Source organism: Capnocytophaga periodontitidis (assembly GCF_016126015.1).
In the GTDB taxonomy this organism is placed as follows: domain Bacteria; phylum Bacteroidota; class Bacteroidia; order Flavobacteriales; family Flavobacteriaceae; genus Capnocytophaga; species Capnocytophaga periodontitidis.
Window position 1 is genome coordinate 1 of record NZ_JAEFDB010000003.1, and the last position, 55,588, is coordinate 55,588.

General features: G+C 39.5%; 63 protein-coding genes and 1 pseudogene (1 of these 64 cut by a window edge). 24 read left to right on the top strand and 40 right to left on the bottom strand.

All coding sequences use genetic code 11. The annotated features are described in order from the left end of the window. The first annotated feature begins 64 nt into the window (after nt 1–64). The 5 genes from I7X29_RS06010 (at nt 65) to I7X29_RS06030 (ending at nt 9,060) form a co-directional block, all read left to right on the top strand. Nucleotides 65–868 (top strand): tyrosine-type recombinase/integrase, encoded by an 804-nt coding sequence (locus I7X29_RS06010; RefSeq protein ID WP_009414408.1) that lies wholly within the window; start codon nt 65–67, stop codon nt 866–868. Nucleotides 869–972: 104 nt separating this feature from the next. After that, a complete protein-coding gene (gene pheT, locus I7X29_RS06015) occupies nt 973–3,402 on the top strand; it encodes a phenylalanine--tRNA ligase subunit beta (protein ID WP_198465570.1) in 2,430 nt (809 codons plus the stop codon). 158 nt (nt 3,403–3,560) lie between these two features. Beyond that, on the top strand, nt 3,561–6,209 hold the full coding sequence (locus tag I7X29_RS06020; RefSeq protein ID WP_198473360.1) for a TonB-dependent receptor: 2,649 nt from the start codon (nt 3,561–3,563) through the stop codon (nt 6,207–6,209). 23 nt (nt 6,210–6,232) lie between these two features. After that, on the top strand, nt 6,233–7,525 hold the full coding sequence (locus tag I7X29_RS06025) for a DUF4876 domain-containing protein (protein WP_198473362.1): 1,293 nt from the start codon (nt 6,233–6,235) through the stop codon (nt 7,523–7,525). Further along, nucleotides 7,489–9,060, top strand: a complete 1,572-nt coding sequence (locus I7X29_RS06030) for a DUF6850 family outer membrane beta-barrel protein (RefSeq protein WP_198473364.1) — start codon at nt 7,489–7,491, stop codon at nt 9,058–9,060. Before I7X29_RS06025 ends, I7X29_RS06030 begins: the two co-directional genes overlap by 37 nt. 154 nt (nt 9,061–9,214) lie before the next feature. On the opposite strand, the gene I7X29_RS06035 is transcribed toward I7X29_RS06030, so the two are convergent. After that, entirely contained in the window at nt 9,215–9,352 is a 138-nt protein-coding gene (locus tag I7X29_RS06035; protein WP_198473366.1) for a hypothetical protein, read from the bottom strand. A 104-nt stretch (nt 9,353–9,456) separates the two neighbouring features. Here I7X29_RS06035 and I7X29_RS06040 point away from each other — a divergent pair, with 104 nt between their 5' ends. The 13 genes from I7X29_RS06040 (at nt 9,457) to I7X29_RS06100 (ending at nt 19,230) form a co-directional block, all read left to right on the top strand. Next, nucleotides 9,457–9,642 carry a hypothetical protein gene (locus I7X29_RS06040; RefSeq protein WP_088595213.1) on the top strand — a complete coding sequence of 62 codons (186 nt, stop codon included), beginning with the start codon at nt 9,457–9,459 and terminating at the stop codon, nt 9,640–9,642. Further along, nucleotides 9,635–10,195 (top strand): GNAT family N-acetyltransferase, encoded by a 561-nt coding sequence (locus I7X29_RS06045; protein WP_198473368.1) that lies wholly within the window; start codon nt 9,635–9,637, stop codon nt 10,193–10,195. Before I7X29_RS06040 ends, I7X29_RS06045 begins: the two co-directional genes overlap by 8 nt. A gap of 19 nt (nt 10,196–10,214) precedes the next feature. Continuing rightward, the gene (locus I7X29_RS06050) at nt 10,215–11,903 is read left to right on the top strand and encodes a glutamine--tRNA ligase/YqeY domain fusion protein (protein ID WP_198473370.1); all 1,689 of its coding nucleotides are present in this window, start codon (nt 10,215–10,217) and stop codon (nt 11,901–11,903) included. 123 nt (nt 11,904–12,026) lie between these two features. Further along, on the top strand, nt 12,027–12,587 hold the full coding sequence (locus I7X29_RS06055; protein ID WP_198473372.1) for a four helix bundle suffix domain-containing protein: 561 nt from the start codon (nt 12,027–12,029) through the stop codon (nt 12,585–12,587). A 57-nt stretch (nt 12,588–12,644) separates the two neighbouring features. After that, a complete protein-coding gene (locus I7X29_RS06060) occupies nt 12,645–12,893 on the top strand; it encodes a phosphopantetheine-binding protein (protein WP_009414404.1) in 249 nt (82 codons plus the stop codon). After that, the gene (locus I7X29_RS06065; RefSeq protein ID WP_088595209.1) at nt 12,883–13,782 is read left to right on the top strand and encodes an LpxL/LpxP family acyltransferase; all 900 of its coding nucleotides are present in this window, start codon (nt 12,883–12,885) and stop codon (nt 13,780–13,782) included. Before I7X29_RS06060 ends, I7X29_RS06065 begins: the two co-directional genes overlap by 11 nt. After that, nucleotides 13,779–14,669: an NADPH-dependent FMN reductase family protein gene (locus tag I7X29_RS06070; RefSeq protein ID WP_198473374.1), complete on the top strand. Its 891-nt coding sequence runs from the start codon at nt 13,779–13,781 to the stop codon at nt 14,667–14,669. Before I7X29_RS06065 ends, I7X29_RS06070 begins: the two co-directional genes overlap by 4 nt. Before the next feature lie 18 nt (nt 14,670–14,687). Then, nucleotides 14,688–16,466: a DUF262 domain-containing protein gene (locus tag I7X29_RS06075; RefSeq protein WP_198473376.1), complete on the top strand. Its 1,779-nt coding sequence runs from the start codon at nt 14,688–14,690 to the stop codon at nt 16,464–16,466. A gap of 4 nt (nt 16,467–16,470) precedes the next feature. Beyond that, entirely contained in the window at nt 16,471–16,704 is a 234-nt protein-coding gene (locus I7X29_RS06080; RefSeq protein WP_009414400.1) for a hypothetical protein, read from the top strand. Between the two features lie 36 nt (nt 16,705–16,740). Beyond that, on the top strand, nt 16,741–17,868 hold the full coding sequence (locus I7X29_RS06085; RefSeq protein WP_198473378.1) for a beta-ketoacyl-ACP synthase III: 1,128 nt from the start codon (nt 16,741–16,743) through the stop codon (nt 17,866–17,868). Between the two features lie 71 nt (nt 17,869–17,939). After that, nucleotides 17,940–18,374, top strand: coding sequence for a hypothetical protein (locus I7X29_RS06090; protein WP_198473380.1), 435 nt, complete (start codon nt 17,940–17,942; stop codon nt 18,372–18,374). Between the two features lie 29 nt (nt 18,375–18,403). Further along, nucleotides 18,404–18,841, top strand: coding sequence for an acyl carrier protein (locus tag I7X29_RS06095; protein ID WP_198473382.1), 438 nt, complete (start codon nt 18,404–18,406; stop codon nt 18,839–18,841). After that, nucleotides 18,838–19,230, top strand: a complete 393-nt coding sequence (locus I7X29_RS06100) for a hypothetical protein (protein ID WP_088595202.1) — start codon at nt 18,838–18,840, stop codon at nt 19,228–19,230. Before I7X29_RS06095 ends, I7X29_RS06100 begins: the two co-directional genes overlap by 4 nt. Here I7X29_RS06100 and I7X29_RS06105 read toward each other — a convergent pair. The 6 genes and pseudogenes from I7X29_RS06105 to I7X29_RS06130 all read right to left on the bottom strand — a co-directional run. Beyond that, nucleotides 19,223–20,893 carry a nuclease domain-containing protein gene (locus tag I7X29_RS06105; RefSeq protein ID WP_198473385.1) on the bottom strand — a complete coding sequence of 557 codons (1,671 nt, stop codon included), beginning with the start codon at nt 20,891–20,893 and terminating at the stop codon, nt 19,223–19,225. The genes I7X29_RS06100 and I7X29_RS06105 overlap by 8 nt on opposite strands. Further along, the gene (locus I7X29_RS06110; protein WP_009414394.1) at nt 20,886–23,363 is read right to left on the bottom strand and encodes a hypothetical protein; all 2,478 of its coding nucleotides are present in this window, start codon (nt 23,361–23,363) and stop codon (nt 20,886–20,888) included. The genes I7X29_RS06105 and I7X29_RS06110 overlap by 8 nt, the downstream gene beginning before the upstream one ends. A 161-nt stretch (nt 23,364–23,524) precedes the next feature. Then, nucleotides 23,525–24,487, bottom strand: coding sequence for a bile acid:sodium symporter family protein (locus I7X29_RS06115; RefSeq protein ID WP_198473743.1), 963 nt, complete (start codon nt 24,485–24,487; stop codon nt 23,525–23,527). Nucleotides 24,488–24,496: 9 nt separating this feature from the next. Continuing rightward, a complete protein-coding gene (locus tag I7X29_RS06120) occupies nt 24,497–25,579 on the bottom strand; it encodes an MBL fold metallo-hydrolase (RefSeq protein ID WP_198473387.1) in 1,083 nt (360 codons plus the stop codon). A 5-nt stretch (nt 25,580–25,584) separates the two neighbouring features. Further along, nucleotides 25,585–26,220: an HdeD family acid-resistance protein gene (locus I7X29_RS06125; RefSeq protein WP_198473389.1), complete on the bottom strand. Its 636-nt coding sequence runs from the start codon at nt 26,218–26,220 to the stop codon at nt 25,585–25,587. A gap of 80 nt (nt 26,221–26,300) precedes the next feature. Further along, nucleotides 26,301–26,579, bottom strand: a pseudogene (locus I7X29_RS06130) (endonuclease III domain-containing protein); the annotation flags it as partial. A gap of 386 nt (nt 26,580–26,965) precedes the next feature. On the opposite strand from I7X29_RS06130, the gene I7X29_RS06135 reads away from it, so the two are divergent. After that, complete coding sequence (locus tag I7X29_RS06135; protein WP_198465556.1) at nt 26,966–27,313, top strand: hypothetical protein; 348 nt, start codon at nt 26,966–26,968, stop codon at nt 27,311–27,313. Nucleotides 27,314–27,396: 83 nt separating this feature from the next. Here I7X29_RS06135 and I7X29_RS06140 read toward each other — a convergent pair whose 3' ends face one another. The 4 genes from I7X29_RS06140 to I7X29_RS06155 are packed head-to-tail and all read right to left on the bottom strand — an operon-like array spanning nt 27,397 to nt 30,135. After that, complete coding sequence (locus tag I7X29_RS06140; RefSeq protein ID WP_198473391.1) at nt 27,397–28,191, bottom strand: hypothetical protein; 795 nt, start codon at nt 28,189–28,191, stop codon at nt 27,397–27,399. A 3-nt stretch (nt 28,192–28,194) separates the two neighbouring features. After that, a complete protein-coding gene (locus I7X29_RS06145; protein WP_198473393.1) occupies nt 28,195–28,509 on the bottom strand; it encodes a hypothetical protein in 315 nt (104 codons plus the stop codon). Between the two features lie 14 nt (nt 28,510–28,523). Further along, nucleotides 28,524–29,138: an endonuclease III domain-containing protein gene (locus tag I7X29_RS06150; RefSeq protein WP_198473395.1), complete on the bottom strand. Its 615-nt coding sequence runs from the start codon at nt 29,136–29,138 to the stop codon at nt 28,524–28,526. Between the two features lie 22 nt (nt 29,139–29,160). After that, entirely contained in the window at nt 29,161–30,135 is a 975-nt protein-coding gene (locus tag I7X29_RS06155) for a hypothetical protein (RefSeq protein WP_198473398.1), read from the bottom strand. Nucleotides 30,136–30,251: 116 nt separating this feature from the next. Here I7X29_RS06155 and I7X29_RS06160 point away from each other — a divergent pair, with 116 nt between their 5' ends. Together I7X29_RS06160 and I7X29_RS06165 are read left to right on the top strand one after the other, a co-directional pair. Further along, nucleotides 30,252–31,487: a ketopantoate reductase family protein gene (locus tag I7X29_RS06160; protein WP_198473400.1), complete on the top strand. Its 1,236-nt coding sequence runs from the start codon at nt 30,252–30,254 to the stop codon at nt 31,485–31,487. A 48-nt stretch (nt 31,488–31,535) separates the two neighbouring features. Beyond that, entirely contained in the window at nt 31,536–32,138 is a 603-nt protein-coding gene (locus I7X29_RS06165; protein WP_198473402.1) for a hypothetical protein, read from the top strand. A gap of 69 nt (nt 32,139–32,207) precedes the next feature. Here I7X29_RS06165 and I7X29_RS06170 read toward each other — a convergent pair whose 3' ends face one another. Further along, nucleotides 32,208–32,624, bottom strand: a complete 417-nt coding sequence (locus I7X29_RS06170) for a nuclear transport factor 2 family protein (RefSeq protein ID WP_198473404.1) — start codon at nt 32,622–32,624, stop codon at nt 32,208–32,210. A gap of 134 nt (nt 32,625–32,758) precedes the next feature. Here I7X29_RS06170 and I7X29_RS06175 point away from each other — a divergent pair, with 134 nt between their 5' ends. Next, nucleotides 32,759–33,082 carry a winged helix-turn-helix transcriptional regulator gene (locus I7X29_RS06175; protein ID WP_198473406.1) on the top strand — a complete coding sequence of 108 codons (324 nt, stop codon included), beginning with the start codon at nt 32,759–32,761 and terminating at the stop codon, nt 33,080–33,082. Between the two features lie 68 nt (nt 33,083–33,150). Here I7X29_RS06175 and I7X29_RS06180 read toward each other — a convergent pair whose 3' ends face one another. After that, on the bottom strand, nt 33,151–33,696 hold the full coding sequence (locus tag I7X29_RS06180; RefSeq protein ID WP_009419375.1) for an NAD(P)H-dependent oxidoreductase: 546 nt from the start codon (nt 33,694–33,696) through the stop codon (nt 33,151–33,153). Nucleotides 33,697–33,790: 94 nt separating this feature from the next. Between I7X29_RS06180 and I7X29_RS06185 the strand changes: the two genes are divergently transcribed. After that, on the top strand, nt 33,791–34,168 hold the full coding sequence (locus tag I7X29_RS06185; protein ID WP_009410025.1) for a winged helix-turn-helix transcriptional regulator: 378 nt from the start codon (nt 33,791–33,793) through the stop codon (nt 34,166–34,168). Nucleotides 34,169–34,213: 45 nt separating this feature from the next. Here I7X29_RS06185 and I7X29_RS06190 read toward each other — a convergent pair whose 3' ends face one another. The 21 genes from I7X29_RS06190 to I7X29_RS06290 all read right to left on the bottom strand — a co-directional run bounded on the left by I7X29_RS06190 (nt 34,214) and on the right by I7X29_RS06290 (nt 50,553). Next, a complete protein-coding gene (locus I7X29_RS06190) occupies nt 34,214–34,813 on the bottom strand; it encodes an NAD(P)H-dependent oxidoreductase (protein ID WP_198473408.1) in 600 nt (199 codons plus the stop codon). A 171-nt stretch (nt 34,814–34,984) separates the two neighbouring features. Beyond that, nucleotides 34,985–35,608 (bottom strand): hypothetical protein, encoded by a 624-nt coding sequence (locus I7X29_RS06195; protein WP_198473410.1) that lies wholly within the window; start codon nt 35,606–35,608, stop codon nt 34,985–34,987. A gap of 9 nt (nt 35,609–35,617) precedes the next feature. Further along, entirely contained in the window at nt 35,618–35,902 is a 285-nt protein-coding gene (locus I7X29_RS06200; RefSeq protein WP_198473412.1) for a hypothetical protein, read from the bottom strand. A gap of 113 nt (nt 35,903–36,015) precedes the next feature. Continuing rightward, a complete protein-coding gene (locus I7X29_RS06205) occupies nt 36,016–36,465 on the bottom strand; it encodes a MarR family winged helix-turn-helix transcriptional regulator (RefSeq protein WP_053580407.1) in 450 nt (149 codons plus the stop codon). Next, nucleotides 36,440–36,892, bottom strand: a complete 453-nt coding sequence (locus I7X29_RS06210; RefSeq protein WP_198473414.1) for an EVE domain-containing protein — start codon at nt 36,890–36,892, stop codon at nt 36,440–36,442. The genes I7X29_RS06205 and I7X29_RS06210 overlap by 26 nt, the downstream gene beginning before the upstream one ends. 62 nt (nt 36,893–36,954) lie before the next feature. Continuing rightward, nucleotides 36,955–37,509, bottom strand: a complete 555-nt coding sequence (locus tag I7X29_RS06215) for an NAD(P)H-dependent oxidoreductase (RefSeq protein WP_198473416.1) — start codon at nt 37,507–37,509, stop codon at nt 36,955–36,957. Nucleotides 37,510–37,701: 192 nt separating this feature from the next. Then, on the bottom strand, nt 37,702–38,553 hold the full coding sequence (locus tag I7X29_RS06220; RefSeq protein ID WP_225883678.1) for a hypothetical protein: 852 nt from the start codon (nt 38,551–38,553) through the stop codon (nt 37,702–37,704). A 185-nt stretch (nt 38,554–38,738) separates the two neighbouring features. Next, the gene (locus I7X29_RS06225) at nt 38,739–39,116 is read right to left on the bottom strand and encodes a VOC family protein (RefSeq protein WP_198473418.1); all 378 of its coding nucleotides are present in this window, start codon (nt 39,114–39,116) and stop codon (nt 38,739–38,741) included. A gap of 76 nt (nt 39,117–39,192) precedes the next feature. Then, entirely contained in the window at nt 39,193–39,942 is a 750-nt protein-coding gene (locus I7X29_RS06230; RefSeq protein ID WP_198473748.1) for a helix-turn-helix domain-containing protein, read from the bottom strand. Between the two features lie 156 nt (nt 39,943–40,098). Beyond that, entirely contained in the window at nt 40,099–42,591 is a 2,493-nt protein-coding gene (locus tag I7X29_RS06235; RefSeq protein WP_198473420.1) for an excinuclease ABC subunit UvrA, read from the bottom strand. Nucleotides 42,592–42,599: 8 nt separating this feature from the next. After that, complete coding sequence (locus I7X29_RS06240; protein WP_088595183.1) at nt 42,600–42,956, bottom strand: MmcQ/YjbR family DNA-binding protein; 357 nt, start codon at nt 42,954–42,956, stop codon at nt 42,600–42,602. 57 nt (nt 42,957–43,013) lie between these two features. Then, on the bottom strand, nt 43,014–43,508 hold the full coding sequence (locus tag I7X29_RS06245) for a 3'-5' exonuclease (RefSeq protein WP_198473422.1): 495 nt from the start codon (nt 43,506–43,508) through the stop codon (nt 43,014–43,016). 39 nt (nt 43,509–43,547) lie between these two features. Further along, the gene (locus I7X29_RS06250; protein ID WP_198473424.1) at nt 43,548–44,366 is read right to left on the bottom strand and encodes an alpha/beta hydrolase; all 819 of its coding nucleotides are present in this window, start codon (nt 44,364–44,366) and stop codon (nt 43,548–43,550) included. A gap of 216 nt (nt 44,367–44,582) precedes the next feature. Continuing rightward, entirely contained in the window at nt 44,583–45,032 is a 450-nt protein-coding gene (locus I7X29_RS06255) for a hypothetical protein (RefSeq protein WP_198473427.1), read from the bottom strand. A gap of 51 nt (nt 45,033–45,083) precedes the next feature. Continuing rightward, nucleotides 45,084–46,043, bottom strand: a complete 960-nt coding sequence (locus tag I7X29_RS06260; protein WP_198473429.1) for a zinc-binding dehydrogenase — start codon at nt 46,041–46,043, stop codon at nt 45,084–45,086. Nucleotides 46,044–46,055: 12 nt separating this feature from the next. Continuing rightward, nucleotides 46,056–46,766: an ATP-binding cassette domain-containing protein gene (locus tag I7X29_RS06265; RefSeq protein ID WP_198473431.1), complete on the bottom strand. Its 711-nt coding sequence runs from the start codon at nt 46,764–46,766 to the stop codon at nt 46,056–46,058. Continuing rightward, nucleotides 46,763–48,304 carry an ABC transporter permease/substrate-binding protein gene (locus tag I7X29_RS06270; RefSeq protein ID WP_198473433.1) on the bottom strand — a complete coding sequence of 514 codons (1,542 nt, stop codon included), beginning with the start codon at nt 48,302–48,304 and terminating at the stop codon, nt 46,763–46,765. The genes I7X29_RS06265 and I7X29_RS06270 overlap by 4 nt, the downstream gene beginning before the upstream one ends. Before the next feature lie 12 nt (nt 48,305–48,316). Further along, entirely contained in the window at nt 48,317–48,502 is a 186-nt protein-coding gene (locus I7X29_RS06275) for a hypothetical protein (protein WP_198473760.1), read from the bottom strand. An 86-nt stretch (nt 48,503–48,588) separates the two neighbouring features. Further along, nucleotides 48,589–49,182 (bottom strand): Crp/Fnr family transcriptional regulator, encoded by a 594-nt coding sequence (locus I7X29_RS06280; RefSeq protein WP_225883679.1) that lies wholly within the window; start codon nt 49,180–49,182, stop codon nt 48,589–48,591. Nucleotides 49,183–49,290: 108 nt separating this feature from the next. Next, complete coding sequence (locus I7X29_RS06285) at nt 49,291–49,905, bottom strand: hypothetical protein (RefSeq protein WP_198473435.1); 615 nt, start codon at nt 49,903–49,905, stop codon at nt 49,291–49,293. A 12-nt stretch (nt 49,906–49,917) separates the two neighbouring features. Continuing rightward, nucleotides 49,918–50,553, bottom strand: coding sequence for an NAD(P)H-binding protein (locus tag I7X29_RS06290; protein WP_198473437.1), 636 nt, complete (start codon nt 50,551–50,553; stop codon nt 49,918–49,920). Nucleotides 50,554–50,651: 98 nt separating this feature from the next. Here I7X29_RS06290 and I7X29_RS06295 point away from each other — a divergent pair, with 98 nt between their 5' ends. Next, nucleotides 50,652–52,223 carry a Na+/H+ antiporter gene (locus tag I7X29_RS06295; RefSeq protein WP_198473439.1) on the top strand — a complete coding sequence of 524 codons (1,572 nt, stop codon included), beginning with the start codon at nt 50,652–50,654 and terminating at the stop codon, nt 52,221–52,223. Between the two features lie 26 nt (nt 52,224–52,249). Here the strand turns inward: I7X29_RS06295 and I7X29_RS06300 are convergent, their stop codons facing one another. The 6 genes from I7X29_RS06300 to I7X29_RS06325 form a co-directional block, all read right to left on the bottom strand. Next, entirely contained in the window at nt 52,250–52,426 is a 177-nt protein-coding gene (locus I7X29_RS06300; RefSeq protein WP_157668412.1) for a hypothetical protein, read from the bottom strand. A gap of 204 nt (nt 52,427–52,630) precedes the next feature. Next, entirely contained in the window at nt 52,631–53,569 is a 939-nt protein-coding gene (locus tag I7X29_RS06305; RefSeq protein WP_198473441.1) for an SIMPL domain-containing protein, read from the bottom strand. An 8-nt stretch (nt 53,570–53,577) separates the two neighbouring features. Further along, the gene (locus I7X29_RS06310; RefSeq protein ID WP_198473443.1) at nt 53,578–54,054 is read right to left on the bottom strand and encodes a hypothetical protein; all 477 of its coding nucleotides are present in this window, start codon (nt 54,052–54,054) and stop codon (nt 53,578–53,580) included. Nucleotide 54,055: 1 nt separating this feature from the next. Further along, nucleotides 54,056–54,232: a hypothetical protein gene (locus tag I7X29_RS06315; protein ID WP_198473445.1), complete on the bottom strand. Its 177-nt coding sequence runs from the start codon at nt 54,230–54,232 to the stop codon at nt 54,056–54,058. 19 nt (nt 54,233–54,251) lie between these two features. Then, entirely contained in the window at nt 54,252–54,719 is a 468-nt protein-coding gene (locus I7X29_RS06320) for a hypothetical protein (RefSeq protein ID WP_009413462.1), read from the bottom strand. A 104-nt stretch (nt 54,720–54,823) separates the two neighbouring features. Further along, nucleotides 54,824–55,588 carry the 3' portion of an AraC family transcriptional regulator gene (locus I7X29_RS06325; RefSeq protein ID WP_088595163.1) on the bottom strand. The gene runs 99 nt beyond the window's last position, so 765 of the gene's 864 nt are visible here — the last part of the coding sequence; the start codon falls outside the window, past its right edge; the stop codon is at nt 54,824–54,826.

Consider the following 55,588-nt stretch of genomic DNA (forward strand, 5'->3'; position numbering starts at 1 on the left):
ACTTAGGAAATATTGTCTGTCATTTTCTTATATTGTAACCACTATAATATAAAATTCAAACAATATGGTTACAACCTTTGAAACTGCTCTCAAAGAGAGCCAAATGGCAGAAAATACCATCACTGCCTATCTATATGCTGTAAACGATTTCTACGGTAAGTACAAATCCCTCAGCAAGAAAAACCTTTTGCTCTACAAAACATACCTTATCGAGCATTTTAAACCTAAAACGGTGAACTTGCGCATTCAAGCACTGAATAAGTTTTTGGAACACATCGGTAAGCCTAAACTTCGACTTAAATCAGTGAAGGTGCAGCAACGCACCTATTTAGAAAATGTGATCAGTCAGGCTGATTACCTCTTTTTAAAAGAACAACTCCGAAAAGAAGAGAACCCAATGTGGTATTTTGTAGTGCGATTTTTGGCAGCTACAGGAGCAAGGGTAAGCGAGCTTATCCAAATAAAAGTAGAACACGTAAAAATCGGCTATTTCGATCTATACACTAAAGGAGGTAAAGTCCGCCGCCTATTCATCCCACTTCAGTTACGTGAGGAAACTATAAAATGGCTCACAAAAGAGCAAAAAACTTCAGGCTACCTATTTCTCAACCGCTTGGGAGAACGTATTACTACACGAGGTATTGCCCAAAAACTCAAACTTTTTGCTGAAAGATATGGTCTCAATTCTAAAGTCGTCTACCCACATTCATTCAGACATAGATACGCTAAAAACTTCTTGGAAGCCTTTAACGACATCTCTCTCCTTGCCGACCTTATGGGGCACGAAAGTATTGAAACTACTCGTATTTACCTCAGACGAACAGCCTCAGAACAGCAGGCTATTGTAGATAAGATTATTACTTGGTAGTGAAATATCCATCGCGCAAATTTGCTAATTTACAAATTTGCTAATTGCCAAATTATTTGTACCTTTGCCCCTTGTAAATATTTTAATTATCAATTGTTCATTGAATGAAAATATCCTATAACTGGTTAAAACAATATTTGAAGTTAGACTTGCCTGCTGAAGATACAGCGGTAATTCTTACTGATTTAGGTTTAGAAGTAGAAGGTATTGAACACTTCGAAAGTGTAAAAGGCGCTCTCAAAGGCGTAGTCGTAGGTCACGTGCTTGAGTGCGAAAAGCACCCTAATGCCGATAAACTCAAAATCACTAAAGTAGATGTAGGCGGCGACGCTCCTCTGCAAATCGTTTGTGGCGCTCCTAACGTTGCTCAAGGGCAAAAAGTACTCGTAGCAACCATAGGTACTGTATTATACGACAAAGACGACAAGCCTTTTGAAATTAAAAAAGGAAAAATCCGCGGTGAAGAAAGCTTTGGAATGATTTGCGCTGAAGACGAACTCGGATTAGGCGAAAGTCACGATGGTATTATGGTGCTCGATGATAAATATGAAGTAGGAACTCCTGCAAGTAAAGTATTTGAGGTAGAAACTGATGAAGTTTTTGAAATCGGTCTTACCCCTAACCGCGCCGATGCAATGAGCCACTACGGTGTAGCGCGCGACTTGCGTGCCGGATTGATACAGAAAGGCACCTCTTTAGAGCTTATTACCCCTTCAGTAACCAAATTTCACATCGATAACCGCTCAATAAAAATGGATATAGAGGTACAGAACAAAAAACTCGTGCCTCGCTACACTGGCGTAACTATCAGCAATGTACGCGTTGGTGAATCGCCTATGTGGTTGCAAAATAAACTGAAAGCCATTGGTATTACCCCTAAAAACAACGTAGTCGATGCTACTAATTACGTATTACACGGAATGGGGCAACCTCTCCACGCTTTCGATGCCGACCATATTATCGGACGTAAAATAGTGGTGAAAAATGCTGAAGAAGGTACTAAATTCAAAACCCTCGATGGAGTAGAACGCACCCTCAGCGCCGAAGATTTGATGATTTGTGATGCCGAAAAACCTTTATGCATAGCAGGGGTATTAGGCGGTGAAAATTCTGGTGTTACGCCATTTACACGCAATATTTTCTTAGAAAGTGCTTATTTCAATCCCGTTTCAGTACGTAAAACCGCTAAACGCCACGCAATTAATACCGATGCCTCTTATCGATTTGAACGTGGTATCAATATTGAAGATTGCAAGTATGCACTGATGTATGCTGCTGTACTAATTGAAAATATTGCTGGGGGTGTCATCTCTTCCGATGTAATAGATTTTTATCCTAAAAAACAAGAAGATTTTCAGGTATTCCTCGCTTTTGAGAATGTCGATAAACTCATCGGTCAGAAAATCTCTCGCGACACCATTAAGTCCATTCTTCACTCCCTTGATATCAAAGTCAATTCACTCACCGAGCGCGGTTTAGGACTTTTAGTGCCTTCCTATCGTGTAGATGTACAACGCGAAGCCGATGTGATTGAAGAAATCCTCCGTATCTACGGCTACAACAATATCGATATCACCGAAAAAGTGAACGCTACAATGGCACATTCTGATAAGTATGCCGACCATAATATACAGAATGTAGTAGCCGAACAATTAGTCGCTCAAGGATTTTTGGAAATTATGACCAATAGCCTTGTTTCCGAAAAAGAAATCACTACTTATACCGAGAATCCCGAACAAGCCGTAAAACTCCTCAATCCACTCAGCAGTGATTTAGGATATATGCGCAAAAATCTCGTGTTTTCTGGTTTAGAAGTGATTGCCTACAACAACAACCGCAAGCGCTCCGATTTGAAATTGTTTGAGTTTGGTAAAAACTATCACTATCTCGATGGTAATTATAATGAAGACAAGCATTTAGTGCTTTATCTTACAGGGAATACCCACCCCGAACATTGGGGAAGTCCAGCACAAAAAGTCTCTTTCTTCCAACTCAAAGGGGTAGTAGAATCTCTTTTTGAACGTCTCGGATTAAAAGAAATAGTTACCTTGCCATTAGAAGCTAATGAAGTTGTATATAGTGAAGGTTTCCGTTGGCAAATAGGGGAGACCCTTTTAGGAACCATAGGCGTTGTAAAAACCAAAGTGCTCAAAGAGTTTGGAATCAAGCAAGAAGTACTCGTTGCCGATTTGAATTGGGAAGTGATTGTAGCACAAGTACAGGGGCATAAAGTAGTCTATAAAGAAATACCTAAATACCCCGAAGTACGCCGTGATTTAGCCCTCTTGCTCGACGATAAAGTAACCTTTGCCGACCTTTATAAAGTAGCATATACAACTGAAAAAGACCTCTTGCAACGCGTAAACCTTTTCGATGTATATCAAGGCGATAAACTCCCCGAAGGTAAAAAGAGTTACGCTCTTAGTTTCGTCCTTCAAGACGACAACAAAACCCTTACCGATAAACAAATCGATAAAACGATGCAACGCCTACAAGATGCTTTTGAAAAGCAATTCGGCGCAGCAATTCGTTAAAAATGAAAAACCTATATACTTTGCCAAAGTTCTAAACACTTCTTGTGCCGTGAACTTTGGCAAAGTTTTTTATAAAAAACCTCTTTGTTATTTGTAATTAATAAAAATAACCTATCTTTGCACTCTCAAAATGATTAGGTGTTTTTAAAACAAATGAAATGAGGATTTTTCTTCTTATTATATCTCTCCTATTTCCTTGTGGTTTAATAGCGCAAATCACCCTCTCAGGACGTGTGGTGAGTGTGCAACAACAACCTCTACAAGGAGTAACTGTGGTTGATAAAATCTCAGGAAAATGGGCTTTTACCAATGATAAAGGTGAGTTTTCTATCTCTGTTTATAAAGAATACGACCTTAGCTTTACAATGTTGGGATTGCAATCGCAAACAATCAAAGGAACAGTAACCCTCACTCATTTCATTTCTGTAATAATGCAAGAGGAAACCCTGCGTCTCAACGAGGTGGTCGTAACAGCTACCAAGGTACGCGACAAAGTGAGTTCGGCAGTAGTATTAAATAATTATGCTATAGGACAATTCCAATCGTTTTCGGTATCCGATATTTTACAACAACTCCCTGGGCAAACTATCGAAAAACCTTCTTTTTTTACTCCTAATATACTGAACCTACGTACTGCAATCAAGTCCGATAATAATGCTTTTGGTATTAGCTATATCATTGACGATATGCCTTTGAGTAACGATGAGAATATGCAAACTTATAGCAAGAATATCAATACTACAGCTTTCTCTCGTATCAACACGGGTATGGATTTGCGAACTATTCCTGCTTCAAGTATAGAAAAAGTAGAGGTAATTACGGGTATCGCCGACGCTAAATACGGCAATGCAACTACAGGTTTGGTGGTAATTGACCGCAAAGCAGGAGTTTATCCTTTGCAAGTGTCTGCCAGTATGATAGGTGGAGGAAATGCTGTAAGTGTAAATAAAGGATTTAAAATCAGTGATAAAGTAGGCAATTTGAGTCTATCGTTAGACTACTTAAATGCCAATGCTGACCCTCGTAACAATCTTGATGGCTATAACCGTGTAACGCTTTCTTCTATTTGGAGTGTAGTGAGTCCTAAGAACAACTTCCGCAATACTTTTAACCTAACCCTGAGAAGCAATATCGATGGCAATAAAACGGATAAAGAACAAGTAGAGGGTTTTCGTAATTCATCTAATAAAAAAGACTACGGACTCACATTCAGCAATCGTTTAGGATGGCAGTTCAGCAAAAAATGGATTGACCAACTGAATCTCACTTTCGGTCTTTCTGTTTCTAAACAAGATGATTACAAAGAGCAGTTTATCAACAATGGGGGAGAGGTAGTGCCCACCGCTACCACCACAGCACTGCACGAAGGGCTCTATACACCTGTCGCTTTTCGTTCTTTAGTGCGCACTATAGGGTTACCTTTTAGCATCAACAGTCAGCTGGGGATAAGCAAGCATTTAAAGAATGATAATTTTAGCCAAAATATAAGTGCAGGAATAGGCTTCCTCTACAACGATAATTTAGGTGAAGGTAAAGTGTTTGATTCTTCAACCGCCAACACAGTGGGTACGGTGAGTAAAATATCCAATTCCGAAGAAGGAGTACGTCCTTTGAACTTCAATAAATATGTAATAGCAAACAAATTGTTGAGTGTCTATCTGCAGGATAACTTCCAATGGCAACGTGCTAACCGACAACTGTTAGTTGCCAATATAGGTTTGCGTTACGAAAATCAAAACGGTTACAGTAGTCTGAGTCCGCGTGTGAATATGGCGTATGAGTTTACCAAATATTTCAAGTTAAGAGGGGGTGTAGGTTTAGCTACCAAAGCACCTTCCTTAGCCAATCGATTTCCTGGTAACGTTCATTTTGATATCCTTTTGCGCGATGATCGAACCAATCATTATGCAGTGAATCGTGTGCAAACTTATGTAGAACAACGTCGGAAAGTAGATTTAAAACCTTCTAAAGCGTGGAAATACGAACTTGGTACTGATGTTTCTCTCAAATTTATGCAGCTAAACCTCACAACATATCTCAATAAAACTTTCGATGCCTTTACTTCTGAAACTACTTTCAAGCTCTACGATCTCCCTAAACTCACCTCTATTCCTTCTGCCGATCCTGAACACATACCTCCTACCTATCGTATTGATGGCTATGAAAAAGTAGTGCGTACCTATTCTACAGCTACTAATGGCTCGTACTATACTGATAAAGGGGTTGAACTCATCTTGTTTTTCAATAAGATAGATAAAATCAATACTCAATTTTCACTTTCAGGAAGTTATGTGTTTTCTTCAAGTACTTCGCGCCTACCTTATATCAGCAAAACCAACAATGCTCTCGAAGAAAAATATGTATATGGCTATTATCCTACCGATGCTTCTCAGCGCGAACAAATGCACTTGCGACTCACAGCTACTCATCATATATCTTCCTTAGGCTTGCTTTTTTCACTCACTGTCGAACAATTCACTTTTTCTAACAACTATATTGCCTTGAGAGAGATTTATCCGTATGCTTATATGGATAAAAATTTAGTATATCACGAAATCCCTGCTGCCGAGCGTACACACTCTCGCTATAAACATTTATTTTTAACACCTAACGAAACTAAAACAGTACATACCCCTACTTATCACAATTTCCATTTGCGCATCACCAAGGAAATGCTCAACGGACTATCTATCTCTCTTTATGCTAATAATTTCCTAAACTATCGACCTAAAATTACTGTCAACGGACACACTTCTCTACAAAATAGCAAAATTTCATTTGGTGGAAGTGTAAAATATCAGTTTTGAAAATAATCAATATTTCTAATTATATGAAACGAGTAATTCTAATTTTTGCACTCTTTATAACCGTGCTATCCTGCAAAAAAGATAATGATAGCGATGGTTTTGTAACTAATATCACTCATCGTTTATCGGTGAAGTACGACGATTTCTTTGGTGGCAAAGCAGCCGAAGGAGTAAATGTAAAACTTACCAATTTGCAAAATGGTCAGATATACACTGTCAAAACCGATGCTCAAGGAAAGGCAAGTGTAGTAATATCTGCGGGTACCTATGATATTTCTGCTTCTATCTCTCTATCTGCCGAACAGATGAAAAGACTCTTTGGTGAGGAAAAAGAAGCGAGCTTCAACGCTTCGTTGAGTAAAGTAACTATCAATGCACAGCAAAATGCTATCAGTGAATTGGTATTACAAACAGGTAAAACAGGCGATTTGCTTATTAAACAAGTTTATTATGTTAGTTCTGATAATCAAAAAGCTGCTGGTTTCCAGTGGAGAGACCAATTCTTTGAGGTGCATAACAATTCTAACGAAACCATCTATTTAGATAATATCTGCTTTGCTCAAATCCACGGCTGGTATAACAATTTTTCAAAAGAAAACTTAGATGAGAATGGTCAAATAGACTGGAGTAAATCTCCTGATTTAGTAGGCGTTGGTAAAGATGCTAATACAAAATTTGTTTATGCTTACGAAATCTATGCCTTCCCTGGTAATGGTACTACTTACCCCTTGGCTTCAGGTAAATCAATGATTGTCGCCAAAACAGCGATGAACCACAAAGCACCACTTACCATTGGAGGTAAAAAGTACGAAGTCCCTAACCCCGAACTAACAGTCGATTTAAGTAAAGCTAAATTCGAGGTCTATTTGCCTAATCAAGAAAATAATACTGATATTGATAATCCTGCCATTAATATGGAGGTACGCTATAAAATAAACACACTTAAAGATATGGTGTTAAATGTGCAAGGGCGTGATGCTTATGTGTTATTTAGGGCTACTAAAGCTGAAACTGATGCTCTAAAAATAGTGCAAAGTCCCGCTATGCGTGGAAAAAAACCTGATAGAAAATACTTGCAGATACCTGTAGATATTATTATTGACGGTGTAGGTTGTCAAGAAGCAAACCTGCCTAAACGTTTGCCTACTAATGTAGATGCTGGAGCCCTCAGTAGCCCTAAAGGTGCTTACTCCTCCGAATCAGCTATTCGCAAAGAAACTAAAAGAGTAGGTGATAAAATCTTCTATCAAGATACGAACAACTCTACCAACGACTTTATATGGATATCCACTCCCGATGTAAGTTCCCTAAACTGATGATACCTAAAACCCTTTTCATATTATTTGCTTCAACAGTAACTATCTACTCTCAAAGCAGAGTGGATAGTTACTTACATCCTAAAGTATTCCAAACTTATCTGCAAACTCCTGTACTCTTGCCTGCCTCTTCTCTAGAGAATTTTACAAATTCCGGACTTTCTTTCCAAACTGAAAAAGGTGATTTACACTTGGGACAACAGCCCTCAGCTGTTACAACTATCAGCCTAAATACTAATGGTTATTACAAAGCTAAAAAAACAGCTTTCTTCGGCGATGTCACTATTAAAAGAGAATATCAAACCGATAAAAAATGGAATCTCTCTTATGTTGAGGTTGCTCCCGATGGGCTAATGCCCGACCCTCATTACTATGCCGTGAGCAAGGCTTCTAATTGGAATGCTCAACAATACCAAGTATTTGGTGGACTTATCACTCCACTCATTACCTCTCATCTCAACGGAATGATTGCTGCCCGTTATCACTTAGGTGAAAAATACCGTACCTCCTTTGATCCTCGTCCTAAAATAATAACTAATGAATTAGCTTTTACCGCCCAATTAGCACTGAATCTTACCTCTCAACAACAAATAGCCATAGGAACAACGTACGGACTTGCCCAAGTAGACAATGGTATTTCTTTTTCCGATAGTGATAGCCATATCCCTATGAACTACCCTAAATACCTCCGTTGGCAATTAGGCTATGGCACCTTCGAGCTTCCCACTGATGTCTCTACCAAACGTGAACGCCCTTTCAATGAACTAACACTGCATTATCATTATACAACTCCTACTACCCAATGGATAGCTGGAGTTCATTACCAATGGCAAAAAGCAAACACTTACCAAAGTAATACTGAGTATGAAGCCGATGAACGCTTAATGGCAACGCTTAATACCACAAACTATAAGGTCTATATACAACGCCTGAAAAAGCTATCGGAAGCTCAGTTGAGATATTACGCTCAATATACTGAAACTTCTCGTAAAAATTTTTTAAATCTACAACAAGGAAAAAACTATGAAGCGCAATTGCGCGATGTGCAATTTTCAGTACATTATTATTCTGAAAAATACACTCAATTATGCGAAACTGCTGTTACGCTCGGCTATCACCAAGCCTACCAAACTGATGTATTAGCACAAACCCTTACTGATAGGCATTTCCTCACCGCTCAAGCATTACACAGCCGTAGTTACCAACTTTCGGGAGTTGAAATAACCCCTTTTGTAGCATTCCAATGTCAATTGCCTACCTATAGCAAACTGGAAAATCAGAATATAGAATATTATAAAACTCTCACCAACAACGATTACGCCGCTAAAACTATTCGGTTATTCTACGACGAAGTAGTCTACCCAGATAATACGCTCTTGTGCAAAACTCAATACCATTTTTCTTTTGGAACAGATTTCAAACAACAATTGCGCAACCATCTCTTCGCTATATTAGGAGTAAAAACAACGTATAGCACTACTTTCAAAAGTGATGACCGTTACCATTTGTCTTTACATCTACAACTTAATTATTAATACGATATTCGCATTTGTGTCCCTACACTTTGGTAAAGTTGATTGCTTGATAATCAATCTATTTTTGTTAAACTACATTCAATCATATAATTAAACCTCTTGATTGTGAAGATGAAGATTTGAATGATTTCCTATTTAAGGAAGCAATACCTTACTAAAAACAACTTGCTACTACTTTTCTATTATTTTCTCTTCCCCCAACTCCCCCAGCTACCACCACTCCCATTATTCCCACAGCTTCCACCACCTGCACGTGCGGCTTGCAACCTACATTTTCTACGACTCTTGCCACTCGCACTAAATTTGCTAATTCACTAATTATTCCTACCTTTGCACTTTGTAGAGAGTATATAGTAGTAAAAGTTATAGTAATCCTTAATCCTAACATCTAATATTATGGCAAGAGAAATACAACCCACCCCCGTACTTGAAGGGCAAGATGCAATTGATTTTTTAATAAAATTAGAGACTTATCCTCAATATCTAAAAGAAAAAGGCATTGTACTTAGTCGTAAAAAAATGGAGGAAAGTGCAAAATTTTTAAAATCTATTTTTAAAGAAAAACCAACAAATAATGAATAAAGAAAATACGATAGAAGAATTGTCTTTTTCATTACTCACAGAAGAACATATTATTAAGCCCTTTGATTGTGAAGATGAAGATTTGAATGATTTCCTATTCAAGGAAGCAATACCTTACCAAAAGCAAATGCTTGCTACTACTTTTATTGTAGAAAATAGTGAACGAACTTTAGGATTTTACAGTCTACTAAATGATAGTATGCAAATTAAAGAAGAATTATTCTCCTCTAAAAGTCAGTATAAAAAATTTGTAGGAGGATTACTGCCACATCTCAAACGACATTTGAAGAATATTCCATCTCTAAAAATAGGACGTTTAGGAGTGGATAAAACTTATAAAGGAAAGGGATTAGGAAGAATACTTCTCGAGGGAATTATTGCTAATTGCATAACTCTCAATAAAAAACAAGCCTGTCGATTGATAACAGTTGATGCTTACCGACAGGCATTTCCTTTCTATGAAAGATTTGGCTTTCAATATATCTCCAATAATGATGAAAATGAAGAGGTACGACAAATGTTCCTCGACTTGATGACAATTTCTAACGACTAACCCCCTAAACACTAAAAAAATGTCAGAAGAATTAAAAGAACAACGCTCTAATAATTTTATAGAAAATATCATTGAGGAAGACCTCACTGCAGGTTTCCCCGCCAACGCTTTGCGCTTTCGCTTCCCTCCAGAACCCAATGGCTACTTGCACCTCGGTCACGCTAGCTCTATCTGCCTCAACTTCGGATTGGGCTTGCGCTACAACGCCCCTGTAAATTTGCGCTTCGACGACACCAACCCTTCTAAAGAAGAACAAGAATATGTAGATGCAATTCGTCGTGATGTAGAGTGGCTCGGATTCAAATGGGATAAAGAATGCTATGCTTCCGACTATTTTCAAGAACTTTACGACTGGGCGGTAATGCTCATCAAACAAGGAAAAGCTTATGTCGATAAACAAACCTCCGAAGAAATTGCTGCTCAAAAAGGTACCCCTACTACAGCAGGAACCGAGAGCCCCTATCGCAATACCTCTCCTGAGGAAAACCTCGCCCTTTTTGAACGTATGAAAAACGGTGAGTTCGAAAATGGTACCTATGTACTCCGCGCCAAAATAGATATGGCATCGCCTAATATGCTAATGCGCGACCCTATCATCTACCGTATTATGAACGCTTCACACCACCGCACTGGTGACAAATGGCATATTTATCCTATGTACGACTGGGCGCACGGAGAAAGCGACTACCTCGAACAAATATCTCACTCTCTCTGCACCTTAGAGTTTTTGCCTCACCGCGAACTATACGACTGGTTTTTAGATCAAGTATACGACAATACTCGTACACGCCCTAAACAACGTGAGTTTGCCCGCCGAAATCTCAGTCACACCATTGTGAGCAAACGAAAACTCTTGCAATTGGTAACCGAAAATTATGTGGCTGGCTGGGACGACCCTCGTATGCCTACTATCTCTGGTTTGCGCCGCCGTGGATATACCCCCGAAGCGATTCGCAAATTCGCTGATACCATTGGTATTGCCAAACGCGAAAACCTCATCGATGTATCTCTTTTAGAATTCTGTGTGCGCGAAGACCTCAATAAAAAAGCAAACCGCGTAATGGCAGTACTCGACCCCGTGAAGGTAGTGATTACCAATTATCCTGAGGGACAAGAAGAATGGCTTGACGCCGAAAATAATCCCGAGGTTACCCCTATGACTTTCCGTAAAGTACCTTTTAGTCGTGAAATCTATATCGAGCGCGACGACTTCCGCGAAGAAGCCGATAAAAAGTATTTTCGATTGAAATTAGGAGGTGAAGTACGCCTTAAAAATGCTTATATTATCAAAGCTGAAAGCGTAGTGAAAGATGCTCAAGGAAATATTACCGAAATTCATTGTACTTACGACCCCGAAAGCCGCAGTGGTAGTGGTACTGAGGCAAGTATGCGCAAGGTAAAAGGTACATTGCATTGGGTATCAGTAACTCACGCTGTAGAAGCAGAAGCGCGCCTCTACGACCGTCTATTTACTGTTCCTGAACCCGATCACCAAGAAGATAGTTTCTTAAACTACATCAACCCCGATTCTCTAAAGGTGGTAACTGCTTATGTAGAGCCAAGTCTCAAAACTGCTCAAGCAGGCGACACAGTACAGTTCCAACGTTTGGGTTATTTCAGTGTAGACCCCGATACTACCCCCGAAAAATTGGTGTTCAACAAAACCGTCGGCTTAAAAGATACTTGGGAAAAAATAAAAAATGAATAACTCTAAACTTTCATTCTACCTGTTAGCCTCATCCGACTTGTCTGACTTGTCTGCCTTGTCTGATAACTCTGCTTTGTCCGACTTGTCCCAATAGTCTAACAAAATTAATAAACCACTTTAAAAATGACAACTTTTTTGAAACAAAAAGGAGGATATAAGAAATTACGTGTTTATCAAGTATCTGTGATTATTTATGACATAACCTTTTATTTTGTGCAACACTTTCTTAAAAAAGGAGACCGCACCATTGACCAAATGTTGCAAGCAGCACGTTCTGGGAAACAGAATATTGCGGAAGGAAGTCAAGCAGCTACCACTTCTGCCGAAACAGAAATAAAGCTAACAAATGTTGCAAAAGCGAGTCTTGAAGAGCTATTGCTTGATTATGAAGATTATTTAAGAGTACGAAATAAAGTTCAATGGAAAAAGGGGCATCCTCGTTTTGAGAAAGTTCGTGCTTTTGCCCGTAGTCAAGAAATCTCTTGGAGGTATCCTACTTTACTCCCTAAATGTGATGATGAAGCATTGGCAAACCTCTGTATCACTCTCATTCAACAAGCAACTTATATGCTTAGACATTTAATAGAAAAACAACAAGAAATGTTTTTACCACAAGGAGGTATAAGAGAACAAATGTCTTTCGCAAGAAGTAAAAATAAGTATCTCAATGAAAAATTTGATTAATCTATAATTAATTCATACCTTTGTCCCTTTTTAAAAAGTATATTAAAAACCGTAATAATGAACAGACAGGAAATAATAGACCTTACTACCCGTATTTTTGTAGATGAATTTGAAGTAGATGGTAGCGTGATTGCTCCCGAGGCTAACTTCCGCGAATCTTTAGGATTAGATAGCCTCGACTACGTAGATTTGGTGGTGATGATTGAACAAGAATTCGGTGTGAAATTGGTAGAAGCCGATTTCAAACCTATCGTAACCTTCAACGACTTTTATACTACCTTAGAAAATAAAGTGAATGCACACTAACGACGAAGGCAAGACCAAATGGCAAGGAAAGTCTAAAGGAAATGTATTAGGCTATAGCATCTTTGTATGGTTGATGAAACACTTAGGTATTTACGCCGCTTATACCTTATTGGTATTTGTGGCTTTCTACTATTTTCTATTTGAGTGGCGATCCAATGGCTATATGTATTACTATTTCCGCCATCGCTTGGGATATAATCCCCTCAAAGCTGTCGTTTGCCTCTACCTCAATTACTTTACTTTCGGACAAACTATTATTGATAAAATCGCTATTTTAGCAGGACTCGAAGATAAATTTACTTATGAGTTCGATGGTGTCGAAAATTTGTATAAACTCCTCGACCAGCAACAAAGTGGCGTACTCATTTCCGCACATATCGGTAACTTTGAAATAGCCGAACCTTTTTTTAGAAAAATAGATCTCAATTTGCAAATCAGTACGGTAACTACCGATATGGAACACTCCGTAATCAAAGAGTATTTGGAGTCGATTTCTAAAAATAAACCCTCGAATCAGTTTATCTATGTAAAAGAAGATATGTCACATATCTTCAAAATCAACGATGCTATTGGCGATAACAAGATAGTGTGTTTCACCGGCGACCGATATTTTGAGGGAGTGCGTTCGCTCAAAGGAACGTTGTTGGGTGCAGAAGCTACCTTCCCCGCAGGTCCTTTCTTTATAGCCTCCCGCTTGAAAGTGCCAGTGCTTTTCGTCTATGTGATGAAGGAAAGTAGGTTGCATTACCACCTATATGCCCAAGTAGCTGAGGTGAAAGGGCGCGATGCTCAAGCATTGCTGGATGCCTATACCGAAAATATGGAGCAGATGCTCAAAAAGTACCCGCTACAATGGTTTAACTATTTCAACTTTTGGGATGAACAATGAAACGCGTATTAGTAGTATATTATACCCAATCGGGGCAACTTAAAGAGATTATCGATAGTGTACTATCCCCACTCACGGAGGTAACTATCGACTTTTTGCCTATTGATACTGCGACTCCTTTCCCTTTTCCGTGGACAGACGATACATTCTTTGACGCCTTCCCCGAATCCTACTTGCAAATTCCCCAACCTCTACAACCTTTTAACCTCCCCCATACCGATTACGATTTAGTGATTTTGGGCTACCAAGTGTGGTATCTCTCGCCTTCTATCCCATTGAGTTCTTTTTTGCAACACCCCGAAGCTAAAAAACTCCTCAGTGGCAAACCTGTCATCACCATTTCAGGCACACGCAATATGTGGGTGATGGCGCACCAGAAAGTAAAAAAACTCTTAACCGATTGTGGGGCACATTTAGTAGGTAATATTGCCCTTACCGATAGGCATCACAATCATATCAGTGTGATTACCATTGTACAATGGCTCTTTTCAGGCGACAAGAACAAACGCTATCTCGGTGTGTTCCCCAAAGCAGGTGTTGCTGATAAAGATGTACAAGGTGCGAGTGTATACGGCTCTCTCATTGCCCCTCACCTGCAAACCGATGATTACACAGGACTGCAGCAAGCAATAGTAGCCCACGGAGGTGTGCATTACAAGCGTTTTCTCCTTTCGGCAGAGAAGAAAGGCAACCGCCTTTTCGGCATCTGGGCAAAGATGATTTACGGCAGTAAGAAGCGTAAATTCCTGCTAAAATGCTTCCGCATCTATTTGTATATTGCTATTTGGGTGCTAATGCCTATAGTATGGTTGCTGTATTGGCTCACCTATCCACTATTCTTTTGGAAAGTAGAGAGGGAGGTGAAGAAATTGATAATTAAGAAATAAAAATAAAAAAATAAGAAAATGGAAGAGATTTTTAAACCTAACAGTCTATCAATAAAAGAAATATTTGGGAATGCTGATAGTTTATATCAGATTCCAAGATATCAACGCCCTTATTCTTGGGGAGATGAACAATTGGAGAAGTTATGGGAAGATTTGGTAGATGCCAAAGAGAATGAGCCTAATTATTTTTTAGGTTCCATTATCACCGCAAAACCTGAAGATAATAATAACTATTTGGATATAGTAGATGGGCAACAAAGATTAACGACTTTAACTATTTTACTTTGTGTTTATAGAGATTTATATCCTGAAATAAATAACGATATTTTGGAGGAAGACCCATTTGCTATTGATGGAAAAACTGTTAGTAATTCTATCAAGTTCAATGATAGATTCCAAAGATTACGTTTGCGTACGCACTCTAATCATCAGAGTGATTTCGATAAATTGATACTTTCAGAAAATGCTACTGTTGATCTTAAAGAAATAAGGAAACCTACAAAACAGGATTTAAGGAAAGATGAGCCCAAATTTAAGTTTAAAAATTCCGCTTTCTTTTTTAGAGAAAAACTTACTTCTATCGGTGAGAAAGAAGCAGGAGAACTATTGAATTATCTTTTTAATAAAGTAAAGATTATAAGAATAGATTGTAAGTCTGTTTCTTTTGCTATCAAGTTATTTCAAGTACTAAATGACAGAGGACTTGATTTGTCAAATTCTGATTTAATAAAAAGTTTCTTAATTGAAAAGATACAGAAAAAGTATAATGATGAAAGTGAAATAAGAAAACAAAAAGAAGAACAGTTTATGGATGATTGGAAAGAGTGTGAAAACTGTTCAAATAATACAGAGACAACTCTAAACGATTTATTCGTTATGTATGAATATTATCTGTTAGCACAAAACCCTAAAAAATCATTGTATGATGAATTGAGAAATGAGTTGAAGGATAAAGATTCTAATGAAACTATAGCAGATATTAAGAATTTTATCCGCACTTATCAAACTGAAATTTTTGACAAAGAGAATAAAATAATATATTCTTTTTTCTATATTCCTTGGGGAATGTATTGGAGAACTATATTGCTAACAGCATTAAAAGAAAAATATTCTGAATATGAAGAGTTTGTAAAAGCTTTTAGACGTTATTACTATCTGAATTGGATAGCAGGGAATACCCTATCTAAAATCAAGCAGACCTCTTTTAATCTTATTAAATCAATAAAAGAGAAAAAAACTTTGCAAAATATTAAGGAAGAATTGAACAATAGTTTAGTTTCTGACAATACTATCAGAAAAGCTATTGAAAATCTAAGTGGGGATATTTATAATGAAAAATGGTGTAAACCTCTCTTATTTTTAATAGAATATAATCAAACAGATGATTCAAATATCTCTTTTTTGGATATAGCCAATAGGAATGTACAAGTGGAACATATATTACCTCAAAAATATTATAATAATGAAGATTGGAAAACTATTTTTGAGAAAAATGATGAAACTAATAGTTGGCTAAATTCTGGACGAAACTTAACTCTTTTAAGTGGGAAGAAAAATGTTGAAGCAGGAAATAGAGATTTTGAAACAAAAATTAAATCTTATACAGGTAAAGGTTTCTATTCAAATAACCAAGAAGGTATTACAGCATTCCGAATGACTCAACAAATAGTAGACAACTATAATAAAGGACTATTTGGTAAACAGTGGAATAAAGAAGCTTTGAAAGATAGATGGAATTGGTTCTGTGCTCAGGTAGAAAACATTTTAGAAATTGATTTAACTGAAATAAAAGAATAATAAAATGGAACAACAAAATATTTCTGAAAATAAGAATCTGCAATTCGGACCGCACAAAGACCTATTAACAGTCGATATGCTACTGAACGGTTACGAGAGTTACGGTATTGGATGGCTACAACAAACAATGGACGGACTCTTGGCGGCGAGACGTTCAAAAGAATTTATGAATTCTTTAACAACAGAACAAGCAAAAGATTATATGGAACAACAAGCAAAGAGGTCTGGAACTTTGTAGTAGTTGTTTTCAATAACAACCTGTTACCTGAATAATATGAATGTCTATATAACAAAAGCAAGTAAATATTTACCTAACAATCCCATTGGCAATGAGCAAATGGAGACTTTCTTAGGTCTCATAAACCAAAATGCCTCTAAAGCGCGACGCCTCGTGCTACGCAACAATGGTATTCTTACGCGTTACTATGCCCTCGACGAGCAAGGTAACCCTACTCATAACAACGCCCAGCTTACGGCTTTGGCAGTACAAAATCTATTGGATGGCGAAGTGCCTTGGGATACTATCGAGGTGCTCTCTTGCGGTACCTCTACCCCCGATGTGCTCTTGCCCTCACACACTGCTATGGTACACGGCATTTTGGGCGGACACTCAGTAGAACTGAATGCCTCTTCAGGGGTGTGTAACTCAGGAATGAATGCCCTCAAATTTGGATACTTATCAGTAAAGGCAGGCAATAGTGTCAATGCAGTATGCACAGGCTCTGAACGTGTATCGGCGTGGTTGCGTGCCGATAAATACGAAAACGAAGTACAACTCTTAGCCGAGTTGGAAGCACACCCTGCTATCGCCTTTAAAAAAGATTTCTTGCGCTTTATGCTCTCCGATGGGGCAGGGGCTTTTCTGTTAGAAAACAAACCGCGTGAAGGCGCTTTGCAAATAGAGTGGATGGACGCTTATTCGTATGCTCACGAGCTCGAAGCGTGTATGTATGCCGGTGGCGACAAGCTCCCCGATGGCAACCTCAAAGCTTGGAGTGAATACCCTGCCGAAGCGTGGCTTAGTGAATCTATCTTTGCTATCAAGCAAGATGTGAAGCTACTCAATGAGAATATTTTGCTAAAAGGCGCTGAAAGTATGCGGGCAACCTTAGATAAACACCAACTATCGGCAGATGATATTACTTATTTCTTGCCTCATATCTCGTCTTGTTATTTCAAAGAACGCTTGTATGAAGCCCTCAAAATAGTAGGTATCGACCTTCCGTTAGAACGTTGGTTTATCAACCTCCCCGAAGTAGGCAATGTAGGCTCTGCTTCCGCTTATTTGATGTTAGAAGCCTTGATGCATTCAGGGAAACTCAAAACGGGCGATACTGTTTTGCTATCAGTGCCCGAGAGTGGTAGATTCTCCTATTCTTACGCTTTCTTGAGAGTAGTATAGCCCCCGTTCCCCCGAAGGGGGACAATCCTTAATTGCGTCATACACTTTGCCAAGGTTGAATAGAACAACTTATGAAATTACCAATTACAGATAAAAACGAAATTCTCACCCTTATACCCCAGCGCACTCCCATTGTAATGGTAGATGCTCTTTGGGAATATACCCCTACCGAGGGAGTGGCAGGGCTCACCATTGCCCACAACAACCTCTTTGTACAGCAAGGGATATTTTTAGAAAGCGGACTTATAGAGCACATTGCCCAAAGCATTGCCTTGCACAAAGGTTATTACTACTATCTCAACGGAAAACCTGCTCCTATGGGGTATATAGGAGCGATTAAAAATATAGAAATACAATCACTACCCAAAGTAGGCGATACGCTTAAAACACACATCACCATTCTCCAAGAGTTTATGGAGGTGACCCTCGTGACAATGCAAACCTTTATAGGTGATACCCTCATCGCTCAAGGCGAAATGAAAACCGTACTCGCACCCAATTCCTAACTCTTAATACCTAATACCTGACACCTAATATGAACATCTCTATCCACAAATATCTCCCTCACCACCCACCGATGCAAATGGTAGATACCATTACCGACATCAGTAATACGCACGTAGTTACCGAATTTACGGTAACTGATAGCTGTATTTTTGTAGAAAATGGAATGTTTGCCGAAGTAGGGCTCATCGAAAATATGGCACAAACTTGTTCGGCAATTGTGGGACAGTTTCTCTTTGGTATAGAAGATACATCGAACTATGTGATAGGCTACATCAGTGCGATTAAGAAATTGGAAATCTTTACCTTGCCAAGAGTACAACAAACTGTCACTGCCGAAGCCGAATTGCTTTCTCGTTTTGATAGTGATGAGTATTACCTCTGTGCAATGCGCTGTAATGCCTTTGCCGATGGGGTACATCTGGCAACAGCCGAATTAAACTTAGTGATTAAAAACTTAACGGAATGAAAGAAACTGAACTACCTCAGGAAAAAGGTGCCTTGCGCGACCTTACGGAATTGTGTTACGTAACCGATGACGAAGGGAACTATACTACCCGTCTCAGTTCAGGTTGGGAGGTGAAGAATATTGCTTTAGAAGTCTCCTTAGGCAGGTTACAAGAGCAGATTGATGAAGCTAAAGCCGATGCCATAGCAGGGCGCAAAAGCCCCATAGTGTATTATATGCTTCTCAACCGTATGGATTGGGCTGTCCTCGCCGATGCTATGCATCGCTGGCAATGGGTTATCAAGCGTCACGCCAAACCTTCGGTATTCAAAAAACTATCGGATAAAACGCTACAACAATACGCTGAGGTATTTGGTATCACAGTGGAAGAACTCACGCATTTTAGCTGAGCAAATAGTCTCCTATATGTTTCTTTAAAATACGTTGTATATAGGTTTTAAGTTCACTCTCTACGCTAGGTTTAGAGGCAATAAGTGCAATTTGAGGTTCAAAAAAGGTGTCATCTACTATTTTTTCTCCTTCTTCATCGGGGAAAAGGGCAAACAATCCATTAATTTTCTTGTAACGATCCCCACTGATACCTGTGCGGGCGATGTATTTCTTCTCTAATGATGGTAAATGCAAGAATTTCACATTTTTCAACACCGAATATTTAGCATCAAAAAGGTAATAGAAGGTTTTTTCCGCCTTTTTGTCTATAATTTCTATAATAAAATCGGGGTGGTAGTACTCTTCAGGGCTTACACAATCGATACGGCGTAGCAAAGTGCTGTGGTAATTGCTACTTTCTGGGTAATATTTGTGCTCATAGAAGAGATTTACTGCAAAGAAATCGTTTGTAAACTCCATTTTCTCAACAATAGGCTCATCTTTTCGCAATGCCACCTTCACATTGAAGAAGGCGATTTTGAGGCTTGAACGCAACGCATCTATCAGCTGGAAGAGGTTGTACAATTCGTAAAGCTTACTCAACTTACTGATGTTGAAGAGCTTGAAATATCCCGTGATATCGAGTTTGTAGTCGTTGAGTTTGCGTATCAGTTCGTAGGCGCGTTTGTAGTGCGGTCGCTGAATGAATATAGAGGTGAGCACAGGGCGCTCGGCTTTGGGGGTTACCTCTGGAAAAATGCGACGGTAACTCTGCTCCAATTTCTTCACTCGCTGTTCTACCTTGCTAATTTCTTCAAATAGGCGGATGAAAGGCAAGCGTTTCAAGTCTTTAAAATCTACAAAATACTCTTCAGAATCTTCAGTATCCGACCAATTAGTGACCGTAGATTTCAGTTCGATGTCGCGTTTGAGGGAGCGGAGTTTTTTCAGTATCACAAAAAAGATACCCATCACCACTTGGTTCTCATAAGTATTACAGTCGCGGGTTTCCACTTCGGTGTGGATGTTATCGATCATTCCGTAGTGGTTGCCGAGTTGTACTGCTTTGTGATGCCCTTTAAAAGCATCGTCGAACTGCACTTCGTCTAAATTGTTGATAATCCACTGTACAGTGTTAGCACTCACTTTGTTAGAATTGAAAGGCAAGACGGTAGTTTTCTTTCTCAGTACGAAATGAGGTTGCTTTTCAAAGTAAGGTAACAGTTTTTCGAATACCGTTACAAAGTGAGTTATCAAAGTGATGAATTTGTTCATCTGCCCCACTTCGTTAGGTTTGTTCTTTACTTCTACACTGTTTTTGGAGTAGAACACATCGAAAAGGCGGTCTTCTTTTTGCCATAAATAGGTGAAGAGTCCTTCTATTTCCGAAAGTCTCAACTTACTGATACGCACATTGAAGGGGTATGTTTTTCCGCCTATTGTGAGTTGAGTACCCCCAAAATAATCTTCAAAATAGCGTTGGGGCATCAGTACGATTTTTGTTCTATCCAAGCGCAAGTACTCTGAGGGCAAGGGAGTGCCTTCGATATTAGGATTCAGGTCGTCGTTGTTTTCGGGGAAGAAAACCATTTCGTAAACCCCCAATTCCTGCACGTTGTACACACCGTCCTCCAAGAGTACTTCACGGCGTTCGTCGTTTTGTATTTCGTAAACTCTAAGCATACGACAAGGTGAGGAAATAGCTGTAGTTACCTCCTAAAATTTCGTTGTTTTCGCCTATTTCAATCATTTTATCCAATATCTTTTCCGATATTTTCATCTTGTTCTCGTTCAGCAATTGCGAAAGTCGGTCGATATAAACTTTAAGGTTTTCACCTTGTACGTTGATCATCGGCAAGAGGCGTTGTGCAATGCAATAGTCTAAGAGTACATACTCGTTGAGCCCAGCGATGTGTTTTGCCATACTGCAATACTTTTTGATGCCCATTTCCACGCGATAGCTGATAGGCAAGCGCAGTTTTTTGAATAGTTCTTTAATTTCTCGAAATACTTTGTCGTTCTCGTCGTCGCTGAAGCTAATCACTTCTTTATCATTCTTTTGGAAATCGAGAAGGTGGAAAAACTCAATGCATTTTTGGAACGAAATACGCAAGGTTTCTACTTCTTCTTTGGTGATAAAGTGAACGCTTTGGTTGAGTTCGGGTAGCTGGATAATGTTCGTTCTATCGATTACGCGCGGTGAAAGTGGTTCGGTGGTATAATCGTAGTTGATAGTAGCGATGAAGCGGAGGTTGTTCGCATACTTGAGTGTGTGGTTGTTACCCAACTGGATAGAGAGGTAGTCGCCTTCTTGAGCGATGGTATCGGTAAGGTTATAGAAGTTTGACCAATAGTGCTCTATAGGGCTGAGGTTGGCTTCGTCTAAGATGATGAAAGCCAAAGGAGCGCTGAAGAACGAGTGTTGTTCTACCTCGTAGTTGAGTTGCTCCAAGAGTTCGTATACGCCGGTGGGAGCAGAGTGGAACTTATCGGTAAGCGGGTTTTGGAATCCGATAAGGTCTTTAGGTGATGACCAGCCACGGCTCACCGATACTTCGGTAACGCGCTCTTGGGGGGCTAATATTTGGGTGAGCAAGCGCGCTAAACTCGTTTTTCCTGTACCAGGTAAGCCCGCTAAAATGGTGAGTGTATTTTGGTGTATAGCGATGAGCAGATTGTCGATGAAATGCGTTTCGAAAGCACGTCCGTTTTTAGAGAGAATTTCCTTTATTTTATCTCTGAAAGCGGCATAAGTATCGAAAGCATCGGTGATACTGAAGTCGGTAAAGGTTCTTTGTTGTGTTTCCTCGTAGAGAGAGAGGTTGCGACCGCTCAAAAAGTCGAAATACTTTTTGTGTTTGAAGAGGTTGACGAGTTCCTGCTGGGCGTCGCGTTGAGCGTGTTTGTTCTCGAGCAACAATTTATCAACAAAAGCCGTTAAATCGTCTTTTTCTTTGCGTAAAGCTACTAATTGTTGAGAAATTTGCTGGGTTTCGCTTTCAATTTCGGCAGCGAGATTGGCTTTTTTCTCGGTAAGAGCTTTTACTTCCTGTTCTAAGGCGATTTTTTCTTTGGCGAACTTCTCTTCTTTAATTTTAGTGAGATTTTCGAGCTCGTTTTGAGTGTCGTCTACCTTTTCTTGTAGTTCTTGCAGGCGTTTTTCCTGACTGCTCACTTGGCTTTTCAGTTCTCTTTCGCGCTCGGTGAGGTTTTCGATAATCTCGTTTAAGCGTACTTTTTCGGGGAATATTTCACTGATTTTATAGTCGCTAATAAGTTTTTCATTGGCTTTTTCCAAGATGTCGTACACGCGGCGGTTTTCCTTGAGATAAGTTTCAATGGCTTTGTTTTGGCGCATTGTTTCGATGAGGTCGAGCATTTCTTGCTGTTTGCGTTTGTTGAGCAGGGCAGGGTTATGCTTGATGCGTTCGGCAAAGTCGTTGAGTATTTCTTTGTCGTCTTTAAAGTCTATTTCCTTGATGAATTCGAACTTACTAAAGCCGATGATATGTACTTTTCGGGTAAACCCAAAATTCTGAAATTCTATATAACTATTGTCGGTAATTTGGTATTCGCCAAAAGGATATTCTTTTTTGAAGTATTTTTGTACGGAAAAGGTATTGTCTTCATCTTGACTCGCAATGATAAAGGGTCCAACGATTTTTTCTTCGGTTTCTATAAAAAGAGGTTGACTGTAGCGCGCATATACATCGGAAATGAGGGAAGTAAAGGGGGTTTTTACCTTTATTTTAGCTTGAGATTCTAATATTTCACCTTCTAAAATTTCTATAATTTCCTCTTTAGAAGTAAAATTGAGGTTGTTAGCGAAGGTTTTGCATTTAGGATATTTATCGTCGTCGTAGTTGGTAGCGACGATAGTACCGTACGAAATTTTTAGGATTTGGTACAAGTTATCGAATCTATCAAAACTTTGTTCAGGTTTGAAGTGGTTGATGGGCACCTGAATTTTATCCATATCATAACGGTCGATATTTTCTACTTTTCCCGCTCTTTTATCTACATATAACAATGGGCGCACCGATTTATCGGGGTTGTCCTCATCTTTGATTACCAAGATATAGTTCTCATTGCTATATCTCAAATTTGGATTTTCTTTATAACTAAAATCACCTTTAATATCTTCTATTTTCATATTACTATTTGTTAATTTGCTGCAAAGATAAAAATAATTTGTCGATTTGCCAATTTGTCGATTTAGCCCCCGTTCCCCCGAAGGGAGACAAGCCGGTACGAACCGCACGGGTGATTGCTAATTTACTAATTTACTAATTTGTTAATTGATTAATTGATTTTTTATGCGTTATACTTTCCTTTTTTCCATATTTCAATAGAGTTGATGATATTTTGCCAAAGGATATAACAACCTGGGCCTACGGTAGAAAGCGGATGCAGGTAAGTGGCTGCTATCCAGATAGCAAAGGCGGTGTTCTTCTGTCCTAAGGCTTGTCCTGCCTCTATTGAAGAGTTGAAAAAATTACCTATACGCCACCCTATAGCGTATTGTAGTAAGCACAATGCCAAGCCTAAAAAGCCTATGAGCAACAGAAATAATACGCTTGTTTCCGCGTGAAAAATGTTCTTTAGTGTAGTGCCGGTAACGATCATCAGTGAACAACCCCAGAGATAAAAAGATAGGTCGGGGATGTGTATGAGCCATTGGTGAAAGCGGTGGAGTAGGGGGAGGGTTTTGGTGAGCAATGCCAATAGCATCGGTACGACTAATACGAGGCATACTTTCTGCATTATCAGCGAAAAAGCACTCCAAAAGGTCATTTGAGAAGCGGGTTCTATCAGCGGGAAACACACGGGTATGAGTAGCGCACAAAGCAAGTTGGATACAAAAGTATAAGTAGTCATCTGCTCTAAATTACCACCGAGTTTGAGAGTTACTACCGCTGCTGCTGCCGCACAAGGGCTTATAATGCACGCCAATATGCTTTCCAAGAGTATCAGTTCTTTACCGTGGATGCCAAAGGAGAGAATTGCCCCCGTGATACTTCCTACCAAAACACACTGCACTACTATCATCCACCAATGCCAAGGTACAAGTGCTAACCTCTTGAAATCGACCTTGCAAAAGGTTACGTACAAAATGAGGAACATAAAAAGTGGCAAAATAGCATCGAATATGGGAGCAAGCCATTGTGAAGCTCCTTCTAATGCTGGTACGTAATAAAATACCAAATACGCTACTGCTCCTATACCCATTGAAAGGGGGAGCGTCCAGTTTTTTATAAATTGAAGAAGTTTAAGCATCATAATCTGCTAATTAAACCATACGTCAAAGGTTTCATCGGGCTGGTCGATATGTATAACTTCACCTATTTTAGGAGTGATGATATTTAGGCTATCTTCTTTGGCATAAGCTTGAACATTGCGCATAGGTTCATACCAAGGGTGTTGCGCCAAGGCGAATTTAGAGTTATGACCCGTGAAATAACGCTTAGCGCCTATTTCGTTCAAGGCTTTGCGCAAGTCTTCGGGCAAGAAGTGAATATAGCGCCAATTAGGGTTGTACTGTCCGTTTTCCATTAGGGCTAAATCGATATGAGGGAAGCGTTTGCCTATTTCGGCAATGTGCTTGCCATAGCCACTATCACCGCCGATGTAGACGGTATAAGTACCCGTTTCGAGCATAAACGAACCCCATAAAGTGGGTGCTCTCTTAAGTCCGCGACCTGAAAAATGACGCGTAGGCAAGCAAGTGAATTTGAGATTTGCTACAGTGATTGTGTCCTGCCAATCCATCTCGGTGATTTTAGCAGGGTCAAACCCCCAATACTCTAAATGCGCCTCTACACCCAGCGGACAAACTACGTGTTGAATACGGTTTTTCAGTTCTTTCATCGCTGTATAATCAAGATGATCCCAATGGTCGTGGGTAAGTATGAGCACCTCAATAGTATCGGGCATATCGGCAGATGAGTAGTTGTAAGTCGCCTTAAAAGGTTTTACCATAAACGAAAAAGGAGAGGCAGAATGAAATACAGGGTCTACAAGTACGCGGGTGTCGTTTACGTTTAGCAAATAAGAAGAATGCCCCAGCCATACCATCGCATTATTAGGCAGGGACTGTAAATCGGTTTGTACTGCAGGGATGGGCGTGCTTGGACTGAGGTCTTGTACATCGGGAAAGAAGTAATGATAGGCAGTTTTGAGTATATTGTCATTAGAAGTAAACTGCGGGGTAGTTTCTAAGTTTTGAAACTTACCCTCGCGGTAGTTGGGTGATTGTTGTATGCGTGCCAAGCGTTCGCCTGATGGTGCTTTGCTAAAACTTGGTAGGTTGAAAATTATAACAGCCCCAATGCCTATTACTACAACGAGGATAAGGATAGTGTACAACATACGTATTACTTATCGCTTAAAGCGTCTTTTATTTCGCGTTTGAGGTTTTCAATCTTACTTTTAAGTTCATCTGAAAGCTTTTCGGAAGAGCCTTTTATCTTCTTTAAGTTAAATGATAATACAATAGAAGCTACTCCACTGAAAATAAAAGTCAGTGCGATAAGCACCATTAACGAAATGCCGGTGAAAATAGGATTAGCAATAAGCAAGAATGACACGATAATTCCTAAAGTACTCAATAGTGCCAAGTTACCCCAATTCAAAACACCAGCTTCTTTTACTTCAAACGAGAAGCCTAACAATTGAAATGAGCGAAACAACAATGTAAATCCTACTATAAAAGGCAAGATAAAAGCAGATACAACAGGGTTAGCGAACAAATATGCCCCCATAAGTAGCGATACAATTCCGCTTCCTAAATACCAACCCCAACCTCCTAAGGCTTGTCGATTTTGCAAGGCAAAAAATATGTCTAATAATCCCGACATTAAGAACGAGAGGGCAAAGAGAAGCGATAGGGTAGTATAAGCTCTAAAAGGAGCTGCAAATACCGCAACACCACAAATAATAAGCAATATTCCCAAAATAAGCGGAATATACCAATGCTTTACTGATTTTGTAAATGAATAAAAATACGACATAACTTTATTTTTTTTAGTTTTATGAGGCAAAGATACAAAACAATTAACAATTAGCAATTAACAATTAATAAATTAGGAAATTATTCTAACAGCCATTGTTCATTGGTAAAACCTTTACGGTAAGCCTTGCCGTGTACATCAATCACAGCGTGCCATTCTTGACAGGTTTCTAAGGAAATTTTAGCTACTAAGGGCATACACTCTTCGTGAAGGGCTTTATAGGTTTGTGCGGTAGAAAGATTCAGGCGGTTCAAAAGTCGTATAGCGTACTAGTCGGCTATGAACACCTTTCGCTCAAAAATGTACAACAACATTGCATCGGCCGTTTCCTCGCCCACACCTTTAGTACAAAACAATTGACAATTGATAATTAACAAATTATTATTATTTTTGTGCCATAAAAAACATATTATTATGGAATTACAAGTAGGAAAGAACTATTGGGTAAAAATGATATTTTCAACTTTAAAGCGGGTGGAGTTTGGTCGTTAGTAAGAGAAGGATACCAAGTTTACTACGGTGAACAATATTTTGTATTCGTTAATGCCGAGAAAAATTGTCAATTTATGATCTTGCGAAATACTTCCGATGAAGATATGGGAATAGGATGCCCTTTGGATAGGTATTTTAAAGAAATTGAAGAGTATGGCGAATCAGTATTATGTTTAAATTATCGCCAATTGATAAATTATTTTTATCTTTGTGAGTCCCAAAGAGAGTGAAAAAATAAGTAAAGAACCATCAAATGGAAAATAAGCAGATAAAGGTATACCTAAGCAGAGATAGTGTATGTGCTGCCGATGATGTAAAAGATCCCAATCCAGCTACGTTTTATCTACCCGATACTATAGAAGAATTTATAGTAATTATGGACGAGATGTTGCCATTTAAAAAGTGGAAATGTTACTTAGGAGAATATAGAAAAGGTATTGTAGGTGCAGAAGATGGAATACTTGTTTGGAAAGAAGTAGATAATCACGTTCTTATCTCAAGTTATAAAAATAACAATAAATTGATTGTAGCATACGATAGTGATTGGTATGAAACAATTAAAGCCCACCCTTATTTATATTTTGAAAGATGTTTAGATTAAGAAGACAAAAAGTGAAAAAGATGAGGCTGTCCGAAAGGGTAGCCTTTAGTTTTTTATAAATTGAAGAATGTTAGACATTGTAATTAAAAAGACAGATTATATTCGTCTGTCACTTTAAAATGCTTATGAGAAAAATAGGCTTTTAGTAAAAGATAGTTGTCAATACTCAATTTGATGTGCAACACTCTGTTTGTTCTTGAGGTGTAAATCTGCATACGAGGGTGTATTCTATCAGAATCTTTCCCTCTTCTCACTTTTTCGAGGAAAAAATGGATATGGTGAATGGAATTTAAATCGATAGTTTGGGTAAGTTCTTCTTTATAAAAAATGGAAAGAGCCTCGTTTTTTATCTCTATGGCATAGAAAGTATTATGAGTGTTTTTTATAAGATCTTCGCCAAAAAGCACTATAATAAATATTAAAACAACAATTCCTATAAGTAAATAGAAATATTTGGCTACCCCTTCTCTATACTCACTTATAATTTGGCCACTTATTAGCCAGAACATCATTATATAAAAAACTACAATCGACAGAAATTTTATCCATTGAAAGGTTTTGTCTTTCAGTGCTTTTACCTTGATGGTAGGAGGTAATTCACCTCTTGTATATTGGTTGTATCGCATACGCTTATCCATCACCCATCTGTAAAAAAAGCTATATAGCCCTATTAAGACTGCTAAAGGAAGGATAGGGATAATAATCTCGTCTATAAGCTCCTTACTAAGGGTAAAGTTTCTGGCTAACCATAGAAGTTCTAACAGATAGAAACACAAAAATACAATTAGGATTATACGTCCTATTTTCAAAAACTTTTCGCCGAAAAGCTGTTCCTTTTTCTGTCCTTTTTTAGAGAGTTTTTTTGTTAGCAGATTCATATTTTACTTGTAATAATAATACCAAATTCCGTTCCACTCCTTGTCGCAATCTTCCTGAGAGGCAAAAGTACAGTCCTTTATACCTTCCTCAGGATATTGTTGCTCACGCAATAGTTTTTGGTGATACTCGTTTATCTTTTGCAGTAAGCCTGTTTCCTTTGCTTTGCTCAGTTCTTCCTCTGTTTTAAAGATGTAAGACACAAAGTAATCTTGCGGGGCTATATAAGCTCCGAAATCCACAGAAGCGTATAATTCTTGAAAAGTTGCCTTTACCTCTTCTTGTGTTCGGGCAATGATATTTTTCCATATTTTGCTCATAATTTTTTTATTTATTATTCTATCAACCACTGTTCATCGGTAAAACCTTTGCGGTAAGCCTTGCCGTGCACATCAATCACAGCGTGCCATTCTTGGCAGGTTTCTAAGGGAATTTCAGCAACTAAGGGCATACACTCTTCGCGTAGGGCTTTATAGGTTTGTGCGGTAGAAAGGTTCAGGCGGTTCAAAAGTCGTATAGCGTACTGGTCGGCTATGAACACCTTTCGCTCAAAAATGTACAACAACATTGCATCGGCAGTTTCTTCGCCTACACCTTTGATAGAGAGCAGTTCCTTGCGAAGCTCCTCGGTAGGGATAGCTTGAAACTTCTGTAAGGAAGCTCCGTGCGACACGTACCATTCCATTAGGGCTTTGATGTAAGTGCTTTTTTGCTTGTAGAAGCCTGCCGGACGTATATATTCCTGTAAAGTGTTCAGTTCCATAGCGTGTAAAGCCTCTACCGATAGGTTCCCCTCTAAGTTAGCAAGGGCTTTTTCGGTATTCTCTTGGGTAGTTTGCTGAATGAGAATCATCGAAATCCAGTCGGTAATGCGATTGGGGGCATTCCACCAATATTGCTTGCCGTAATGGGCTAATAATTTATTGAAAACTTTGATTTTTTGAGACATAAAAGCTAATGCCTAAGGTGTTTTATGAATTATTGTAATTGCACAAAGATATTTCTTTTAAACCTCTGTCAAAAAGAGAGGTCAAGCAAAGGTTACCTGTGATATTTTGGAGTTTGTGTTTTGTCATTCCTTTAGGTAAGAAAATATTACCATATTCGCGTGTAGTGAGCGAAAAGACTTTTTGATTGCCTTTCCATTCATCGGTTTTAAAAATAGGTGTTAGTATCACATATTCAGAATCACTGAAACAGCCATTTACACCGTGTTTTTTATGATCGGTATGCAAATTGTCCGATTCGATAATTTTCTCGATTACCTTTCCTTCGGCAGAGATTTGTGCGAGCGCATAATAATCCATTCCCCATTTATTGACCGATGAAGCGCTTTCACCCGGAATGAAGGCATAGATTTTTTTATCCGATATTTTAAGACTGTCTATTTTTGGGGTGTCGGAGGTTCTGTTGTCACGATGTGTAAATGCTTTTTTATCTATGTAAGAAAAGGATTTCCATTTGGCGGTTTTAGCAGTATCATCAAATTCTAAAAGAGCAAAACATCTTGCATTGCCATAATAAACTTCATTTTCAAAGCAAACGGGAATTATTTGGCTATCGGATATATTTTGAAAATACCGCTGTTCAGCTATCTCTGGTACAATGTTATACCTGAGTAATGATTTATTTTTTATCGGAATGAGTGCTGGTGACGAATGCATATCTGAGTAATACCGCACTTCTTTTGCCGAGATGATGATGCCAAACCCTTCTTTATATCTGAAGAGCACAGGATAATCTCTGTTGGATGTTGGGTTGTATTCAATAGGAATCTTTTTGATGCCTTCGGTTGAAAGGACAAGGACGTAATATTTATGCCAATCGGTATGATCGGAAGTTAGGATTACGGCAGTGCCGTCGGGTAGTAAAATTGAAGCATAAACAAATGAGAATTCATTGTCAAATTCCCATTTTCTCAAAAGTGTTAGTTTAAAATCGCTCATATCCTTTTCTTTTTTGCTGACAATTTACTTGGCAAAAGTAGTAAATAATTTTCTAATTTTCTAATTAGAAAATTGACTAAATTATTATTATCTTTGTGGCTTAAAAATCACATAGTATGGAATTGGAAGTAGGTAAAAACTATCGCATAAAAAATGATATTTTCAGCTTTAAAGCGGGTGAAGTTTGGTCGTTAGTAGATGAGGGATACCAAGCGTACTTCGGCGAACACAATTTTGTATTCGTTAATGCCGAGAAAAATTGTCACTTTATGGTATTACGAAATACTTCCGATGAAGATATGGAAATAGGATGCCATTTGGATAGGTATTTTGAGGAAATTGAAGGGGATGATAATAATTTTATACCTTTGTCCTTAGATAAAAAAGACACTATAAAAATCTTAGTAATAGGCATAGGCGTTATAGGCTCTATTTACGGCTATGTGTTTTCTAAAGCAGGATACACAGTAACACATTACCTTAGAAAAGACAGTAAAAAGAATAACATACACACTTTAAACGTTCATATCTTGGACGGACGTGGACACAAGAAAGGACTTTCGTATACCGACAGCTATTCTATTGAGCACGCCACAGAAAAAGAGTATGATTTTATCTTTATTGCGGTACCTTCTGGAAAATTAGCAAGTGTGATAGAAGAACTCAATAAAGAGCATATTACAGGAACACTGCTCATTGCTTGTGGTATTTGGGAAGATAAGAATTATTTAGAAAAACTCTTAGGCAATCGTCCTTATGTATTGGGTTATCCCGTAGCAGGAGGCAACTTAGAAGGTGAGACCCTTAATGCTTGTCTGTTTGACCATTTTATGCTGGAGAGCAAAGCAAAAACTACTATCGATAATTATGATGATTTAGTAAAGCTATTTAGCGATTGCCACATAGCCTTAGAACACCCTTACGATATGCTCGAATGGATATGGTTACATCTGGCTATTAATGCGGGAGTTATTTCGGTAGCAAGTACTACAATGGAAAATTATAGCAATAATGCACAAACTACTGAGGCAGCCGAGAAGCTAATGCAGTCTGCCAAACTACTGAAGCAAGCCGTAAAATCGGTACGTGAAACGGTGAAGATAGTAGCCTCACGAGGGGTGGTACTAAAACACTACAACAACGAGTTACTACCTTACAAGTTGCCTACTTTTCTTTCAGCACCTTTGATGAAAAGAATGTTTGCCAACAATATCCTTACCCAAAAAATAATGACTCTCCACAACAACCTCCCCGACTTATTATATGTATGCAAGTGCGTGTATGAAGAAGGTAAGAAAAAAGGTATAGAAGCACCTTTGTTCTATAAAAATTGCAGCAAGTTACCAATGTAATGGAAATATACTTAAAAAAACTACACAAGCACATTAAGGAGATGAAGAATGAAAAATGCAGTTCTATACATACACGGTAAAGGCGGAAATGCAGAGGAAGCTAATCATTATAGAAAGTTTTTTAATGATGAATATGAGGTAATAGGATTTGACTATAAATCAGAATTTCCTTGGGAAGCTAAAAAAGAATTTTCAAAATTCTTTGATTCCATAGCCTCACAATACAGCAGTATCGCCTTAATAGCTAATAGTATAGGAGCTTATTATGCTATGTTGTCATTGGCAGATAAATCTATTAAAAAAGCTATGTTTGTCTCGCCAATCGTAGATATGGAGCACATCATTTTAAATATGATGACCCTCTCCAAGGTATCAGAGAAAGCACTATATGAAGAAAAAGTAATCACAACTTCTTTTGGAGAACCTTTATCTTGGGAATATCTTTCTTATGTTAGATCTCATCCAATAATTTGGAATATACCTACAAATATCCTTTATGCTGAGAATGATACGATAACTTCTTTGGAAACAATAACAAATTTTGCCAATAGCATTGGAGCAACTCTAACCATTATGAATAATGGCGAACATTGGTTTCATACGGAAGGACAAATGATCTTTTTGGACAATTGGTTTAAGAAGTTTATATAACGCATTTCAAATGCACTAGTTAGGAAATAAAAATCCCCGCTCATAGTATTCTCTACGAGCGGGGAAATATTATTTCTGTTGGTTAGATAACCTGAGAGCTTCTGTCCAGAAGGCGTCTTCTTCGTCTATGTGTTCAGAGAATAACCAAACCTCTTGTATTTTGTCGTTCTCTACCCGATAGAGATCAATACCTCTCATTCGCATACTTTTGTCAAAAGCAAAGACCTCAAAAGCAACGGCAGCAACTACCAAATGATTGTTTTCGGTGATATAATCAATTTGGTCAATAGCAAAAGTGCCTCCACTGAGCTGTGCCATTCTTCCCAAATGAGAGAATACAGCCTCTTTACCTTTGTAGCTACCTGAAAGAGCCCCTTTCCCTGGTTGGTGCCATACTAAGTCATCGGCTAATAAACTGCCTACTTTCTCAAAATCTCCTTTAGCTAAGGAGACATAAAACTGATGTACAATTTCTGTTTTTGTCATTTTTATATGAATTTTTCTTTGTTATTTCACCGCAAAATTATACCTTTGTATCCAAGCACACAAGTACTTACGAGAAAGTAAGCACCTTACAAAAAAGTTAGAATTACTCAGTATCAAATAGAAAAAATATTGCGATGAACGAAAAAAATATTAACAAAGACTGTCCTGTATGGCGAACAATGCAAATAATGGGAAGCAAATGGGCAATGCTTATACTGTTTCATCTCAGTCAGCGCATACATCGTTATGGGGAACTAAAACGTGCCATTCCACAAGTGAGTGAAAAAGTACTCAATGAAGAACTAAAAACGCTCTGTACTCATCAATTAGTAGCAAAAGTAAGTTATCCAGAAGTACCCCCGCGAGTGGAGTATTCCCTTACCGATTTAGGTAAAGAAGCCTTACCTATCATAGAAGCGATTATCCGTTTTGGAAATGACCACTTGAAGAATAACTAATAAAAACCCTCCCCACTTGTAGTATTTTCTACCAGTAGGGAGGGTGTTTTTTTATCCTAATTTGTGTGTTATTTCAGCGAAGAAAGAAATGCTAACAATCGTTGGGCTTGCGCTTTGGCTTTTGCTTCTATATCCTCTTTGGTATAACCTGCATTTACTGATGTCCCGTGAAAATAAAGAGGCTCTACATACTTCATCTGCGCATAATAAGCCGTTTGCGCTAAGTTCTTACAGAACTCGTATACTTTGAAATGGTGTTCTCCCAAAGTGTGATATTCACTTTCGGGTGCCCCAACGGTAAAACTTGGGATAAAATATTTCCCTTTGAGCTTATCTCCTTGTGAACCATAAGCAAACTGATACGTAAAAACCTCATCAAACCAATGCTTGAGTATCGCTGGCATATTATACCAATAAAAAGGATATTGAAAGATAACCTCTTGATGCTTGAGTAAGGCTTCTTGCTCTGCTTTTACATCTATTTGAAAGGTAGGGTATAGCGCTGATAAATTTCTGATTTCAAAGTCTATATCGCTACGAGAAAGCTCCTCTATGATAGCCTTATTAGCTATCGATTGGTCAAAATGGGGATGTGCTAAAATTACTAATGCCATATCGAAATTATTTTTTAATTTTGGCGCAAAATTATAGTACAACTTTCAATCTGGCAATAACTATCTAAATAGATACTTTATAATTTCAACTATTATGGAAACAAAAATAGAGTGTACTGCCCCCAGCGTCCGCTTAGGAGAAAAAACCTATCCTTGCACCATTGCCGTAGCGATGGATTTGATAGGAGGAAAATGGAAAGCCGTGATTTTGTATCATCTTAAAGAAGGTGAAAAGCGATTTAGCGAACTGAGAAAAGACCTCTATTCGGTAACCGAAACTACGCTGAGTATCCAACTAAAACAATTGGAAAACGACGGGCTTATTTCTAAAGTTGTCTATGGCGAAAAACCTCCTTTGGTGGCTATCTATTCACTCACCGACTTAGGGAAATCTTTTTTGCCCATACTCGATGCCCTTACCCAATGGGGAAATAAAATTGTGCTTGAAAAAGGAACTTTCCTAACGGAATAAAAAAATAAAAAAAGCGGTCACTTTTTTATAAGTAACCGCTTTTCTTTATTTATTCCCAAAGATATTCTTCAAATGGGCGATATAGGCTTGCTTGTAGGCTTCAATTCTTTCGGGAGTACCGTTTTTCATTACGTCATAGAAATGAAAACCTTCCAAAGGCGAGAGTCCTACGAACTTATTCATCTTGTGGAAACCAAATAGCACCCCATCGTCTACAGATGTTTGGTCGAAAAAGTCATTCGGCTGAGTGAAAGCTCCTAAGGGCGCATTCCACGTAGTGGTAACCATATATTTTTTGCCTTGCATTAGTCCGCCTGTACCGTAATTGCGTTCGGGTTCTTCGCGCGAACGACCGTCATTAGGGCAAATGATGTCCATTCCTGCAATAAATACCTCATCGATGTATTGCTTTAAGCCATAAGGCATCTGAAACCACCAGATAGGCGTATGATAGATAATCACATCGGCACCTGCTATTTTTTCTGCTTCTGCTCTGGGGTCGTACGTATCATTAATACAAGTAGACTGCACCTGATAGCCCAGTTCCTCAAGCGTTTGGCGTGTCCATTCTGTTATGCTGGCGTTGAGGGTACCGCCACCTCCGTGAAATTTTTGTCCCCCGTTGATAATAAAAATCTTTTTCATTTTTCTTTTATTTATAAATTCGGGGGCAAAAGTAAGAATTAATTAGTAAATTTGAAAATTTGCTAATTTGCAAATAAAACCCTCCCCACTTATAGTATTCTCTACCAGTGGGGAGGGTTTATTTTATATTTTTACTGAATAGGTTACTATATCAATATCCATACGTTTATTTTAAATACCCATTATTTCTTTAATTCTTTTCTCTCTTCTGAGAAGAAAATCATCAAAACGAGCTTTTCCGTAGAGAGGAACTAAGACAAGTTCCATTACTTTTAATTGTATAGTATGTAAGTTTTCGATAGAAAGGTCGTTATAAATAGTTTGGATCGTTCGAATAACAGATTCTTTATCTATATTTTGATATTCCTGATAGGTATTGATTTCTGCAATACTACTGTTGATATACATTTTTGTTTCATAAAACAGAAAAAAGTCGTTGTAAGGAGATAGAATAGAATGATTATCTTCTATAAGTATGGCTATATCATATAACTTTTCTTGCCAAAAGAAAGATTTGGCTCCTAAAAAATCTGTTTGAATAATAAAGTCGGTATATTGAATATGTTTCTTACAGATATTTATAATATTTTCAGCAGTAACGAGAGTAGAGTTATTATTTTTTACAAAGTTACTATATGCGAACAAACATTTGTTAAAAGAATCCTTATCAGAGTTTATAAATACTTTCTTTTCCTCTTTATATTGATAATATATATTTCCTGTAGATTCTTCCACTAAGAAATATTCATCTTTACAAGTATCTAAGAGATTTCCTATATCAATAATTGTCGTCATCTATTTATTTTAGTCTCCACTTATACGTATTTTCTCTATTTCTGCTTGCTCTAATAGTTTTATTATAGGAGAAAGTTCCGGAAGTGAAAGCATTTTAAGGTCTTCAACAAAGTCTGTAAGTGCTTTTCCCATAAAAATAACATCTGTAAGGTAATAATCTTTAATTTTAGAGAGCTCTCTGCATCTACCTTGTTTTATAGCATCCTGAGAAAACATCAATTGATGTAATTTTTCATCAATTGACACATATTCCTTCTCCTTTCCTTGCTTAAAAATAACAATATCCAATGGCATAATAGAAAATAGTATAAATAGTTTTTGAGACTACAAAGGTACAAAACAATTGATAATTGATAAAACCTTCCTTACAAGTAAGGATTTCTAGCAATGAGAGCAAAACGATTCTGCTAATTCGTCAAAAGTTTGTGCAGTTGAGCGTTGAACGAGGGCTGTTCGGTTGCCAGAATACTGAAAAATTCATCGTCGAAAGCCTCGACTTTAGCGACAGCTTGCGCGATGAGTTCAGCACCTTTATCGGTGATAGCAACTACTTTGGCGCGGGTGTCGGTCTTGTGTTCTTCCCTTGTGATGAGGTCTTTGCTCTGCAAAGTACGCACCACTTGCGAGGTAGTCATTGGGTCTATTTTGGTGAAATTTGCCAAAGATACCTGCGTGATTTCCTTTCCTTGTTGGGCAAACCACTGGGCACTCGCCAAGAGTACAAACTGAGGGTGTGTGAGGTCGAAAGGTTGCAACACTTTTTTGATTCCGCGTTGCCATAACATACTTACCTGCCAAAGTAAAAGCCCTGAGCTTTCTTCGGCTCTTAAACTAAAAATTGAGTGCTGAGAGGTCATTGTGTAACATTTTAGAGGCTATAAGTTTAAAATCGTTCTCGGATATTTCCAAAATACCAAAGCGAAAAGGATATCCCCACGCTTTTTTGTTAGGGATAAAGTCCAATAGCTCGATAAGGTCGGCTATGGGTGTTTCTTCGCAGTCTACAAAAGTAATATTTCTCCTAAACGGACAGAAATTTTCACTCATCTGAAAGGCATAAACTTCCTCGTCTTTCACGCTACCAATAGCTGTGAAGGCTTGGCATTTGTCTTCTTTTCCGAAATAGTATTTGGAAGAGTAATAGAGAATACCGTCTCCCTCCTGCATACGTTTCAAAGGCTGAGCCTTGCCGTGGCAGGCTTGGGCAAAGCCTCCCGCAACGCCCATCTGTACGTGGTCTTTGCTCGCCACTACAATCCAATATTTGATAGGTCTGTTTTTCATTTATAAATGGAATAAAAACCGTGTGACACACTGCCACACGGCGATTTTTATCAATTGCAAACTTAGTTTAATTCTTTGATTTTCGCAACCAATCGAGCGGCGTGCTCTTTGGCTCTTTGTTGCAAGGTTGTAAGTGCTTCTTTGGGCATTACCTCTGGAATATACTTCATTCCGTAAGAGATTACAGGCTCTTGGAATAGCAATTTGCAATGATTGGCAGTTTGGCGGTGAATATTGAGAAAATCGGTAAATGGATAGTTCTGTGCGCCACCGTGTTGGTAAGCCTCTTCAGGTGCTCCGGTGGTGAAAGAAAGGATGAGCTTCTTGCCCATCAGCTTGTTGTCGCCATAAGCAAAGCCGTGTGAAAATACGTTGTCTAACCATTTTTTCAACAAGGCGGGAAGCGAATACCAATTCACGGGGAATTGCCATACTATTACATCTGCTTTTACAAGTTTAGCTTGTTCGGCAGTTACATCAATTTGATAGTTAGGGTAAAGGGCTTGCAAGTTACTTACTTCAGCCTCAGGGAGCAAGCGTTTTACTTCTTCTAAAATAGCCTTGTTGGCGTTAGACGTTTCCATAGTAGGATGCCCGTTGATAATTAAAACATTCATATATAATTTAAATTTACTTCTTTATTCGGGCGCAAAGGTAGTATGTTTTTATATAATAAGCAAACTTACTATATATTATTTTATAAATATTTTTTTAAGGTGTAGGTATTACTATGAGTTAGGGATATAAAAACTCCCCGCCGGTAGATTTCTCTACAAGCGGGGAGGGGGTTTGTATGTTTTCTAAAGGTTTTATGGCTTTTCAGATGTTAGTGAAGGAGAGGCATTATAGCCACCCACAAACCATTCCTTTTTTTCGATATCATATCTTAAAATCTCTACAGATGAATTGTCCTTGACATAGAAAAAATAAGTGAAATTTTGATATTCAGACCTAAACAGATAAGAAATTGCTACATTATCAGGGGCTAATTTGAGCCTTACGAGTAATTTTCTTATAAAAAGAGAAGTTTCCTTGTCTTCTTTTAGGGTTTCAAAAGATTTATTTATATCGGAAATGCGTTTTCCAAGATTATTATCAGGAATGTAGTCATACATTTCATTAGTTTTAGGGTTAAAGTAGCCTAATATATTAGCTCTCCCACCGGATTGTTGTCCTGCTTCAATATGAAAATAGAAAATACCTTTATATTCTTTGGTCTCCATACTATGTGCGAGATTTGCAAAAGCTCCCGTATGAGGGTATAATCCTATATAATAGGTTTTGTGTGTCATTGTAGTTAAATCAAAACTTACAGCAGTTACTACTCCCCAACAAGAATAGAAAACAAGTAGCTTATTTTCCAAATGAAATCCTTTGATGATATTATAAGTATAATACGCGCCTTCTCCTATTGATTTTCCAAAAATCCAATGAAGATCTTTTTTATAAGTAGAAACAAATATTTTTGTAGAAATACCTGTTTTTTTATTTATAAATAAAGTACGGAACTCTGCTTGCTTTTCACCACTATCATCTCTGACTAATCGCAGGGTAAAATCCTCGAAATCTTGTTTGTAGATGGTATCTATATCTGTCTTAGTTTGACTAAACATATTTTGAGAATAGTTAAGCATAAAGATTAAGAATAGGAATGTTCTCATAGACTAATTTTTAGAGGATTGTTTGATTTTATCGAGTTTTATTCCTAACCAAATGGCGAATTACAAATGACGAATGACGAACGACGAATGACGAATTACGAATGATGAGTGCAAAAGTAGTGAATAATTAGCAAATTAAAAAATCCCTGCTGAAAGATTTCTCTTTCAGCGGGGATTTTTTATTTTTACTCAGGTGCGCAATAGGTTACGATATCAATACCGATGCCGTTGGGGTCTATAATGGCAAAATGGCGGTCGCCCCAAGGCTCTTCGCGTAAGTCTATGGCAATAGGTACGCCCTGCTCTTTTAGCTTGTGGTAATAGTCGTCTACATTCTCTACTTCAATGGTGAGGTATACACCCTGTTGGGTAAAAGGTTTTTGGAAAAGAGGTTGTTGTGAAGGGTGATTAGGCAACAAAAAACTGATTTCTGCCTCCTGATTAGGAGTGTGCAACAGCAAATAAAAGTCGTTTTCAAAAGTAACGCCAAATTGCAATACTTGGGTGTAGAAAGCCTTGCTCTCGGCTAATTTCTCGGTGATAATACCTGCGTTTAATTTCATTCTGATAATGTATTTGTTATTTGGGGGCAAAAGTACCGCAAGCGCAGGGAATACGATTGTAAAAAACGGACATTCTTCAGCCTAATACCTTGCTTGGGGTATCGCCATAGAATGTTTTAAACGATTTGATAAAATGGGCTTGGTCGTAATAAGTGTCTAAAAAAGAATAGTTGTGATAGGCTTTTGCGCTTAGTATATGTTGGAAGCGCACAATATTGCTAAAAGTCTTTGGGTTATCGCCTATGTAGTAGTCGAAAAGGCGGCGCAACTGTCGGGTGCTGATGCCGGTATCCAACTCATTGATTTGTATGTTGCCTTTGCTCTGTAATATCTGCAAAAGTGCCGAGAAAAAGCGGTTATCCATCTGCAAAGGGCGTTGTGATAGGTGACGGAGAAAATAGTTGTCTAAGCATTGTGCAATGGTAGCTAACGAAAGGGGAGTTTCTAACTGCTGAGTGATAAAAGTAGCCAGTGCAGGAACTACCTCACGCAAGGGAATTTCTTGTGCGCTGATTTCAAAAGCATCTTGACCAAAAAGTAGCGGAAAAGCACTGGGCAGAAAGCGCACCCCTACATAGTGGAAAGCCCCCGTTATAGGAAACTCTATGTATGTATTGCAATAGCCCATAACGGAACTCATCTGCGGGGCGTTGCAGTCAAAAAATAGGTCTATACAACCATCGGCAACTACTCGGTAGCAAAAAGGCGTGTTACGCGGAGGTGATTTCAGTTCCCAATAGCAATAAATAAACGAGCGCAAAGCCTCACACGGAAGAAACTCGGTATAGGTAACCTCTTTTTCTTCTGTAGGAATAACCGATTGCATAGGGTGATAATAGGGGTGAAGTGATAACACGTTGTTTGCTATTGATGAAGGGCAAAGATAGAAATAATTAGCCAATTGGCAAATGTGTTAATTATTATAAAAATCCCCGCTGGTAGGCTTTGCCTACCAGCGGGGATTTTTATAATTTTACTAGGTTTATAGATATTTTCCTGTAATACTATTGGCATTATTCTTTACTGATTGAGGGGTGCCTTGTGCTACGATTCTTCCGCCTGCGGCACCGCCACCGGGACCCATATCGATAATATAATGAGCATTGCGAATGACGTCTAAATCGTGTTCAATCACTATCACGGTAGCTCCTAAGCTAAGGAGGCTCTGAAAAACACCGAGCAGCACACGTACATCTTGCGGGTGTAGCCCTATGGTGGGTTCATCAAATACGAAAACGGTATCGCTCTGTCCTTTACCCATTTCGCTGGCTAACTTAAGGCGTTGGGCTTCTCCGCCTGAAAGCCCTGGGGTATCTTCGCCAAGCGACAAATAGCCTAATCCTAACTGTTGTAACACTTGTAGTTTTTGATTTACTAACTTCAAATCGGTAGTTACCTCTATTACTTGGTCTATACTCATACTCATCAGCTGGGGTAGACTGTATTTTTCGCCATTCTTGGCGGTGCGAAATACTTTATAGGCTTCGCGCTTGTACCTGCTCCCTTTGCAATCAGGGCACACAATATCAACATCGGGGAGGAACTGCACATCTAAGGATATTTGCCCTGTGCCGTCGCAGGTAGGGCAACGGAGGTCGCCTGTATTGTAGGAGAAGTCGCCTGCCTTATAGCCGCACTGTTTGGCATCGAGGGTTTTGGCGTAAATCTTACGGAGTTCGTCGTGAATACCGGCATAGGTAGCTACCGTAGAGCGAACATTGATACCTATAGGGGTAGCATCGATGAGCTTTACCTGACGAATACCTTCTGCTTTTACCGATTTGATGTGCTGAGGTAATTTCTTCCCCATAGCGTTTGCCTCTAAAGCGGGAATTAGGCTCTCTAACACTAAAGTAGTTTTGCCTGAGCCCGAAACCCCTGTAACTACTGTAAGTCTCCCCTTTGGAAATTCGACTTCTAAAGGGTGTACGGTGTGTATAGCATCGGTAGAGAGGTGTATGTTTCCCATAGAAAAGAGTTCGTTTTTTGGGAGTTCTGCTGGCAGTTTGCTCTCTTGCGATAAGTAAGGTGCTATTACCGATTCCTTATTTTGTGTTATTTCATCTACCGTTCCTTGTGCGATGACGGTTCCGCCATTAGTCCCTGCGCCTTTGCCCATTTCTACAATCTCATCGGCGTGAGTAAGTACTTGGGTATCGTGGTCTACCAATATCACCGAATTGCCGTCGGCTATGAGGTCGTCCATCACCCCTGTTAAGCCTTTGAGGTTGTGAGGGTGTAGCCCGATAGAGGGTTCGTCTAACACATAGAGCACCCCGGTAGTGCGGTTGCGTACAGCGCGTGCAAGCTGTACGCGCTGGCGTTCGCCAGTGGAAAGGGTAGCTGCTGCACGGTCTAAGGAGAGGTATCCCAAGCCTAAATCGATGAGGCGGTGGGCGGTATCGGTAAAGGCTTCGCAGATGTTTTTAGCCATTGGGCGCATAGCTTCTTCTAATGAATCGGGGACGCCTGCTACCCAAACCATTAACTCATCGAGCGTCATAGCCGTAGCTTGGTCTAAGCCAATGCCCCTAAGGCGTGGGGCACGTGCCGCTGGAGAAAGCCTTGTGCCGCGGCAGTCGTGGCAAACGTCTTCTTTTAGGAACTTCTCGAGGCGTTTCATTCCGCTATCGTCTTTTACCTTAGCCAAAGCGTTTTGTACGCTATACACAGCACTGTAGTAAGTAAAATCCATTTCGGCAGTTTGTCCTGTTTTGGGGTTTAGGTAGAATATATGTTTCTTTTCAGCAGGCCCGTGGTAGACTATTTCTTTTTCTTCGGGGGTTAAATCCTTGAAAGGCACATCGGTACGCACGCCCATTTCGCGGCATACATCTTTCATAAGTGACCACATCAGGGTGCCCCATACCACTACTGCTCCTTCGTCGATAGTGAGGTTTTGATCGGGGACTAACTTGCTTTCGTCTACCGTTCTGACGGTTCCTATTCCGCCACAGGTAGGGCAAGCCCCACGACTGTTGAAAGCTAAATCTTCAGCCCCAGGTCCGTAGAAATGTTCGTGGCACTCGGGGCAGGTGATTTCTTGCATAGCTGCTACAGCAAACGAAGGTTTTACATAGTGTCCGTTAGGGCAACAGTGATTGGCAAGCCTTGAGAACATCAGGCGGAGGCTGTTGAGCAATTCGGTCATTGTGCCGAAAGTACTGCGGATACCAGGTACCGTAGGGCGCTGGTGCAGTGCTAAGGAGGCTGGCACGTAGCGCACGTCGTCTACCTCAGCGCGTTCGGCTTGCGTCATTCGTCGTCTTGTGTAGGTAGAAAGCGATTCTAAGTATCTTCGTGAGCCTTCGGCATAGAGAACTCCTAAGGCAAGAGATGATTTGCCAGAGCCCGATACGCCTGCAATCCCTACAATCTTATTGAGGGGTATATCGACGTCTATATTCCTGAGGTTATGTATTTTAGCCCCTCGAACTTCAATATTTTTGGGGCGTTTAGGTTTTTCTTTTTTCATAGTTGTCATTATTTTACTAATTTGTTTTTCTGTGAAGAAGCTACTAAATCATACGATTGTTTTACATAAGCCTTGATTTTATCATCGGGCATATCTTCATTGAAACGGATACCCACCCAATACTTTTTGCTTAGGTTAAAAGGGTCTTCTACTGCCTGATAATTTGCTTTGAGTTGTTCTATCTCATCGGGGTTGCATTTGAGCGTGCATTTGTCAAACTTATTGATATCAAAGAAGCAAAACATCTTTGTACCCACATAAAAAACTAAGATTGAATCAGCATTTTTAAAGAACCCCGAAAAGGGCATTTTCTCATACGTATCAGGCAGGGATAGGCAAAAGTCTCTAAATTCTTCTATATTCATAGTGTGAGCTCCACGGGCAGTTTAGGGTTTATAATTGACATTAGTTTTTTTAAGGTCTCACTTGAAAAGTTCTAAAGCGATATGCGCACAAGCCTCGGCATCGGCTAAGGCGTGGTGATGTTGCTTTAAATCAAACCCAAAATAAGCGGATACAGTGTCTAACTTGTGATTTACGAGCTGAGGGAGGAGTTTACGCGCTTTTCGGCAGGTGCAAAAGAAAGGATTAGTATGCTGTGGGAGCTCGTAATAAGCTAATACAGCCCGCAAACAACCTTCATCAAACACACTATTATGAGCTACAAGGGGTAATTTTTTTATTTTTGGCAATATTTCTGCCCATACTTCGGGGAAGAGCGGTGCTTTTTCGGTGTCGTGCTGCGAAAGACCGTGTATTTGGGTATTGAAATAACTATAAAAGTTTGGTGCAGGTTTAATCAGTTGGTAATAAGTATCGACAATCTCGTTATTTTCTACAAAAACGAGTCCGATACTGCATACGCTACTGCGGTATTGGTTGGCGGTTTCAAAGTCTAAGGCTGCGAAAGTGTTCATTTAGGTAACAAGTAAAGTCAGTGTTATATCGAACTCACGTTATTTAAGTTGTTTTTTCATCCATTGACTTACCTCGGTGGCGGGGATATCTTCTTGGTTAGAGAAAACGTGGTCGGCTTTTGGAGTGATTGTTAATTCGGCGTTTTTGTAGAAATACAAAAGATATTCACTATACGAGTAAGGTACGGCTCTATCACCTGTTCCGTGAATGATTTTTACCTTTCCTTTGTAACGTTTAGCGGCTTCAAAAGGCTTTATGCGTTGCCCTGAAAGAATATAGTCCTTGCCTACGGTAATTTTGCCTGAGAAGAGGCTCACCTTATCGGGAACATTTAGGGGGTCGAAGGTAGTGCCAAAAAAAGACCCTTGTAACATATTATCGTGAATGATAACTGCTGGAGCCAGCATTGCCACTGCCTTGATTTTGCTCTTGCCGAGTTCTGAACTGAGCAATATTGAGATCAGCCCTCCTTGTGAATGGCCATAGATGCCTATTTTACTCACAAAAGGCAGTTGTTCAACATACTGAACAATACGGCGCGCATCTTCTAATTCGTTATCGAGGCTCATTTTCTCGAAGTCGCCATCGCTTTTCCCGTGCCCGTTGAAGTCGAAGCGCACAGAAGCAATGCCTTCTTTGGCAAGGGTCTCGGCTATAGTGATATTTATTTTCTCGTTGATATTTCCAGTAAAACCGTGAAACATAATCACCACGGGGATTTTCTTTTGGTTGAAATTGTCGGGAGTAGTAAGCACCCCTCGGAGTTTGCCTACCGCACCTTGTATTTCTATGGGTTCAGTTTTGGCATTGCCCCAAAAAAACGTCGTTAAGAACAATAAAGTCAATACTTTTTTCATCTTATCTGATATTTAGTGTTTATTATTTTACGGGGACTATATAGTTATCCATTTGAAATGACTCTGTGATGAATAATGAGAGTTCAACGTAAGTAATTGTTTAAAAATCAGCAAAGTATTTTAATCTTCCACAAAACCAGCGAGTTGGCGCTGCTGGGTAATGTGGAAGATAAATTTTTACGAAATTGACAATTTTACGTTTACTAATTTTGAAGACTACTTTTTCAATCGTTTGAAAACAAAGCGGGTGATAAAAAGCCCTGTAGAATCGTCTTTACCTGAATTACTTTCTACACCACTGGTAACAAAGGCGAGCTCCCATCCTTCTTCACTCATTGCATTGAGTTTGGAAGTGATAAGGGCATCGTTGGCAGCGATATTCTGAAAGCGAATCCCTCCGAGGTTAAAGAAGTTTAGCAACTTGGTTTCGTCAAAACCTTTGACACGAATCTCATCACGGTCGCTTTTGTTACGTTCATCCCCTTCTTCTGAACGGGTGGTGGTGAAATCCTTGTAATTGCGCTCATCGTTAGTTGAGATCAAACGAGAACGACCGATTCCATAAGGTACAACTGATTCTACAGCGGTTACTACTTTAAATTCGTAGGTTTGTGCTGTAGCTACAAAGCCCACAAGGGCTAAACAGAATAAAAAAATCTTTTTCATTGGATTTGTATTTGATGATTTAGGGGCAAAGATACGAAAATAATTAGTAAATTAGTTAATGCGCACTACTACTTTGCCATAGCCTGCACTGCTTTCAACATATTGATGAGCAGCAACTATTTCTTCTAAGGCAAATACTTTTTCGGGAGCAACGGGTACATTGTGTTCTTCAATATAAGCAAATAACTGGGTAATCTTTTCGGCATTTACACTACCTGAATAGAAAGTGGTAAGATAGGCATTGTGCAGGAGGTCGCGAGTAGGGTCAAAGTCCTCTAAATACCACTTACCGCCTAAAAGTCCTGTAGCACAGATGATGCCATATTCTTTTATATGGGCAAATGAATCCTTAATACTCGCAGGTCCCACCAACTCTAATATTTTATCAAAACACTCATCGGTAGCCAAAACGTTATCATTGTCGGCGATAATAGCATCGTAACCCAACCCCAAGAGTACAGCTGCTTTCTCAGTATTATTACCTCTGATAGAACCTACTACCCTCAGCGTAGGGTATTGAGCTTTTACTAATCGCACAAAAGTAATGCCTACCCCACTAGCAGCAGCACGCACCAGTATGGTATCAGTAGGTTTGAGTTGCAAGTTTTGCATAGAGCCAAAGGCAGTGTAGTAGGTTTCGGGTACCGCAGCAAGTTCCGCCCAACTCAGTGTGGTGGTTATGGGGTATACCTGTGCGTTGGGCAAGAGGGTATACTCGGCATAACTACCGTCAAAAGCCCTGCCCATTTCACCCATTAGCGAAACAACAGTCTGCCCTTTTTGCAAAGTAGGACTGGTAGTAGCTTCCACTACCCCTACACACTCAATGCCTAAAATACGCGGGAATATAACTGAGGGGGAATGCCCTTGCCGCGTGAATATCTCGGAACGGTTGATGCCAAAGCCTTTTACTTTTACTAACGTCCACCCCTCTTTGAGTGCTGGGATAGGGCGTTCTTCTAACTGTAATTGTTGGGCATCGCCCGCTTTGTAAATAACGATAGCTTTCATTTTTATAATTTGCTAATTCACTAATTGTCTTACAAACTCATTGGTAGGGTGTTGTTTAATCATTTCGGGGGTGTCGTATTGTTGAATAATTCCCTTATCTAATACTAATACTTTGGTACCCAGTGTTAAGGCTTCGGCTATGTCGTGAGTAACAAATACGATAGTAGCCCCTGAGAGCTGATGCAGCGCTTTGAGCTCTCGCTGTAGCTGCTGACGGGTAATGATGTCTAACGCCCCAAAAGGCTCGTCCATTAAGATGATTGAAGGGCTTGCCGCTAAGGCTCTTGCAATACCTACCCGCTGCTGCTGTCCGCCCGAAAGCTGCTGTGGGAATCGGTTGGCGAGTTCAGGGTCGAGGTTTACCTGTTGTAGTTTTTCGGTTACAATGTGTGTGATGTCGGTTTTAGAGTAGTTTTTCAGACGGAGTACATAAGCAATATTCTCAGCAACAGTGAGGTGTGGGAAGAGGATATTTCCTTGAATTACATAACCTATGTTGCGGCGTAAGGCAATGAGGTCTTCCTCCAAAATATTCTTGCCGTCAATGTATATTTCGCCCTTGTCGGGCAATACCAATCCGTTAATCATTTTTAGTACGGTGGTTTTGCCAGAGCCTGAAGTGCCTATGATAGTGAGGAAAGTGCCGCTTTCAATGGTCAGATTGAAGTCAGCAATAATTTCCTTACCATTATAATTTTTGTGTATATGAGAAAAAGTAATCATCGTTGTGGGTCTAAAAGTCCTTTTTGTAGCAGATAGTTCTTAGCAACTTCTTCAGGTCGTTTCCTTTCAGTTTCTACTAAGAAGTTGAGGTGCGCCATCGTGGTATTGTCTATTAGCTGGTTCAGCTTTGCCAAAGTAGTGCGCAGGGTGGGGTAGGAGGTCAGTAGCTCGGTGCGTACCACCGTACCTGCCTTGTAGGAGGGGTACATATTGCGGTCGTCTTGCAGTACCACCACCTCACTGATAGAAAGTTGTCCGTCGGTAGTGAATACTACCATAGCATCAATTTTTTTATCACGCATCGCTTGGTATTTCAGTCCGATGTCCATATCGATTACTTTACCAAAGTGCATACCATAGACTTCTTGCAGTTGCTTGTAGCCGTCTTCGCGCTCGAAGAAATCATATTCAGCTCCAAAGATAAGTCGCTCGCTCACCTTAGCCAAGTCAGTAAAGGTTTTGAGCTGGTATTTTTGAGCCATTTCCTTGCTCACTGCCAAGCTATAAGTATTGTTGAAGCCATATAGGTTAGCCCATTCCAATCCGTATTGCTTTTTATAGGCAGTTTCTAAGTCGGCGAACTTGTTCTCGTTGTAAGGGTCTTTGCGCTTGAGTACTGCTTCCCACGCGGTGCCAGTGTACTCGGGGTACATATCAAAGTCTCCGCGCAACATTGCTGGGTGAATGTTGGAGGTGCCACCCCCTACACCATTGGTCAGTCGCACCGAAAGCCCCGTGTCTTGTTCAATAAGCAAAGAAAGCATCTGCCCCAGCAAATAGCTCTCAGTCATCGGTTTGGTAGCGATATGTATATCCTTTGTTTTCTTAGGTGAAAGCACAAAGAACAAGGTGATGAGTAAAGCCAACACTCCTATCCCTACCAGCTTTAGCGGATTGCGCTTATAGACAACTTCACGGTGCACCAATCGTTGCTCTACTTTTGCCAAAAGAAAATCAAAACCTAAAGCCAAGAGCGCAATCAGCACACTGCCTATGAGGGTCATCGCACTATTATTGGTAGTGATACCTCTGTAGATAGCCACCCCCAAGCCCCCAGCACCTACAAACGAGGCAATCCCTGCCAGCGCAATGGTCATCGTTACCATATTGCGAATGCCCGACATTAGTACAGGCAGGGCTAAAGGAAGTTTGATTTTCCAAAGCAGTTGCCTGCGGGTGCTACCCATTGCCTCTGCAGCTTCTACAATCAGCGGATTGATTTGGGTAATACCCGTATAAGTACTGCGGATAATAGGCAGTAAAGCATAGAGTATTAGAGCAATAAGAGCCGTGAGGTTCCCTACCCCCGTAATAGTGATAAAGAAACCCAATAAAGCGATAGAGGGGATAGTATAGAGCACATTCACAGCCCCCAAGAGCCAAACAGCATACTTGCGGTACTCGCTGATAAAGATCCCCAAAAGCACCCCTATAAACGTTGCGATAACAATTGCCAAGAGCGAGATAAGTAAATGCTCAGCAGTCAGGTGCAGGAAGAACGGCGCTTCCTCACGAAGAAGAGTGATAAAATTTACCAATGTGTTGATGTGTTAATTTGCCAATATGATAATGGCGCAAAGATAAAAATAATTAGCCAATTGCCTTGCTTCTTCTAAAGTAATGGTTTTGCCTACAGCACCAGCTTCGTGTAGGTCACCGAATACTTCTATACGGATAGACTGATTGAGACCGCTGTTTCCTAAGCCTATAACGGCAATTTTTTGTTCTGTTTTCATTTTAATAATATGTTTAAAATTCTGGTGCAAAGGTACGGCAATACGGCAGGCGAAAGCAATAAAGTATTTTAAGAAATACCCTTAAACTATTTTAATCTTAACAATTCGGCTTTTACATTGCTAAGCGATACGGGAGTAATCCCCAAAAAAGCAGCAATTTGCGTTTGTGGTAGTCGTTGTAGTAGGTGAGGATAGGCTTGGGTGAAGTAACGGTATTTTTCTTGTGCCGAAGCGCTAATACTCAATAGGAAGCGTTGTTGAAGTTGGGTATAGGCTTCTTCTATCAACACGCGGAAGATGCGGTTAAACTTAGGCGAATAGCCGTAGAGTTGAAATAAATCCTCTCGTTTTATTTGTAGTACAGTGGTGTTTTCAAGGGCATCGATACTAAACTCTGAAGGTGTTTCTTTATAGAGACTCATTAGGTTGGATATCCACTCGTTTTCAGCAGCGAAATGTACAATATGCTGGGTGCCTTTCTCGTTGATGGTGTACATCCGTAGGCAACCGCTCACTACAAAATTGAGCACGTGGCACACATCGCCTTCCTGCAGTATGTATTGCTTCTTGCGGTACAAACGTGGCTGAAAAGCCTCAGTTACATAGGCTTTCTCTTCGGCGTTAAGCGGAATAATCTTCTCAAAATGATTGATAATTGGGGTGATATAGGGTTCCATCATATTGTTTTAGAAGACAAAGGTAGAAAACAATCAATAAATTAACAAATTTAGGTTTTATAACTTTTTAAAAATACAGTTACTAAATTAAATAGGTATATAGTTAGTAGGTTATAGTAAGCTGCTATTATCTATAGTTTTAAAATTATCAATAAAATAGGCATTGTCGAAATCCGCAGCAACAGCCTCAAAGGTAGTTTTAGGAGCTCCAAGTTTGTTGAACAAAGCCTGTTCTAACTCTTCAAAAGAGCCATCATAAAACATAAATTCCTCTAAATGAGTTCCATTATCGGCTAAATAGATCACCCTATCTCCTCCTAAGGCTGTGATAATACATTGCATATATTTACGCCATTCATTACGGGCGATAGCATCTTTCAGCTCAAACCATTGCCAATACCGGTAAGGCGGATTATCAAGTACTATTTGTGATTCATAAAAGCTTAGCCCTAATGTAAAAGGGCCTTCAAATTCAATTTGTTTCCATTTTTCATAAGTAAAATATTCATCCTCTTCAAAGAAAGTCCATTCCCGCTTATCATCGATTTTTCTTATCATTTGTGTATCATCTTCACCATACCAGCGCAGAGCAAAAGTCCTTAAAAATTCACTATTAGGGAATTTACAATCGTTTAAGATTTCTTTGATTTCGCTGGCTATATCCTGAAAGTTTCGACCTTTGTACTGAATATTATGATTTCCAACAGGTATAAGAGAGGTTCCCATAATTAAAGATTATTATAAAAATATTTCGTCAAGGGTAAAAGTATGTAAGCCCTTAGCTACTGTAGCAACTTCTTTACGCATTCTCTGAGCAAGAACAGCTGTTGGCATAGGGCGGTAACGTTTTAAAATACCTAATTTGTTTAAAAAATTAAAGGCTTTTACTGTGAAGTTTTCGCCACTTCTGTCGCTATTAGAGCGGATGAGTACAGAGGGCTGAAAGATGAGTAAGCAAGAGAAATCAAGTGCTTTTATAGCGTCCTCCAACTGCCCTTTCATACGGTTGTAGAACAATTTAGACTGCGCTGTAGCTCCTGCTGCCGAGACGAGCACAAAGGTGGGTACACCATTGGCTTTACACTGCTGGGCAAAGGCGTACTGATAGTCGTAATCCACACGCCATTGAGCATCTTTGCTGCCTGCCACGGCTAAGGTAGTTCCCAAGCAAGAGAAAGCTACATCGCCGTGCAACAAATCTGCCCACGCCTCAGGGGTATCAAAATCAACCACGTGAGCGTGTAGCTTGGGGTGGGTGAGGGCTAAGGGTTTACGCACAAAGCAATGTACTTCAGCATAAGTGTCGTCAGCTAAAAGTTGCGACAATAAATCTTTTCCGGTAGCGCCCGTAGCGCCGATGATAAGTGCTTTCATAATAATTGATTTATTAGTGCAAAGATACAAAAAAAAAGTCATCAATTATGATTAAAAAATATTTTTTACTATTTTTGCCGCCTCATAATTAATGACCTATGGTACAATATTTCCCTTACTTATTACTTTTGATGGTGGCTATTATGCTACTGATAATGTTTGCAAACCGGCTCAAGGTAGCGTACCCTATTCTTTTGGTGTTAGGAGGATTGGCAATTAGCTTTATTCCCAATGTCCCAACCATTACACTGAATCCTGATTTGGTACTCATCATTTTCTTACCGCCTCTTCTGTATGCCGATGTTTTTTCGCTATCACTGAAAGAGATGTGGAAGTGGCGCCGCATTATCTTTAGCTTTGCCTTTATTGTAGTTTTTATTACGGCTGCTGCGGTGGCGTGGGTAGCCAATATGGTATTCCCTGGGTTTTCATTGGCGTTAGGTTTCCTTTTGGGGGGCGTGATAGGCTCTACCGATGCCGTGAGTGCAGCAGCGATTATGAAGTTTGTAAAGGTGCCTAAACGCATTTCAACCATCATAGAAAGCGAGAGTTTGCTAAACGATGCTTCTTCACTAATAGTTTTTAGGTTTGCCGCTTTGGTAGTAACTACCGGTCAGCTGGTATGGACGGATATAGCGCTAAATTTCCTTTGGGTAGCTATTGGCGGAACGCTTATAGGCTTGGCAGTAGCGTGGGTGATGCGCAAGCTAAACAAATTTTTCCCTACCGATGCTAATATGGATATTATCCTTACCTTTATTGCTCCTTATATAATGTATATTGTAGCTAACGAAATGGGAGTGTCGGGAGTGTTGGCAGTAGTGGCTGGGGGTATGTATATGTCGTTCCACATTACTAGTATTCTTGCTGCCTCTACATACAACAAAGCGGTAGCGGTATGGGATATTTTAGGCTTTGTACTCAATGGTCTTGCCTTTATGCTGATAGGTCTTGCTTTGCCTGATGTACTCGAGAGTATAGAAGCCGAAGGTATGAGTCTTGCTACAGCTACAAATTATGGGTTGCTCATCACAGGGGTAGTAGTAGGGGTACGACTGCTATCGTCATACGGGGCTTTACTCATTACTCAAGTAATGAAACACTTTATCACAGTAGCCGACAGGCGGAACCTTGGCTTTCGGTTACCTTTGGTACTTGGTTGGGCAGGAATGCGCGGGGTGCTTTCACTCGCGGTAGCCCTTTCTATTCCTCTAACTTTAGAGAACGGTGAGCCTTTTCCGCATCGCAGCCTGATTCTCTACATTACTTTTATAGTGATATTGGCAACCCTACTCGTACAAGGGCTTAGTTTGCCAGCGCTTATTCGATGGGCTAAATTCCCTGATTATGAAGACCATATTCCTGAAGCTGAAGCCGAAAGTCTTATTCGTAAATCATTAGCGCAAGCGGCTTTAGATTATATGCAAAAGCATTACAAAGAAGGAATAAACGATAGTCTTCTATTACAGAATCAGAAAGATATATGGCAATACCAACTCGATTTGTCGAAGAGCAATACTACTCCTGAAGAGCGAAAGAAATACGTTGCTATTTTGCATCATCAGCGGGAGATATTACAACAACTGAATAAGAACCCACGTATTGATGAGGAGCAAATACGCAATTTCCACCGGCAGTTGAATTTAGAAGAAGAAAAATGGGAAGAGTGAATTATAAGAATATTTTTTGAATATCATTATTCGTATTTTTCTATATCAGCATTAGGATTATACAATCCGATAAGGCTTGCAAAGTAAGGATAAACACTATTATACACCTCAAATTTGGTAGTTTTCGGCGATTGAATTTCTACCAAAAAGTCATTTCTCAATATTCCTCCCGCGTTTTGATAATCTTTATCAGTGCTTTCCATATAAAATAAGTTGTTATTTTGTCGCAAAAAAGTGTATTTTTGCGACAAAACTAATACCTAAAACCTGACACCTGAACTCTATACTTTCTTCAAAAAAAGAATCTTCTATATCGCTTACCACTACTACAAAGTTATTGATACATATTAAGTTGGTAATTCATCGGTTGTAACCGATGAATTACAAGAGTATTTTGAGGGTATCAGCTAAGGCAAGTTTATCTTCTTGAGTTCGCCAGCAGGGGTGAGCAATAGTGCCTCTTTATTTTTATATTTATCAGGGCGATTTATACTCATTTTTATTTCATAGACTACTTGTATCATAGGTTCTACGATAATAGGGTTGAGCACCACATCAAAATCTCGATTAGCAATAGGTCGGTAATACTGAGTAGTAGACTTGTTGGCTTGCACGACATTGCCTGCTCGCTTGCCTTGTAAGGATGCACTACTATAGGCTTCGTAGCTACTATATTGTTCAGTAGGGGAAATGTACAAAAAACCATCAACAACCTTCTTTTCAGCGGAGGCAAAGCTTTCCCCAAGGGTAGTTTCATAGGCCTTTTGTTTTTCAGCAAAGGCAGATTTTACCTTGTCCTTCAGTTCTTTTTTTACCGTCTCTAACTGGCTACTATAGTAGTCCATACGTACAAGGTCGTAAATCTCGTTATTAGTCAGTAGAGTGATTAACTCATTGAGTCGGGAGGCTTCATTGATTTTGATATGTAGGTTTTGCTTGAGTTCAAAGCCTACAGGAACTTCATTGTAGGTGCGCTTGCTAAAGACTTTCTTCTCGGTCTCGTATTCGTACATAGGCACAAAGGAGATCATATCTACAAAAGCCTCCATATTCTTAGCCTTTAGGGCAGAGAGCACAGGCGAAAGACGCTGACTCATTAGGGAGGTAGCCTCTTCAGCACTCTTGCCTACCTGTACCACACTGAAGATCGCCACAAAAGCATCGGCTTTGATATTAGCCAGTCCCTTGGCTGAGACTACCATTTCGTAATTGGTAGGGAAATCAAGAGAATAGTCGTTGTTATTCAAGCTATTTCGGCCTCTGTTTTGGTAATTGAGGTTTCCTGAGGCCTGTCCAAAACCGAGCATTGTGCTCACAAGGGCTACGGAGAAAAAGAGATGTTTCATATTATTTTTTATTTAATATTTAGCGGTATAATAGCTCCTACTGAAAGGCGGAATTTACCCGTGTCAAAAGGATAGTTGTTACTCATTTTACCCCAAGGGAATGCGTAGCCTGCTTTTATGTAGAAAATAAAAATTTGGATACCTGCTTCGGGGGCGAAGTAATAAGGGGAGAAATTCAGTTGAGGGCGCAACATTAGCATAGGGATATCTATAAAACCACTGTGAGAATCATCAGCTCTGATCCACGCCGAGAGTTGCGCTTCGGGGATAGCGACTAATCCGTTTTCCGAACGGAAGTTTCCTGCCAATCCCACTGATAGTGCCAACTTATTGCTGTCATAATAGTTGAGATGCACTCCTAACTGTCCGTAGCTACTACCTTGTTTGAGGTAACTCGCATCTATAATCAGGGTTTTGTCTTTCGAGGTTTGGGCTACGGCTGGAAGTGCTGCCCATACACATAGCAGTAAAAAGAGTTTTTTCATTTTAATTATCGTATTTTTCAAGTATATTACTCACTATCAAAGCTATTAAATAAGCTATCACCAAACACGTATCCCCTACAATTGCCAAAGGAAACAAGAGAATTGTCCTTAGTATGCTCCCAAAGGTCTTTTGGCGTTTCTCTAAAAGGTGTAGGGTAATGAATATGTTCAAATTCATAGTGTATTATGTGTTTTTACTAATCCTTCTTCACATCCATACGGTAGCTGCGGTGGCAGGCTACACAGTTGCCGAGTAGGGCAGTTACTTGTTGTTGTGTAACTTTAGGGTCGAAGTTCTTTTCGGCGCTATTGGCAATGCTATCGAATTTAGCGTGCGTGTCGAAGCCTATAGTTTTGAATCCCATAGGGATAGAAGCTATGAGTCCTGCAGGAGCGTGATGAGCTACCGAACCTCCTGAACTGCGTGCTGCTTCCACTATCAGTGAGGAATCGTTTTGCTCAATTCCCATATTGATTTGATGTAAGGTTTCTACAAAATTGCGCATTTCGCTCATTACAAAATCACGGTTCGGCTGACTTACCACAATACTTGTACGTGAGTCGCCTTCAATTACTTGGGTATTTCCTACAAATAATTTGCGTACCAATACTACATTGGCAGCGAGTGATAGCACCAAAAGAGCTATAAAACTCATCTTTTTCATACGTCTATTAATAAAATAATTGATGTTAGTTACTTATATAAGAGTTTTTATTGTTCTATATATTTAGTATGTTATGCCATATATGAACGGATTTTAGAGATAAATTATACGATTATTTTTTTGAAAAAAGAAGGGGCTATTCCATTCAGGCGTTTGAAGAAGCGAATAAAATTGGAAGAATTTTCAAAGCCGAGAGTATAGGCAATTTTACTCACGGAGTCATCAGTGTAGGTAAGTAGACGCTTAGCTTCGAGAGAAAGCCGCTCGTTGATGAGAGCCAAAGGTGTTTGTTGTATGAGCTCGTTGGTACAGTTAGTGAGGTTTTTAGTGGAGATATGTAACAGCTTGGCATACTCTTTTACGGTGTGTAGTGTTTTGAAATGCTGTTCTACTGCTTCACAAAAACGTATAAAAAGCAGATGTTTGGGGTCGTTTATTGAGAGTTGTTTTCGGTCTTCTTTAAGGAAAAAGCGTTGTATTTTGATGAGTAGGAGATGCAATAAGTTTTTTAAATAATCAGTGTGAGCAAAGGCTTCAGAGTTTTCTAATTCTTCCTGCATCTTATCTATAAGCTGATGCCATTTAGGCACTTCCTCAGGAGCTAATGATAGATAAGGCTTTTGCGAAAAAGTATCGAAGATGTTATGTTTTAAGAAGATGTCAAGTGTATCAACTTCATCGGCTAAGAAAATTTTGTTGAAGTGAATAACAAAACCTTCATAAGGCTGGTTGTCGAAGGCGTGTATTTGTCCTTTACCAATAAAAAAGAGTTGATGAGGGCTTACCTCGTATTCTTTGAAATCTACATAGTGTGTGCCTTTACCTTTAGCAAACCATATGATTTGGTAAAAGTTATGTGTATGTGCCTT

What these genes read in the sequence shown, in the direction of transcription:
- I7X29_RS06010 (WP_009414408.1), top strand. Translation starts at nt 65, where the DNA reads ATGGTTACAACCTTTGAAACTGCTCTCAAAGAGAGCCAAATGGCAGAA.
- pheT (WP_198465570.1), top strand. Translation starts at nt 973, where the DNA reads ATGAAAATATCCTATAACTGGTTAAAACAATATTTGAAGTTAGACTTG.
- I7X29_RS06020 (WP_198473360.1), top strand. Translation starts at nt 3,561, where the DNA reads ATGAGGATTTTTCTTCTTATTATATCTCTCCTATTTCCTTGTGGTTTA.
- I7X29_RS06025 (WP_198473362.1), top strand. Translation starts at nt 6,233, where the DNA reads ATGAAACGAGTAATTCTAATTTTTGCACTCTTTATAACCGTGCTATCC.
- I7X29_RS06030 (WP_198473364.1), top strand. Translation starts at nt 7,489, where the DNA reads ATGGATATCCACTCCCGATGTAAGTTCCCTAAACTGATGATACCTAAA.
- I7X29_RS06040 (WP_088595213.1), top strand. Translation starts at nt 9,457, where the DNA reads ATGGCAAGAGAAATACAACCCACCCCCGTACTTGAAGGGCAAGATGCA.
- I7X29_RS06045 (WP_198473368.1), top strand. Translation starts at nt 9,635, where the DNA reads ATGAATAAAGAAAATACGATAGAAGAATTGTCTTTTTCATTACTCACA.
- I7X29_RS06050 (WP_198473370.1), top strand. Translation starts at nt 10,215, where the DNA reads ATGTCAGAAGAATTAAAAGAACAACGCTCTAATAATTTTATAGAAAAT.
- I7X29_RS06055 (WP_198473372.1), top strand. Translation starts at nt 12,027, where the DNA reads ATGACAACTTTTTTGAAACAAAAAGGAGGATATAAGAAATTACGTGTT.
- I7X29_RS06060 (WP_009414404.1), top strand. Translation starts at nt 12,645, where the DNA reads ATGAACAGACAGGAAATAATAGACCTTACTACCCGTATTTTTGTAGAT.
- I7X29_RS06065 (WP_088595209.1), top strand. Translation starts at nt 12,883, where the DNA reads ATGCACACTAACGACGAAGGCAAGACCAAATGGCAAGGAAAGTCTAAA.
- I7X29_RS06070 (WP_198473374.1), top strand. Translation starts at nt 13,779, where the DNA reads ATGAAACGCGTATTAGTAGTATATTATACCCAATCGGGGCAACTTAAA.
- I7X29_RS06075 (WP_198473376.1), top strand. Translation starts at nt 14,688, where the DNA reads ATGGAAGAGATTTTTAAACCTAACAGTCTATCAATAAAAGAAATATTT.
- I7X29_RS06080 (WP_009414400.1), top strand. Translation starts at nt 16,471, where the DNA reads ATGGAACAACAAAATATTTCTGAAAATAAGAATCTGCAATTCGGACCG.
- I7X29_RS06085 (WP_198473378.1), top strand. Translation starts at nt 16,741, where the DNA reads ATGAATGTCTATATAACAAAAGCAAGTAAATATTTACCTAACAATCCC.
- I7X29_RS06090 (WP_198473380.1), top strand. Translation starts at nt 17,940, where the DNA reads ATGAAATTACCAATTACAGATAAAAACGAAATTCTCACCCTTATACCC.
- I7X29_RS06095 (WP_198473382.1), top strand. Translation starts at nt 18,404, where the DNA reads ATGAACATCTCTATCCACAAATATCTCCCTCACCACCCACCGATGCAA.
- I7X29_RS06100 (WP_088595202.1), top strand. Translation starts at nt 18,838, where the DNA reads ATGAAAGAAACTGAACTACCTCAGGAAAAAGGTGCCTTGCGCGACCTT.
- I7X29_RS06105 (WP_198473385.1), bottom strand. Translation starts at nt 20,893, where the DNA reads ATGCTTAGAGTTTACGAAATACAAAACGACGAACGCCGTGAAGTACTC.
- I7X29_RS06110 (WP_009414394.1), bottom strand. Translation starts at nt 23,363, where the DNA reads ATGAAAATAGAAGATATTAAAGGTGATTTTAGTTATAAAGAAAATCCA.
- I7X29_RS06115 (WP_198473743.1), bottom strand. Translation starts at nt 24,487, where the DNA reads ATGCTTAAACTTCTTCAATTTATAAAAAACTGGACGCTCCCCCTTTCA.
- I7X29_RS06120 (WP_198473387.1), bottom strand. Translation starts at nt 25,579, where the DNA reads ATGTTGTACACTATCCTTATCCTCGTTGTAGTAATAGGCATTGGGGCT.
- I7X29_RS06125 (WP_198473389.1), bottom strand. Translation starts at nt 26,220, where the DNA reads ATGTCGTATTTTTATTCATTTACAAAATCAGTAAAGCATTGGTATATT.
- I7X29_RS06135 (WP_198465556.1), top strand. Translation starts at nt 26,966, where the DNA reads ATGGAAAATAAGCAGATAAAGGTATACCTAAGCAGAGATAGTGTATGT.
- I7X29_RS06140 (WP_198473391.1), bottom strand. Translation starts at nt 28,191, where the DNA reads ATGAATCTGCTAACAAAAAAACTCTCTAAAAAAGGACAGAAAAAGGAA.
- I7X29_RS06145 (WP_198473393.1), bottom strand. Translation starts at nt 28,509, where the DNA reads ATGAGCAAAATATGGAAAAATATCATTGCCCGAACACAAGAAGAGGTA.
- I7X29_RS06150 (WP_198473395.1), bottom strand. Translation starts at nt 29,138, where the DNA reads ATGTCTCAAAAAATCAAAGTTTTCAATAAATTATTAGCCCATTACGGC.
- I7X29_RS06155 (WP_198473398.1), bottom strand. Translation starts at nt 30,135, where the DNA reads ATGAGCGATTTTAAACTAACACTTTTGAGAAAATGGGAATTTGACAAT.
- I7X29_RS06160 (WP_198473400.1), top strand. Translation starts at nt 30,252, where the DNA reads ATGGAATTGGAAGTAGGTAAAAACTATCGCATAAAAAATGATATTTTC.
- I7X29_RS06165 (WP_198473402.1), top strand. Translation starts at nt 31,536, where the DNA reads ATGAAAAATGCAGTTCTATACATACACGGTAAAGGCGGAAATGCAGAG.
- I7X29_RS06170 (WP_198473404.1), bottom strand. Translation starts at nt 32,624, where the DNA reads ATGACAAAAACAGAAATTGTACATCAGTTTTATGTCTCCTTAGCTAAA.
- I7X29_RS06175 (WP_198473406.1), top strand. Translation starts at nt 32,759, where the DNA reads ATGAACGAAAAAAATATTAACAAAGACTGTCCTGTATGGCGAACAATG.
- I7X29_RS06180 (WP_009419375.1), bottom strand. Translation starts at nt 33,696, where the DNA reads ATGGCATTAGTAATTTTAGCACATCCCCATTTTGACCAATCGATAGCT.
- I7X29_RS06185 (WP_009410025.1), top strand. Translation starts at nt 33,791, where the DNA reads ATGGAAACAAAAATAGAGTGTACTGCCCCCAGCGTCCGCTTAGGAGAA.
- I7X29_RS06190 (WP_198473408.1), bottom strand. Translation starts at nt 34,813, where the DNA reads ATGAAAAAGATTTTTATTATCAACGGGGGACAAAAATTTCACGGAGGT.
- I7X29_RS06195 (WP_198473410.1), bottom strand. Translation starts at nt 35,608, where the DNA reads ATGACGACAATTATTGATATAGGAAATCTCTTAGATACTTGTAAAGAT.
- I7X29_RS06200 (WP_198473412.1), bottom strand. Translation starts at nt 35,902, where the DNA reads ATGCCATTGGATATTGTTATTTTTAAGCAAGGAAAGGAGAAGGAATAT.
- I7X29_RS06205 (WP_053580407.1), bottom strand. Translation starts at nt 36,465, where the DNA reads ATGACCTCTCAGCACTCAATTTTTAGTTTAAGAGCCGAAGAAAGCTCA.
- I7X29_RS06210 (WP_198473414.1), bottom strand. Translation starts at nt 36,892, where the DNA reads ATGAAAAACAGACCTATCAAATATTGGATTGTAGTGGCGAGCAAAGAC.
- I7X29_RS06215 (WP_198473416.1), bottom strand. Translation starts at nt 37,509, where the DNA reads ATGAATGTTTTAATTATCAACGGGCATCCTACTATGGAAACGTCTAAC.
- I7X29_RS06220 (WP_225883678.1), bottom strand. Translation starts at nt 38,553, where the DNA reads ATGAGAACATTCCTATTCTTAATCTTTATGCTTAACTATTCTCAAAAT.
- I7X29_RS06225 (WP_198473418.1), bottom strand. Translation starts at nt 39,116, where the DNA reads ATGAAATTAAACGCAGGTATTATCACCGAGAAATTAGCCGAGAGCAAG.
- I7X29_RS06230 (WP_198473748.1), bottom strand. Translation starts at nt 39,942, where the DNA reads ATGCAATCGGTTATTCCTACAGAAGAAAAAGAGGTTACCTATACCGAG.
- I7X29_RS06235 (WP_198473420.1), bottom strand. Translation starts at nt 42,591, where the DNA reads ATGAAAAAAGAAAAACCTAAACGCCCCAAAAATATTGAAGTTCGAGGG.
- I7X29_RS06240 (WP_088595183.1), bottom strand. Translation starts at nt 42,956, where the DNA reads ATGAATATAGAAGAATTTAGAGACTTTTGCCTATCCCTGCCTGATACG.
- I7X29_RS06245 (WP_198473422.1), bottom strand. Translation starts at nt 43,508, where the DNA reads ATGAACACTTTCGCAGCCTTAGACTTTGAAACCGCCAACCAATACCGC.
- I7X29_RS06250 (WP_198473424.1), bottom strand. Translation starts at nt 44,366, where the DNA reads ATGAAAAAAGTATTGACTTTATTGTTCTTAACGACGTTTTTTTGGGGC.
- I7X29_RS06255 (WP_198473427.1), bottom strand. Translation starts at nt 45,032, where the DNA reads ATGAAAAAGATTTTTTTATTCTGTTTAGCCCTTGTGGGCTTTGTAGCT.
- I7X29_RS06260 (WP_198473429.1), bottom strand. Translation starts at nt 46,043, where the DNA reads ATGAAAGCTATCGTTATTTACAAAGCGGGCGATGCCCAACAATTACAG.
- I7X29_RS06265 (WP_198473431.1), bottom strand. Translation starts at nt 46,766, where the DNA reads ATGATTACTTTTTCTCATATACACAAAAATTATAATGGTAAGGAAATT.
- I7X29_RS06275 (WP_198473760.1), bottom strand. Translation starts at nt 48,502, where the DNA reads ATGAAAACAGAACAAAAAATTGCCGTTATAGGCTTAGGAAACAGCGGT.
- I7X29_RS06280 (WP_225883679.1), bottom strand. Translation starts at nt 49,182, where the DNA reads ATGATGGAACCCTATATCACCCCAATTATCAATCATTTTGAGAAGATT.
- I7X29_RS06285 (WP_198473435.1), bottom strand. Translation starts at nt 49,905, where the DNA reads ATGGGAACCTCTCTTATACCTGTTGGAAATCATAATATTCAGTACAAA.
- I7X29_RS06290 (WP_198473437.1), bottom strand. Translation starts at nt 50,553, where the DNA reads ATGAAAGCACTTATCATCGGCGCTACGGGCGCTACCGGAAAAGATTTA.
- I7X29_RS06295 (WP_198473439.1), top strand. Translation starts at nt 50,652, where the DNA reads ATGGTACAATATTTCCCTTACTTATTACTTTTGATGGTGGCTATTATG.
- I7X29_RS06300 (WP_157668412.1), bottom strand. Translation starts at nt 52,426, where the DNA reads ATGGAAAGCACTGATAAAGATTATCAAAACGCGGGAGGAATATTGAGA.
- I7X29_RS06305 (WP_198473441.1), bottom strand. Translation starts at nt 53,569, where the DNA reads ATGAAACATCTCTTTTTCTCCGTAGCCCTTGTGAGCACAATGCTCGGT.
- I7X29_RS06310 (WP_198473443.1), bottom strand. Translation starts at nt 54,054, where the DNA reads ATGAAAAAACTCTTTTTACTGCTATGTGTATGGGCAGCACTTCCAGCC.
- I7X29_RS06315 (WP_198473445.1), bottom strand. Translation starts at nt 54,232, where the DNA reads ATGAATTTGAACATATTCATTACCCTACACCTTTTAGAGAAACGCCAA.
- I7X29_RS06320 (WP_009413462.1), bottom strand. Translation starts at nt 54,719, where the DNA reads ATGAAAAAGATGAGTTTTATAGCTCTTTTGGTGCTATCACTCGCTGCC.